This window comes from Neolewinella lacunae, from assembly GCF_014349155.1.
In the GTDB taxonomy this organism is placed as follows: Bacteria; Bacteroidota; Bacteroidia; order Chitinophagales; family Saprospiraceae; genus Neolewinella; species Neolewinella lacunae.
In genome coordinates, this window is the sequence record NZ_JACSIT010000154.1 from 173,014 (window position 1) to 214,299 (window position 41,286).

Sequence of the window (41,286 nt, forward strand, 5' to 3'; positions counted from 1 at the left end):
AAGATAGATTGTTTAGTTATGACCCAACGGTTCTTCAATTACCTCCTGGCCCTCCTCCTCGGCAGCGTAGCTTTTTCCTGCGGGGATGAGATGCAGCAAACCCTGCAGCCCACGCCCTCCGCTTTTGGCCGCATCAACAGCCTCACGGTGGTGGCCGATAGTTCCCTGTGGATGAACGGTGCGCGGGATTCGGTGGCCTACTTCTTCGAGTCCCCCTACATCATCCTGCCCCAGCCGGAGCCCATCTTCGACGTGCGCCACATCGAGCCCGGGGTGCTCAGCAGCCAGCCTACCTTCCGCGAACTCCGCAACTACCTGGTCTTGGCAGACCTGAGTGACGAAAACAGCCCGGCCACCCAAATGGTCATTGCCGACCTCAACGACGCCAAGATCCAGCAAGTGCGCGAAGAAGGCTTCGGCTCCGCCGTAGCCCGCAACAAGTGGGCCACCGGCCAGCAACTCGTCTACCTGATGGGCCGCAACCGCCAGGAACTCCTCGATGGCCTCAGCGTTACCTATCCCGCCGTCGTCAAACGCATCGCCGAACGCGAAAATGAGCGCGTCAAAGTTACCACCTACTTCCAGGGCATCGACCGCCGCCTGGGTGATACCGTTGCCGTCCGCAGCGGTGCCCGGATCGACATTCCCGGCGGTTACGAACTCGTCCCCATTGACGCCCGCGATTTTGCCTGGCTGCGCAAATCCACCAAGGGCGGGAGCCTCAACATTATGGTCACCCGCGTCCCCTACGAACGGCAATCGCAGCTCACCAAAGAAGGCCTCAAGGAGATCCGCGACCAGATCGGCCGCGAGTACATCAGTTCTACCCTGAGCAATACCTATATGAAGGTGAACGACTCCGACCTGCCTCTCTTCACCGAATCGACCCAACTCAACGGTGCTTTTGCCATCGAAGGCCGGGGCATCTGGGAGATGGAAAACGACTTCCAGGCGGGCCCCTTCCTCTCCTACCTGATCAATGATGAGGCCGATCGCCAACTGGTTCTGATCGATGGTTTCGTCCTGGCTCCCGGCGAGAAAAAACGCGAGCTGATGAGCGAACTCCAGCAGGTCCTGCTCACCGCCGAGGTGCAGTAAGACCTCCCTTAGCCACGGCCCACGGCATCTTTTCCAAAGCGCTTGCGGACTTTATCAAGGGCCTGCAACAGGGCACTGTCTTCGGCCGTATCAGCGAAGAGGTCGAGTTGGCTGTGCCCGGCCGCCAGGCGCTCGAAGCGGATGCCCAGCAGGCGGATACACTGGCGGCGGGTGAAGAGTTCGCTGAACAACTGCTCGGCCGCCGGCAATAACTGTTGGTCGTGGGCGGTGTAGGGCAGCCGGCGACTGCGGGTGTAGGTATTGCCGTCGGTGTAGCGGATTTTGACGGTGATGGCGGCGGTAAGTTTGCTGGCCTGCCGCAGGTCAAAAGCCAGGCGCATGGTCAGGTCGCGCAGGCAGCGGCGCAGGACTTCCACCTCAATGGTGTCGGTATCGAAACTGTGTTCCGAAGAGAAGAAGCTGCGTTCGTTGTAGGGCACTACCGGGCGGTGATCGATGCCGTTGGCGCGCAGGTGCAGCTCCCGGCCGGGCTTGCCGAACTCCCGCTCGAGGAGGGCCACGGGCACCTGGCTGAGGGTTCCCGTCTGCCGGATGCCGAGGAGGCTCAGCTTGCGGGCCGTTTCGCGGCCTACGGAAGGAATTTTACCTACGGGCAGCGGCGCTAAAAAAGCCCGCTCAGCACCCTCGGCTACCCAGCCGGAGCCATTGGGTTTGGCCTCGCTGGCCCGCACCTTGGCCACCAGCTTGTTTACCGCCAGGCCCGCAGAAAGTGGCAGGCCCGTCTCCCGGCTGATCCGCTGCCGCAACTCCTGCCCCCAGCGCACGCACCCCAGGTGCTTGTCCATCCCCGTAAGGTCAAGGTAGAAAGCATCCAGCGCCGCCTTTTCAAAAACGGGTCCCGCCTCGGCGATGATCTCCGTGACGATGCCCGAGTACTTTTCGTAGTCCTCAAAATCCCCGCGCAATACCTTGGCACCGGGGCAGCGCCGCAGCGCCAGGGACAGCGGCATCCCCGCGTGGATCCCGAAATGCCGGGCCTCGTAGTTGCAGGAATGTACAATGCTCCGCCCGCCAAGCCCGGCCACCACCACGGGCAAACCGGCCAGGCGACTGTTTTTCATGATTTCCACTGAGGCGAAAAAGGTATCCAGATCGAGGTGCAGAATGGCTTTGTGGTACATGTGTCTTCGTGAGGAGTAGCCGCAGCCCGTGCTGCAACTGGGCAAAATAAAAAGGGCGCGGCCGCAGGTGCCGGGGAAGTCAGCCAGCAACAACAAACCGTGGCAAACAACGGGCTTCGGAAGTTACAATGCAAACAAAATGTGTTAAATAATTTATTTTTCGGTAGCTTTTGACTGGGGAGTGGTTGGCGAACATGGCCCTTTGTCTTTTCTTTGCATCCTGCGGCCGCGCCCTGCTGCCCTGGCTGCGTTACCACCTATCCACTTTCTTGTTGCATGCACTACCGCTCCGCTACTTCCGCCGATGTACCCGCCATCGCTGCTCTCCACGCCGCCAGTTGGCAACGCACTTACCGGGGTGCTTTTTCGGACACTTACCTCGATGAGCAGGCCCCGGCCGAACGCCTGGCCACCTGGCGGGAGCGCTTTGCGGTTCCCAACCCCCGCATGATCGTCACCGTAGCCGAAGACGATACCGGATTACAGGGATTTTGCTGTGTCTTTATGGACCATGACCAAGACGGTCACCTCCTGGATAATCTCCACGTCTCACCCGCTTACCAGGGCCAGGGGATCGGCAAACGCCTGATGCAACGCAGCGCCGCCCGCGTGGCCGAGCACGCCCCCGGGGGGGATATTTACCTGTGGGTGCTCACGGTCAACACCCCGGCCCTGCGGGTTTACGAAAGCCTGGGTGGGCGGCCGGGCCGCACCGAAGTCCAGCACTTCGCCGCCGGCAACCAGACCCCCGCTCTGCAAATGATCTGGAGGCTTGCCGACATGGCAGCGTTTACCTGAGGGGTTGGCCAACGACGGTGTGGGCCGTTTTTTCGCTCTGGCCCCGCAGCGGAGACATCCCCTCGTACCCGAGCCCCCATTCGATTTCGACTGCGCCGGCGGGTAAGTCCTGCGGCAGTTCCAATGCTCCGCTGAGCAGGACCGTAGTAGCGCTACGGGGCAGGAGCGAAGTGGCGGGCGGGGTCAGCTTCCAGAAAATCATCGTGTCTGCGTAGTGGAAGGTAACGAACAGCTCCAGGGGAAGTCCTTTCCGCAGGTCAATCATCCCGGCGCTGGGTGGCATTTGAAAGGAGGCCTCGATGGTGAGGGGGTAGCGTGCGCCGGGCCGCAGGGTGGTGGGCAGCGGCTCGGTGGGAGCGAGGCGGAGGCCTTTGACGACCTGGAATTCCTCCACTGCCGCAATGCGCATATCGCGGTCCTGGGTACGGAAGGCCTCGGTATCGGCTTTGCTCCAGCTTTTTTGTCCCAAGACCAAAACGGGGCCTTGGTGGAAGGTAGAATCGGCCGTCCAGAGGTCGTACTGATTGCGGCGGTAGAAAACATCGGTAAAGGTCCAGGCGGGCTGTTGGGCGTAAAATTCGTAGAGCGAAGCCAGGCGGTAGCTGTTCTGGACAATCACGGGGCGGCCATCGGCAATTCCGGCCAGTCTTTCCACCCAGGGCTGGTGGTCGAAGGGCTTGGCGAAGGGCAGCCAATCCCGGGGCATCACGAGGAAAATCCGGGCCAGCAGCAAAACGCCAACGGTAATCCAGGCCAGCCGTTGCAGGCGGGGCTGCCAGGCGGAAAAACGGTCGCGGGCGGCGCGGAAAGTGAGGTAAACGAGGGGAATGCTCAGCAGGGCCGTCCACTGGGCCTCGGTACTGCCCTTGAGGGTGGTGTAGAGAAAAAAGAGCAGGAAGCCGAGGACGAGCCAGCGGTTGGCGGTGTCAAAACGGTCCTGGCTGCGGTCTTTCCAAAAAGTCTGGACGTAATACCACAGGAGAAGCGGACTGAAGATGACCAGCTGGTTGAGCAGATACTGCAAGGTAAAAGCCAATTCGTAGGGGTCGTTGCGGCCGCTGAGGTGGTAGCGGAAGGACGGAAAATCGTTCAGGTATTGCCAGTAGAGATGGGGGATGAACAAGGCGGCCCCCCCGAGGGCGGCGAGCCAGGCCCCCGGCTTGCGGAGCAGCCAAAGGAGGTGGGGCAACACACTGAAAAAGATCAGCATCACCCCGTGGTACTTGCTGTAGAGCGCTCCGGCCATGGTAATGCCCCAGAGGGCTCCGTTGGCCAAGGTCGGCGCGGTCAAAAAACGGCGGTAGGCCAGGAGGTAAAGGACGGTAAAGAGCAGCAGGGGCCCATCGGGGGTAGCAATAAAACTGTAGACGTTGAGCATCGGCTGGGCAAAAACCAGGGCGGCGGCCAGCCAAAGCGTTGCTCCCCGCGGCCGATCCAGTAAATACCACAGGGCGACAATTGTGGCGGTGGAGGCCAGAACGTGCCCGAAGCGCAGCCCCAGGGCCCCCGGCAACCAATCTTTACCCAAGCTGACCAACAGCGCCACGGCGGGCGGATGATCAAAGTAGCCCCAGTCCAGGCGCTGGGCGTACATCCAGTAATAGGTTTCGTCGGCATCCAGCGGGGAGAAGGCCGCCTGGAGCAAGGCCAGGGCCAGCCAGGCCAGGAGCAACCAGTAGGGGGACACTGCGGGGCGGGAAGTATGCATCGTGGGGCAAAGGTAGTGCCCCCAGCGGCACGTCGTACGCCTCACTTGGGGGAGAGACTGCTGCCGCACGCAGGTGCCCCAAGCAATTGGGAACGGAATCCGGCCCGCGTTCCCCCACTAGCACTTATCTTAGCGGCCGAGAGTTTTTCTACCTACCAACATTTAATGGCATGAACCTACGTCTATTCCTCTGTCTCCTGCTGGCGGGAGGCTTACTCACGTTGTGCAAAGAATCTGACTCTGCGGGCACGGAAGCCACCGCTACGGTCGATCCCTCAACACTTAGTTTCAAGCGCACGGACAACACCGTCCGCATCGGCATCCGGACCGAGCCACCGGGCCTCAACCCCATCCTCTCCACCCAGGCCTCCGCACGCTACGTGAGTGAGATGGTGTTCCAGACACTCACCAGTCAGCACCCCCAGACCTACGAGCAAGTACCCAACCTGGCCAGTGTGGCCGATATCAGCAAAGAGGCCAATGGAGGCGTGGCCTATGCCTACGTCTTAGACGAACAAGCCACCTGGCCGAACGGAATGCCCATTACGGCAACGGACGTCATTTTCAGCCTCAAGGTAGTCCTGCACCCCCTGGTTGCGTCCGGTGCCTACCGCCCCTACTACGCTGCGGTTACCAACATCGTCACCTCCCCCAATAACGAGAAGCGTTTCAAGGTGATGACCAGCGGCCCCTACCTGCTGGCCGAACAAGCCCTGGGCAGCCTGACCATCTACCCCGAGTACGCCTACGACCCCGAAGGCCTCCTGCGCAAGGTGCCGCTTACGGACTTCACCAACGCCGCTAAAATTGAAAAACTGGCCGAAAGTGACCCCGACCTGAAGGCCTTCGCCGAGTTCTTCAGCGCCCCCGAGCGGGGGCACGATCCCGAACTGGTGGTGGGCAGTGGCCCCTACCAGCTCGTCAGCTGGGAAGAAGGCCAACGCATCACCCTGGAGAGAAAGCCGAACTACTGGGGGATGAAAAAAAACGAGGAATGGCTCGCCGCCCGCCCCGAAAGCATCGTCTTCGAGATCATCCCCGATGACAACACGATGGCCAACGCCCTACGGGATGAACTCGTAGACGTGGTAGTGGATATGGGCGTTGACCAATTCAAGGAATTGCACAACGACGAATTTCTGCAACAACGCTACAGCTTCTCGGCCGTCCCCAGCTTCAAATACTTCAGCATTCTGCTCAATCAGCAAAACCCCCTTTTCCGCGAAGTGGAAACCCGGCGGGCAATGGCCTACCTGATGGACATTGACGCCATGATTGAGCAAATCTTTTCCAAAGACCTGGCCACACGGGTCGCCAGCCCCGTTCTGCCCGCCAAGAGTTATTACCACGACGGCCTCGAGCTCATCCCCTACAACCCCGAACGCGCCACAGAGCTGCTCTCCGCCGCGGGCTGGACCGACACCAACGGCGATGGAACGGTTGATAAGGAAATCGACGGCAAGCGCGAAGAACTCAGCTTTGAGTTCCTCATCTTCCCTTCCCCCGCCGGCGAATCAGTAGGTACCCTCGTGGCCGAATGGGCCAAGGCCGTGGGCGTAGACATTCGTGTCGTTCGTCAGGACGTTCGCGCACTCTACGGAGAATTGAACAAGGGCAATTTCGCCATGGCCCTGACTGGCTTCGGCTTCGACCCCAACCCCGACGACTTCACGCAGGTGTGGGCCTCGACTTCCGTCCCCCCGAACGGCACCAACCGCGGCGGCTTCAACAACCCCGAGGCCGATCAACTCATCAAGAAAATCCGCGTAACTCTCGACGACGCCAGCCGCGCTCCCCTCTACCGGCGTTTTCAGGAAATCGTTTACGAAAACCAACCGATGGTTTTCCTCTTCTCGCCCAAAGACCGCGTGGTGGTATCCAAACGCTTCAACTTTGAGGCGAAATCTATCGCCCCCAACGTCAGCTTCAATGCGTTGGCGCAGGAGGAATGGAATCAGGGGAAGTAATGATTTGAACCGCCTTTTTCCACCACGAGGACGAAAAATTACGAGGGGCAGTGAGGGTGCACTAAAAAATAGTGCACCCTCACTGCCCCTCGTATTTAAAAGCAGCAGCTAAGCCTTACTTCACATCCACGACGATGCGGCGATCCTGGTTGGCCAGTTGCCAGGCGTTGTGGAAGATGAGCTGCCCGACGAGGGCCATCTTCTTGAAGTTGATTTTCTCGATCGTGTCCGTAGACTGGTGGTAATCGGCGTGGGTACCATTGAAGAAAAAGACACTGGGAATGCCTTTTTCGGCGAAGTTGTAATGGTCGGAACGGTAGTAGTAGCGGTTGGGATCGTCTTCGGCGTTGTAGGTGTAGTCCAGTTCCAATTGTGTGAAGGTGCTGTTCATGCGCTCTCCGATGGCGTGGAGTTCGCTGCTCAGGCGGTCGCTGCCAATTACGTAGATGTAGTTGGGATTGTCTTCGTGAGCCTCATCGACGCGGCCGACCATATCGACGTTGATGTCGGCAATGGTGTTTTCCAGAGGGAAGATGGGGTGGTTGGCGTAGTACTCGGAGCCCAGCAGGCCTTTTTCCTCACCGCTTACGAGCAGGAACAAGACGCTGCGCCGGGCACCTTTGCCCATTTCCTTCGCTTTTACGAAAGCCTCGGCGATTTCCAGGACAGTGCTGGTGCCGGAGCCATTGTCGTCGGCCCCGTTGAAGATCACGTCTCCGCGGCGGCCGATGTGGTCGTAGTGTGCACTGACGACGAGGACTTCATCCTTCAGGCGGGGGTCCGTTCCTTCGACGAAGCCCAGGACGTTTTCCCCCACCAGTTCTTCTACACTTTTCTCCTGGGTGAGGCGGAGTGCAACGGGAAAGGTTACGGGCTTGAGTTTGCCGGACTTTTCGAGTTTCTTCCGGGCTTTTACCACTTTCTTGGCGGCGCGGCCCATGATTTTCTTACTGAGCTGGGGGGTGAGGTAAACGACGTTGGCCGCCTGCCGTTCCGCCTCGGTGGTTTCGGCCATTTTCATCCGCCCGTCGAGGGTTTCCTGGCGGATGGCCCGAACGTTGTCCTTGAAATTGGCATCGATGATGAAGACGGTGGCTACGCCTGCTTCGTGGGCAACGCTGAGCTTGCGTTGGTCGGTAGCCGACCATTCAGAGGGACTGGAATTACCGCTCAACCGGTAATTCCCGGCGGCGTCCTGGGGCTCGCCCGAGAGGATGATGATGTGCTTTCCCCGCAGGTCCTGCCCGGCGTAGTCATCGTAAGCGGCATCTTTAATGCCGTAGCCGAGGAAGGTCAGTTCACCAATGTCCACCGCGCTGCGCCCCGCGTTTTGCGAAGGAGCGCTGGCAAATTCCCAGAGGTGCCGCAGGCTTTCGCCGTCGAGTTGGAGGTCAATATGTTGCCACATCTGCCGCGTAAAGAGGATACGCTGGAAGTAACCATTGTTTTCGCCAATGGTGGGCAGGCCGAGCCGGGCAAATTCGCCGCGCAGGTATTCGGCTGCCCGTTTTTGCCCGGGTTCGCCGGTTTCGCGGCCTTCCATATCGTCGGCCGAAAGGATGGTCAGGTGGCGGGTGAGGTCTTCCACCGTAATGGTGGCCGCCAGGGCGCGGGCCTCATCATCCGTGGTAAAAAGCTGCTGGGGGGCATACTGGCCAAATACGCTGGCGGTGAAGGCCAGCACCACAAACAGAAAAGAGTAACGAAGCATACGGAGCATGATTTTTGAATGCTGATGCGCACCGGGATTTGTTTTGCCACCCTGCGCAGGGCCGCCAGACGAAATCCCCAACGCGCGTGGGTACGGTGTAGACAACGCCGCAGTGGCGGGCAGGTTGACTCCAGCGGTGGCCTCAATGCCAGGCGGCCAACAGGCGGCCAATGGTGTCTTCGGGCAAACCCACGAGGTCTGCCCCTTCGAGGGGCCCGGCAGCATCGCCCGTAAGGCGGAGATCGGGAGTCCCGGAAAGGAGATTGACCAAGACCAGAGACTGGCTGGCTTCCTCCTCCCCACACTTCAGCTGGTAGGACAGGAGAAAGTGTAGCGCGGAGGGCTCCAGCCACGGAGCGGGGGCGAGGCTGGCCGTGCGGTTAAAGACGTCCCCTGCACCTGCGGGCCGCGCCGCCTCCGTACCCGATTCGGTGGCCTGACAAGCCAGGGAATCCTGGTAAGTCCAGAGCAGCTCCGCCGCTGGAAAGGCCAGGCGGTAGCGCCGTAGGTAAATGCCCGAATAGTGGGTGGCAGGGTCATATTCCCGGGTCAAAACCATAAAGTAATCTTCTTCGCCGAGTGTGCCCACGTAGGTGTCCAGAATTTCGCCGGTTGATTGGGCCCGGAGCTGCTCGATTTGCTGGGCGCGATCGGCGTCCGAAAGGTAGCGGCGGTCGTACACCACCTCTGCGGGGGATCCGCCGCAGGCAGTGAGGGCAACGAGGAAAAACAGCAGTAAGCTGAGCAGGCGAAAATCAGTCATCAGATGAGTAAAGCTTCCGAATCTTTCGGTGGTTCGCTATTTATGTCCAAAGAGGTAACGGCTGCCGAGGCGGACGTTGGTCGTATGGATGCGGTCGTTGTACGGGCCGATGCCCCGCTCGGCATCGAGGTAAATCACGCGGCCGAAGGTGGGGGCGGCGTAAATGCTCCAGCGGGGAGAGAGGGTCCGCTCGATGGTGATGCCACCGCCGAGGTAGAAGCTGGCGTTGGTCAGCATAGATCCGCCTTCGAGCCAGCCGGGCTCGGGGTCGGTCAGTTTGCGCGAACTCTGGTAGCTCGGCGAGCGCTTGCCGTCGGCTTCCGGGGGGTCTACGTCAAAGCGCCCGGTAGTGCTGTTGAAGGCTTCCACCAGGTCTTGCCCCCCTTCCGGAATGTAAAAAGTGGAGTTAGCAATCACGCTCATGCTCATCCCCACCTGGGCCGTCAGGCGCCAATCCGTACTTTCCCGCAGGGTGCGCTGGTAGTTGAAGGGGAAGATGATGGAGTGGTGGATGAAGCGGCTGTAGCCTTTAACGGGCTCAATGAGGGGGTAATCTTCCTGCAAATACCACTTCAGGGCGGTGGGGATGTAAGCGCGGCGGCTGTAAATGACCCCGATCTGTAAACCGTTTTTGCCACTCGTCGCATCCAGGAGCAGGCCAGCCGTCGTGCCGCGGGCCAGGCGGGAGTCGCTGTCCACGTCAAAATCTCCAAACTGGGTTGCGGGAGTGACCACCTGGTTAAAGTCGACGGGCGAGAAAAAGACATTCAGGTAGTAGCGGATGGGCGTTGCACGCGGTTGGGCGGGCAGGCGTAGGGCCGGGCTGGGCAGCATCAGGCTGCGTTGGGCACCGTACTCGAGCGTAGCCAGGGGGCTGACGTCGGCCAGAAGCGGCTCAGCGGCTGGCGCAGGAACGTCCCTTGCCGTTGTTTGCTCGTTGGCATCCGGGAATAGAGGAGCACTGCTCGCTTCCGGTCGGACCGCAGTCGGCACTGTTGCGTCGGGTAGTCCAGGACCAGGCTTAAGCTTCGGCAATTCAGGAGAATTGCCGGTAAGGGCCTGGGGGCGTTCGGGGACGGGAGCAGCAGCAAGCGTTGGCAAAAGACCAACGGCGGGTGCAACCGAAGCAATATCCTGCGCTGCGGCCAGCGCCGGTACTGGCTGGCCAGCCCCATCGGGCAAGCCACCAAAACGAAGGAAAAGTAAAAGCAGGCTCAGGAGCAGAGAAAACTCGGTGATTTTCCAGGCGGCAACCAATTCCCGACGCTGCCCGATCAGCTCAAGGCGGGCGGCCAGGGCGGCCCAGCCCCTGCTACCGGTAGCCGTATTCCGGGCCAGCCGGTCGGCCAGCAGGGCATCAATTTTTACCTCGTCTGCCTCATCCAGGCGGGCCGCAAGTAAGTCCCAACTGCCGGGGGCAACGGCCGGGCGCAGGCCGTCGAGCCCGGCCGCCAGCTGCGAGTCGCTGGCGGCGAAGACGTCCAGCTTGCGCTCCAAAGACGCCCAGCCGGTAGCTTCGTTGCTGGCCAGCGCGGGCCCCGTGAGGGCTCGGCGGAGGTAATCGTCGGCATCCAACTCCCCGGCCAGGCGCTGCCAGCCCGGCCCACTGGGCGGAAGATCTGGCAACTGTTTGAGCTGCTGCCGGACCAAAGCATCGAAGTCCTGGTTGCGCGAAGTCATGGTTATCGGCCTAGGGAGGTGAGCATTTTTTGCAATTTTCCCCGGGCTTTCACCAGGTTAGAGCGGCTGGTACTTTCGGTGATCTGGAGCTGCTCCCCGATTTCCCGGTGGCTGTAGCCTTCCACTACGTAAAGGTTGAAAATCGTCCGGTAAGTAGGTGGAAGCTGCTGAACGGCGGCCAGGATCTCCCGGGCGCCGAACTGGGCAAAGATGTCGGGGGCGTCGGTGCTTACGTTGTACGCTTTATCAAGGTCTTCCGTCCGGCGGCGGCCATTACGACGGTATTGATCGATGGCCGTGTTTACCGTAATACGGCGCATCCAAGCCACCAGCGCCGTCCCACTTTCGTAGTGGCTGATCTTCTTAAAAATCTTGATGAAACTCTCGTGGAGCAAGTCCATGGCCTCGTCGTCACTACCGGCGTAACGCTGGCAGATCGACATCAGGGTACCGTAGTATTCTTCGTAGAGCAGGCGCTGGGCTTCGCGGTTGCCGCGGGCCAGGGCAGCGATAAACTGCTGTTCGTTCTGGTGAATAGTTAAGGTGTAATCCATGGTCGAAAGGATATGAGTGGTAGCAGCCAAAGCGCGCTTAAAGACCGTAAAGTAAACGTTTTTTGCCTTTCCTCCGCTGCTTTGCCCCCCTTTATTTACGGTATTCGCAGTTGGCGGACGATTTTTAATACCCGGGCGCGGCCGCGGGTGCAGGGTAAGGAAGAGCGGAGCAAAGCGGGGGCACGGGCGTAAAGTTGTTCCGCAAAAGGAGGGCAACGAAAAAAAAGACCGTGCGCGGCGCAAAGCCGGCACGGTCCATTTCTCTTAGCGAGGTACTACTTGTATTACTTCGCCTCAGCAGCAGCGGCCTTCAGCGCAGCAAGTTTCTCTGGCGTCGGGTTGCGGTAGCGGGGTCCACACTGGTTGAGGATTTCCGTCATCTTGACGTTAGACAGTTTGGACATGGCGCTGGGGGTCTTTACGCCAGCGGCTTCAAACTGCGCAGCCATAGTGGGGCCTACTCCAGCAATTGCCTGCAGGGGGCTGGGGGGAAGTTTCTCCTTCGCGGGGCGGCCAGCTTTTTTCGTACCTGCGGGCTTCTTCGCAGCAGCCGTTTTCTTACCACTACCGGGCTTGCGGCCGCGGGTAGCCTTTGCCGGAGCGGGTGCTTCGGTGGTCATGGTTTCCGTAGCGGTCGCGTCGGTAGCCATTACTTCCTCAGCGGCAGTGGGAGCGTTCTTGCGGGGGCGACCACGGCCGCGCGTGCCTTTCGGAGCGGGTGCACTGTCTTTCTTAGGACGTCCGGGGCCACGGCTACTTTTGGTGGCAGTGGTGCCGGAAGCATTTTTCTTCGGACGGCCGCGACCACGGGTAACCGGAACAACGGGAGCTTCCGTCTCGGCAGTTTCCGTTTCAGCCGGAGCCGGAGCGGCCGTCTTTTTAGGACGCCCACGCTTGCCCTTGGCCTTGGCTTTGGGAGCTTTCGGAGCTTTGGCCTTCGGAGCCTCACTGGTCTCCGCCGGAGCGGAGGTGTTGCCCTTCAGCGCATCAAGCTCCATCTGGAGGATGGCCAACTCTGCCTTGAGTGCTTCCACTTCGACCCGGTAAGACTTGGCAGCGGCATTGGCTGCTTTAAGTTCCTTCTTGTGCGCCTTAGTAAGCTGCTTTACGTCAGCAGAATTATGCATGAAGGCATCTTTTGCCGCATCGAAGCGGCTGATGAGGTCTTTTACCTCTTTCTCTAAATTTGACATTTAACTGTTTTGAGTGAGAAACTAATATGGTCGATTTCCTCGCCGATAGGAAGGGTGGCTTAGAAATGATTTCACTAGTGTTGAATCCGGCTAAGCCGCTTTCTCCAGCCTTAATAAAGGCTCTGCCTTCGAAAAGGCAGGGTGTATTTGGTATGCAGGTACCTTTACAGGCAGCTGGAGATCAGGTAAGTCGGAAGGTTCAATGTTATTGGTTTACATTAGATAAGCGCCCGAACCGGCTCTTTGTTCTTAGCTAAGTCAACAAAATCTTGGGGGTTTATTTTCTTTCCGCTACAAAGATAGTATGAACGTTGCACATAACACCAACATTTCTTTGCATATTTTTTTTGCTGGCTTAATGCGCTGCCTCCCCGACTGCTTTTTAAAGGCCAATTTTAGCTGAAGAAGGTCAGGGAAAAGCGCCCAGGCGAGTGATTATATGCGTTTAGCAACCAGGAAAGAGTGCGCTTGTGCGACACCGCCGGGACAGGTAAGGACTATTTGCCCGGGCGGGAGAGAGGTCTTATCCCATCGATAAAATAACCATCCGGGCGGATAAAGTGCCAGGCGATGATTGGCTAAGTGGTCGAGAACCGGAAAGAATAAAGACTGGGTGAAGTGTAAGCGGTCTTACTCCACGCCCGCTGGGTGCGGCGCCGGACTTTAAAATGCAGAAGAACAACCGCCCGGCCACCGGTACTTTTGTGGGATTGCTCATTTGTCGTAGTGCACGTCGATCAAGTCCGGAAGTTACCGCCTAATGGTTTCTGCGGTCTTCTCCCCACGCCAGTTTAGACCGCAGCGTATCCATAAAGGTAATCCCCGCCAATTTAACCAGGTTGAGCCCGAAGGCATTTTTGCGTACGGCCAGACTATGGGCCGAAGTAATGGTCTCGAAGCGGCTATCGAGGGTACAAAGAAAATTTTCTGCCCGCCCCTCTATTTCAAAACTGACGACCGAGTCGTCGCTAATCACAATCGGCCGTACGTTGAGGTTATGGGGAGCGACGGGGGTGATCACAAAATTCCCCGACCCCGGAAAAACGATCGGCCCCCCGCAACTCAAACTGTACCCGGTAGACCCCGTCGGGGTGGCTACGATAATACCGTCGGCCCAGTAGCTGTTCAAATAGGCACCGTTGATGTAAGTATGGATGGTGATCATCGAGGAGGTATCCCGCTTGAGCAGGGTAAAGTCATTGAGCGCATACGGGGTTTCGTTGAACAAGGGGATGTTGCTCTCCAGGTAAATCATATCCCGGGTTTCCGTCTCAAAGCGCCCCCGGGCCAGCAGGCGCAAGGTATCCTCCAGTTTGGTCTTTTCCACCCGGGCCAAAAACCCAAGTCGCCCCAGGTTAATCCCCAAAATAGGAATTCCGGAATCGCGGATGAGGGTAGCCGCCTTGAGAATGGTGCCATCGCCCCCCAGGGTGATGAGCATATCGAAGCGCTTGAGCCGGAAATCGATGTGGCTTTCAAAAATTCCCACATCGCGCTTAAAGACGATGTGCGGACGAATTTCCTCCAGATAAGGACCGTAGACGTAGGTAGAAAAACCCTCGGTAGCCAATAGATCAAAAAGTTGCTGGACGTGAGGAATGTCTTCACTCTTCAACAATTGGCTGTAAATGACTACCTGCATAGGACTAGAAATTCAGGTTCAAAGCTAAGAAAATGCCATCTTCGCCCAGGTGATTCCGGTTGTACTGGATGCTGCCCACCATGTCGTAAAACAACACCAGATCGAGTCCGACGGATCCGCCCGTCAGCAAACGGTTGTTCAGTTGATTACTGGCCTCAATGAAGGGAGCGTTGGCATAACCCTGGTTGAGCTGTAAGGCAAACAATATCCGGTAGGGGATGTAGCGGAAAGCATCGATGAAGACCAGTTTGCCAAGGTCTGTTTTCCCCTTTAGCAATTGCCGGCGAAGACCGACACGCCAGATGGCCATATCCAATCCATCGACAACGTAAAACTGGTACCCCACCAAACTGTTGTTTTCAAACCCGATGGCCCGGTTTTCCAGAAAAGGTTGCTGGCTGCGGATGAAACTGTACTTCGTGGCCAGTCCGGCGTTGAGGGCGAGTTTTTCGCTTAATGGCCAGAATTTGCTGAAGTTGACGCCACCCGTCAGGCCACTCCGTTCGCCCGTTATCCCCAGGCCTTCTTTTACCAGAGAGGTTTCGAGATAATAGCCTTTCCAGGGGTAATTGCGCACGTCGCGCCGGTCATTGATGTAACGGTATTCCAGGCGGAAGAACTCCAGGCTGCCGCTGCCGTTGCCGAAGAAGGCCGGATTCAGTACGCGGGCGATGGTATCCGCAATTCCTGAATCCCGGTAGCCCATTTGTAAACGGTGAGAAACGTAAAGCTTGCGCCGGTAGGTAAAAGATAAATCGAGATCAGTACGGCGATAAACAAAGTTATCGGGGTCGCGGTAAAAAAGTTGCTGGTTATCGGCGGTGGCGTAATTCTGTTCCCGCCGGCGGAGGAAATTAAAGCGGAACTCTACCCCCAGGTTGCCCTGCCTGTTCAGATAAGGCAGGCGATAGGCCGCTTCGTATTGCTCGGTGTAACCCGTGGTGTAGCCCAGTTTTAAGCGGTCGCGCCGGCCGCTAAAATTGTAGTACGTGAGTTTTGCCCCCACGTTCACCCGGTCGAGGGAACGGTTTTGGTCGCGCCACCAGAAATTAAAATTACGGTCGGCCAGGGAAAACACTGGTACGGGATAGAGGTACCAGGTCTCCCGGATATTGAGGGTAACGGTGAGGCGGCCTGGCCCCAAAAGCGTATCGGCGTAGGAAATCTCGAGGCTGGCAAAAAGGCCGGTATTCATCAAAGCGCTATAGGTAGCGGCCATTTCTTCTTCCAGCTGGCCGGTGGGAATACGGGCTCCCTTCCCAAAAGTCATCTCGCGGAAGATGACACTGCTGCGGGTGCGCTTGTGCCCGAGCAGGATAATGTCGGCCACCAAAACGGTGTCGGGTGGGGCAAACGCCAGTCCCACCGGGTGCTGGACGGCCGCGCCAACATCGGCGCTCCTCCCCAGGGCAGGGAGGCAAAAGAGCAAGACCAGCAGGAAAGCAATGCGCATCATCGCCCAATAACGGAATTTCCGGTGGATTGTAGGTGCCCAGGGCACCGTTTCATTGCGCCTTTCCGACCAAACATGATTTCAGGAAGCTAACTCAGCGCCTAGCCGGCACCAATTCATAGCCCCTCCCCAGGTCATCGGGCAAGCAGCAGGGCCTCCCGCACCAACCTCCCCAGCCTTCTTCCGGCGGCGCACCCGCACTTACCCACACCGGATGCAGCGCCCGGCAGTGCATCTTTCCCGATTATGAATGACTACCTACCACCAGCCACCACGCAAAAAAAAGCCAACGGCCCCACGGTGACCTTTAAACTGGAATTCCCAGGCGCTGATTGGGGCATTATCGGGGTTCAGGAAACGACCACTTTTTATTCCTGACACCCATATACATACCGCCGCTGATGCAAAAATCGGATTGTGCAGTCCCACAAAATTATTCATTTTTATACCTCAAAAATTACAAGACCTTGATTTTCAGCTCACAAAAAAGAGGGCATACGCTAAAATAAGCCCCGCCATTTCCACCAGGGCACGAGAATGTTTTAGCAATGTGAAAAAATCAGCCTGAAATGAACACCCAACTGCTCAACCTGATAAACGGTAACGAGCAAAAAAAAGCAACCCGGGAATCGCAGAAAAAGTGCTTGAAAATGATTTTTCCCTGGTGGTCGGAGCGCTGAGATAACGAATGAAACAATAGCGTAGCCGGCTTTTGGTGGCGCTTTGGCCCCAGGGATTAGCGTCACGAAGAATGGCCCAGGCTGGTTTTAATCTGGCCTGCACCCATTAGGGGAATTCCGCTACCCCAACTGAGGCTGCTCCGCCGGGCGGGTTGCGCAAACCAGGTAATCCATCCGGGTGAAACTTCACCTTCCCCCGAACGGTCAAATGAAAAATGCGGAGGGATGTCTAGTGGTCTGTCAAACTTAAATTTTTGGGCGCTCTGCCATTTTGTGTGGATTGGATAAGCAAGGTGTCCACATTGATAACTAATTGGGCTTCGCCCGCATTTTATCGCTTTTAATGCAGAAGATGACACCCGTACAGTCGCTGCTCCGGCCAGTGAAATCAGCCGAAACAGCCGCTCTCCTCCACCCCTTTCCTCTCAAATACCTTAACTTGCCCGGAAAAATTCATACCCGTGTCAACCAAAAGAGGAAACTGGAACAGCAAATTAGGCTTTATCCTGGCCGCCAGCGGCTCGGCCATTGGCCTGGGCAACATCGTCTTTTTTAGCTCTAATGCGTACCAATACGGGGGCGGAGCTTTTTACCTGCCCTACTTCGTGGCGCTCTTCGTCCTAGGCCTCCCCATCATGATGATGGAGTTTGGGATGGGGACGCTCACCGGAAAATCCTTTCCCCTCGCGCTGCGGCAACTGGCGGGCAAACGCGCCGAGTTTGTCGGCTGGTGGAGCATCGCCAGCGCCATGTTCATCACCGCCTACTACGTCGCCATCCTCGGCTGGGCCTTCGGAATGATGGTCGGGGCCTTCGGCAGCCTCTTCGAACCCGGCATCACCGCACCCTTCGCGCCCTTTGCTAACCCTACCGAAAGCGCCAGTGCCATGGTTTACTTCTTCAGCCTGCTGGCTACCTGGTGGCCGGTGGTTTTCATCTTCGTCATCTGGGGCCTCAACCTGCTGATCCTGCGCAACGGCACTGCCACCATCGAAAGGGCCGTCCGCATTTTTGTTCCCTTAATGTGGTTGTTCATGATCGGCCTGGTCGTTCGTGGACTCACCCTCGACGGGGGCTTTGACGGAGCGATGTACCTCTTCACGCCTGATTTGGAAGGCATCGCCGACGCCAACGTCTGGCGCGGGGCCTTCAGCCAGATGTTCTTTTCCCTTTCCCTCGGCCTGGGCACGATGACGGCCTACGCCTCCTACCTGCCCAAGGATGCCGACCAGGTCAACAACTCCCTGCTCGTATCCTTCCTGAATTGCGGTTTTGAGTTCATCGCCGGATTGGCCATCTTTTCTCTCCTCTTCGTCTACGCCCTCAACCCCGCGGGTTCTACCCTCTCCCTTTCCTTTTTCGTCATTCCCCAGGGCATCAACGAACTCTCCACCATCCCCTGGATCACCCGCCTGTTTGGCTTCCTCTTCTTTTTTCTCATCGTGATTGCCGGGCTTACCTCCTCCATTTCCCTGATCGAAGGGCCCGCCGCCGCCCTGATCGACAAGCTCAAAATAAGCCGCCGCAAGGCCCTCACCATCATCGCCGTCCCCTGCATGATCGGGTCGGTCCTCTGTACCCTTCCCATCATCGTGGACCAGGGACTGAATGGCAACGGCACCCTGGGGCTCAGCATTCTCGATATTACCGACCACTGGGTGTTCAGCTACAGCTTGCTCATCGTTGGGCTCGTCGAATGCCTGGCCATTGGTTGGATCCTGGGGGCGGATAAACTCCGCCTGGCCCTCAATCAGTACGCCCGCTACCCCCTCGGCCGGTGGTTCAACGTGCTCATCAAGTACGTCATCCCTACCCTGCTGGCTACCGTCATTCTCTCCAGCCTCTGGGAAGAGCGCTCGGCCCTGTATGGCTCCGGTGTCGATATGGTGGGCTTCAACTGGCTGCCCCTGTTCATTCCCGTCTTCTGGCTGGTCGTCAGCCTGGGCTTTGCCTACTACCTTACCAAAAAACCGTACGAAGCATGAGACTGCTCCCGAATATCCTTTGCGCACTAACCATTCTGCTCGGGGCCCCGGGCCTCGCAGCCAACATCTCGCTGGCCGACCCCAGCCCCGTAGCCGGGCAACCCGTGCGCGTCACTTTTTCCGTGCCCGTAGATACGCTGTTAGTTACTTACCGGCCCAATTCCGCGCTGGTCCGTACCGAAACGGTGGTCCTGCCTGCTCCCTCCACCTTCGCAGAATGGACCCCCAGCAGCGCCGGCCTCGCCCAACTGGCCTACCTGGACCGCACGGGGGAAATTCCCCTTAAAGTCAGCCACAACGTTTCCGTTCGCTTCGATGGGCTCTCCGGTTCGGGGCTGGCGGTAATGATCCTGGCAGGGCTCATTTTGTTCGGCGGAGCGGGCTTCGCTTTTAAGACTTTGTTCCGCGAAGATCCCCTTTCGGCCGGGCGATAAAGCCGTCGCCGGAGCAACTAATACCCGCTAAAAGCGTTGCCTGACCAAAGAGAAGGACATGGCAAAATTCAGCATTGACTTACAGGCTGGCAAGGTGGTAGAAGACGAAGTGGTAAGCTCCCGCGGTGAAGTCATCGTGGGCATCGACCTGGGAACCACCAACAGCCTCGTGGCTCACGTGCGCGACGGAAAAGCCATAGCCGTGGCCGATGCCGAAGGTAAAAGCGTCCTCGTTCCCAGCATCGTCCACTTCGCCGAAGACGGCAGCGTATTGGTCGGAGAGGCCGCCAAACCCTTCCTCACCACCCACCCCGAACGCACCATCTACTCCGTCAAACGGCTGCTGGGAAAAAGCTACGGCGACCTTAAAACGGTCCAAAACCGCTTCGGCTACCGCATCATCGACGAAGACGAAGACCGGCTGGTAAAAATTGCCGTCCCCTCGTCCAGCGGCCAGGACCGCTACTACAGCCCCATTGAACTCTCGGCCCAAATCCTCAAAAGCCTCAAAGCCCGCATCGAACGCGAACTCGGGCAGTCGGTCAGCCGCGCCGTCATCACGGTGCCGGCCTACTTCAACGACGCCCAGCGTCAGGCCACCCGCGACGCCGGAAAACTCGCCGGCCTCGACGTGCTGCGCATCGTCAACGAGCCCACCGCCAGCAGCCTCGCCTACGGCATTGGCCTTAAAGACGAAGACGAGGGCCGCACCATCGCGGTCTATGACCTCGGTGGCGGCACCTTCGACGTGTCCATCCTCCGCATCGAACAGGGCATTTTTGAAGTCCTGGCCACCAACGGCGACACCTTTTTGGGCGGCGACGATTTCGACCAGGCCATCATCGACCACTGGGCCGGCAAGTACAGTTTGCCGATGGATTCGGGCGCTGAACGCGGGATGCTGAGATTGTTGGCCGAGCAGGCGAAGAAGCGCCTGTCTTACCAGGACGCCTTCACCACCACCTTCCAAGGGCAAACCCTTCACCTCGAGCGCGACGAGGCCGACATCGTCTTCACCCCGCTCGTCCAACGCACCCTTGCATCCTGCGAACGCGCCCTGAACGACGCCGGGCTCAGCATCGACGCCATCGACCACGTTATAATGGTTGGCGGATCCACCCGCGTGCCCCTGGTAAAAAAGGCCGTGAGCGACTTTTTCGGCAAAACGGTGAACGACGATCTTGACCCCGACCAGGTGGTCGCCCTCGGTGCCGCCATCCAGGCCGACGTCTTGGCCGGCAACCAACAAGACGTGCTGCTGCTCGACATCACCCCCCTTTCGCTGGGCATCGAAACGGTGGGCGGCCTGATGGACCCCATCATCGCCCGCAACAGTAAGGTGCCGACCCGCGTCGGCCGCAAGTACACCACCAGCGTGGACGGCCAGAAAAACCTGAAAGTCGCCGTCTACCAAGGCGAACGCGATCTGGTGGCCCACAACCGCAAACTCGGCGAATTCGTCCTCGGCAACATCCCGCCCATGCCCGCCGGCATCCCCCAGATCGAAATTCAGTTTTACCTGGACGCCGATGGCATTTTGCGCGTCAAAGCCATGGAACACCGCAGCGGGCAGAGCCAGAGCGTAACCATCAAAAGCCAGTACGGCATCACCGAAGAGGAGATGGCCGAGATGCTGCTCGATAGCCTGAGCAATGCCGAAGGCGATGTCCGCACCCGCGCCCTGGTGGAGGCCCGCAACGAGGCCAACAACGTCTTACTCAGTGCCCGCAAATTCATCCGGCAAAATGCCAGCTGGCTCTCCGAAGAGCAAGTCGCGGCCATCAACGAGCACATCACGGCCCTCGATGGTGCCGTGGCGACGGACGATAAGGACCACATCAACGCCTGCCTCGAAGCCCTCAATACCTTCACCGCGCCACTGGCCCACGAAGCCCTGGACCGCAACGTCGCCGCCGCTCTGGCCAATGAGCACCTCTCCGACCGCAGCCAGGGGCAAGGTGCGGGCCACTAACCCGCCACGCGGAACCAGAAAGAGGTGCCGTGCTGCTCGACGCCCGCCAGCTGGGGGCTCTCCCACAACGGCTGCGTCAGGGCCGCCAATTCGGGGTCTTCGGAGATGAAGTAATTGGGCAGCAGGATGTCCAGTTTCTCCGGACCCGCCAGCAGGTAAATTGCCAGGGCGTACTGCTCGGAGTAAAAGCGCTGGCACAGTTCATGGTCGTAGTCGTAAGGGAGGAAAATATCGTGGATGTGCACGATCACTCCGGGCCGCAGGCGGGGCAAGACCTCCAGAAAAAAGACGGTGACATCGGAGTTGGGCAGCATCCGGTGAGAATTGTCCACAAAAAGGACGTCGCCGGGCTGCAAAAACGTCGCCAAATCCAGGTCGCAGCGCTCGAAGGGTACGCGCAAAACGCGGTCGGCCAGCTGGTCGATTTCCGCGCGCGGAGCAGGGTCGATGGAGATGATTTCGCAGTCGATTTGCTCTTGCTGCCGGGCCAGGTGGGCCACTTTGGTGGAATTCCCGGAGCCGATTTCGACGTAGCGGGCCGGGCGGTACCTGGCCAGGATGCCGTAGATGGCGGCCATATCGAGACCGGGCAGGAAACCGTTGTTGTAAATCGGCTCCGTCGCGTTGTGGAGGGCGTCCGACTTTTTGATGGCCGCCAGTTGGGGGGCGTACCGGGTCAGTTCCTGGATTTCGTTGCGGTAGCGTTCCCGCCCCCGTTCAATGATCGCCAAAACACCGGCCAGCGCCGGACCCGCCCCGTGGCCATAGCGGGGCTGGAAGGCTACGGGATACTCCAGGAACAAGGTCTGAAAGCGGGGATGAAGAAAGCGATAAATGCGCTTGAGCATGGAGCTGGTGGTATTTTATAGCTGAACCACCCCGGCACTGCGGTTTTTCGCATTCCCTGGGTGGTTCAACTATGGTACTGCGGTGCAGCGACCACCGCTGGTACGCTGGCCGGTCTTGCCCGAAGCGCAAAAGTAGCAACTAAGCACCAAGGAGGGGCTGGGGCACCAAAATCACCCAGGCCCTTCTTCTTTGCTGCCTACAACTCTTTGTACAGTCTGCTCAAGCGGTCCGCAGAGTCCTCGCTGTCGGTCAGGGCCCGGCTCAGGGCGTAGAAATCGAGGGGTTCGCGGATGTTGTTGCCGATGCGGGCGAGCATGAGGTTGAAGTAGCGGTTTTCAATATCTTCCAGGGTCTGTACCCCTTCGTGGAAGCCGATGGAGCCATCCTCGCTGGGGCGGAAGATGTAGCACTTGAAGAGGACCTGGCGGATTTTCTTCGCATCCGTGAGGGTAGCCGAGGGGATGTCCTTGACGAGTTGCTCCAGGCACTCGTCGTCCAACTCCGCAAAGCTGGCGAAGCTGTTGCCGTCTTCGAGAAAGGACGCGTAGATATCGATCCCGATCCACATCATATCCGGCCGGGGCATCCGCACGCCTTGCTGGGCGGCGATCCGGAGATAGTAGGGGCTCAGGTCGTTGTCGTTGGTAGCCCGTTGAAGATTTTTGGCCTGCTGGTCGGTGAGTTCCAGGTCGGGACGCAGGCGGTATTCGGGCTCTTGCTCGTCGCGGAAGTGCCTTCTTTCGAGTACCGTCGTCTGGTCGGAAAGGTAAGTCCCGAAAGTGGGGTAGCCGTAGTCTTTTTCCTGGAAGGTGGAGTCGATTTTGGCCATTGCGGGCTTGATCCGGACTTGCTGGATCCATTCTTCGCCGTACTGGCTGGTCAGGGTAAGCATAGTCTGGATGAGGACCGAGTGGCTTTCCTCGACGGACTTGAAGGTGGCAAAGCTTCCCTGGAGGGGGCGTCCGACGGCGTCGTAGTAGGCAAAGTCGTGATGAGCCTTTTCCTTTTCAGGATCTTCCTGTAAAGAGCGGGTACCGATGCCCAGGAGTTTTTTTCCCGCTGCGGCAGCGAGTTGCTCCAGGCTGGGGTAACGTGCGTCTCCCCCGATGACCAGGACAGCATCAATGTCGTCCCGGCTCGCCAGAGTTTTGATCTCCCCTTCCATTTCCATCACGGCCCGGTTCTGGTTCGTTCGCCCCTCGGGGAAAAGCTGTACCAGGCGGATGCCGTGTTGGCGGAAGGTAGGCGCGTAACTCCGCATCCATTGCCAGTTGGCAAACGCGAGGTTGCTCACGACCGTTCCTTTAGTGGTGGCGTGTTCCAGTAATCCCCGAACGTCCACGACTTCCGGCTGATCGCCTTCTCCCATGTTTCGGTACCAGTATTTCCCGTATTCCAGCGCCATAACGGCGTCGTGGAGGGGTTCAAAATCCCAAAGGATCGCAATTCGAAGGTCCATTTGCTAGTGTGAGTTCAATCCATAGGGCTCCAGGCGTAAAAAGTCTTGTAAGTTCCAACAAACTATTATCGGGCAAATATAGAAAAGGCCGCCGACCGGACAAAAAAATCTCCCGGTTTTATTGCCGGGAGATTTTTTATCCCGTAAAACGGGCACTTTGAAGGCTAAAATTAGGCCACTACCTTTTCGCGCATCGCCTCCTCGTACATTTTCTGGAGCTTCTTGCGCGCAAAGAAGATGCGGGACTTGATGGTGCCGAGCGGGCTGCCGAGCTGTTCAGCGATCTCGTCGTACTTGTAGCCCTGGTAGGCCATCAGGAAGGGAACGCGGAAGTCATCCTGAAGGCGATCGACCAGTTCCTGCAGCTCGCTGAAGGTGACATCGTTTTCCCCATCGTTGAGCACCGTCTTGTTGCCACTATTGATGTAGTAGTTGTTCGGCGTCTGGTCGATGATCAGGTTACGGCGCACCTTTTTGCGGTAGTTGTTGATGAAGATATTGCGCATGATCGTCACTGCCCAGGCCTTGAAGTTGGTGCCCGGGTTGTACTTCTCGGCGTTGGTCATGATGCGTAGGGCAGTATCCTGGTAGAGATCTTCCGCGTCATTGAGGTTGCCGGTAAGCTTGAGACTGAAAGCACGCAAACTGTTCGTAATGGTACTCAGCAGATCCTGGATCTCTTTTTGTTGTTTTTTCGTTGCTTTCATTTGGATAATTTTTTAGAGGGGCCTGTAAATTTATTTTACAAAAATAAGCCCAGTTTAGAATCAATGCAAGTAAAAGGGCCAGTGGTACACCATTGTTCGCAAAATTCGTACCACTTGTGTCCTTAAACGACGCCAAGCGGTAAAAAAACTTTACAAAGTCAACCATTTTTGTCAACGCATTGTAAATGTGTAGACTTTCTCCCTGATCGCCATGAAAACCAAGGAAGCCCCTGAACTCCCCAGGCCCACATTGCCTAACTTCATCTCCTCTAACCTGAAAATCCTCCGTAACCGTGCGGGATGGTCGCAGGCAGAGTTAGCGGAAAAGGTGTACCTCAACCGGGGCAACATCGCCAGCTACGAAAGTGGAACCGCCGAGCCAAGTATTTGTAAACTCCTCAGGTTCAGCAACTTATTCGGGGTAAACCCGCGGGATTTGACCCGGCGGGACCTTTCTATACCCGAAGAACTCGCCCTGGCGGAACTGGACCACGAAAGCAGCAGCTTTGCCGAACAGGCACGCGTTGAGCAGTTTCGGGTACGGGCCCGGGAACTGGAAGAACTGGTACTTTCCTCCCAAAAGCTGTTCACCTACAAGCGGGAAAAGCTGGTCAACCCCTGCAAAGAAGCCGAACTCCTGGCCGCCCAGTACCAGCAACTCTACGAAGTAACCCAGCAATTGCTTGCGGAGCACTGGCAGTTGCTCGGGGAAGTGGCTTGCCCATGCGAGTAACGGCCATTACGGCACGTTTACTGCCCTATTGGCAGGAGGAAGCCTTCGTTTTCCGATCTTTCAGGTAGCGCACCTTACCACCAGCACCCTTGCCTTTCTGCCCCATTCGGTTCCGCAGGGCTTATTTCTTCCCTCCGTCCCTGACCTCAAAGTTGAAGCCCTCTTTCTCCAGTTCGCGGTAGCGCTGCTCATCGAAACGGTAGAGTTTGGCTGGCCGGTGGGCGACGCCTTTCTGGACTTTACCTACGTCGCGCAGGAGGTCCATGCTCAGGATTTTCTTGCGGAAGTTGCGCTTTTCCAGTTCCGTGCCCCAGACGGATTCATAGAGGTGCTGGAGTTCCGTCAGGGTGAACGCCGGGGGGAGCAACTCGAAGCCGATGGGCCGGGTACGGATACTCTTCTTAAGGTGTTCCAGGGCTACCTGCACGATCTCCAGGTGGTCAAAAGCCAGCACGCCAAGTTCATCGATGAGGTGCCAGGTGATGTCCTGGGCCACCCCGGCGGCGCGGGGGCGGAAGTCGGCAATTTTGACCAGGCTGTAGTAAGCTACGGTAATGACCCGGCCAAAGGCGTGGCGGTAGGGCGTCCCGAAGGTATGCAGCTGTTCGAGGTAGACATTCTCCATGCCCGTCATTTCCCGCAGTACCCGCTCCGCCGCCGCATCGAGGTCTTCGTACTGCTGCACGAAGTAGCCGGGGAGTGCCCAGTAATCGGCGTAGGGCTCTTCGTTGCGACGAATGAGGAGGATTTTGAGTTTGCCTTCGTCGAAGCCAAAAATCACGTTGTCCACGGTAAAGGCAGACTTGAAAAAGGAATCGAAGTAACGCTTGTCTGGCAGCACGGAAGGGAAGGTAGGAGGTGGGCAAAGATAGTATGCAAGTTAAGAGCACGGTGGATTTTAGAAAGGAGGCTGTTACCAGCGCGTATTGCAGAACCTGCGCCAGTAAATTTCCTGAAGCAGCAATGGCCAGTGCCTGCTGCGCAGGATTTTTGAACCACTAAGAACACGAAGAGGGACTAAGACCCGACTTCGCTCCCCATTTGGGGTTGGGGGGCCAACGTTCCCTGCACCTGCGGCCGCGCCCTCGCCAGTCAGCCCACGGTACGAGCACAGTGCTTACCTTGCGCAGCAATAACCCCAGTGCCGGGATTTTCCCTTTTCACCCTCCACGTGCCAAGCTGCTACCTATGGACAACCGCCCCATCCTGACCGAACAACAACGCGAAGTGCCGCAACTGCGGTGGGTAGACAGCTACAGCCGACTGCTCGATAGCAAGTTCCGCATCCCGGGAACCGATATCCGCTTCGGTGTCGACTTTCTCCTGGGGCTGATTCCCGGGGCGGGCGACCTGACCTCGCTGGCCATGTCGGGCCTGCTCATCGTTACGATGGCAAAGCACGGTGCCAGCCCCCGCCTGGCCGCCCGGATGCTTTTCAACGTGGGCCTGGATGCCCTGGTTGGCACCGTACCCATTCTGGGCAATCTCTTCGACCTGGTCTTCAAAGCCAATTACCGCAACGCGGTGCTCATGCGCGAATACTACGACGAGGGCCGCCACACCGGAAGCGTCTGGCCCGTCATCCTGATGGTGCTCGGGGGCATTTTCCTGATCTTTTTCCTCACCATCTGGGCCGTCATCGCCCTGTTCAGCTGGCTGCTGGGTGGATGATAACTGCTCGGCGGCTAAAACCGGCAACTCACTCCGGCGGCCACCCCGTCCACACTAACGATCCGGTCCAGCCGCAACCAGGTGCCACTGCCCAATTGCACGTATTCTTCGGTGCGTACCGTTTTGGTATTGCTGAGGCGGGTTTCCGTGTGGTTTACCTCCCCGTCAATGCCACGGTAGCTGAGCGACACGGTGCGGCGGGTGACGATGGCCGCTTCGAAATGATCGTAGAAGTTGCAATCGATGGGCCGGTAGTTCGTCCGGGGTAAGGCTTCCAGGGCAGTCAGGTACCCGGCTACCCGTCCGGGTTCAAACGGGTGGTACTGAAGGTCCGTCAGCTGGGCGGCCTCGGGCCAGTCTGGGGCGAAGGAAAGGGCGGGCCTCCCGTGCCGGCGCAACGAACGAATACCTTCCCATTCCTCCTCCGTTGGTCGCGTAAAAATGAGCAGGCCATCAACGGCCCAGGGCGGGTCCTCGGCCAGCAAGGCGAGCGGTGCCGTCCAGGTACCCGCAGCCAGGTCCGCAGGCGGCACACCGCAGTAGCGCAAGGTCAGGGCCCCCATACTTAAAGGCGGTAATCTTCGCGGACGGGAGCGAAAACGTCAATGATGTGGCATTCGGTCAGCGCGACACCGCCGTGGGAAACGTTGCCGGGGATGACGGCGACGTCGCCGGGCCCGCAAATCCTTACTTCTCCGCCAATGTCGAAACGAAACTGGCCCGCCAGGACGGTAGAGGTCTGCTCGTGGGGGTGGTGATGCTGTGGAAGTTCCGTCCCCGCCGCGATGCGGAAGTCGCCGATGCTGACGTGGTCCGTGTGTACCAGATGGCCGACGATGCCGGGAAAAACTTCCTGCCGGGGAAGGTCTGCCACCTTGTTGAGGTAAAAGGACATAAGCTGAAATTTTGGTCGGGAAGATCGAGGGACAGCGCCCGAAGAAAAGACGGTCCGTAAGTGGTTTAGCCCGTGATGTGGCGCACGAGGCCGCCGTCAACGCTGATCGTCTGGCCAGTCAGGTAGCCCGCAACGGGAGAAAGCAACATGGCGGCGATGGCAGCAAAGTCGGCGGGTACTCCAAGCTGTTTGGTCGCCGTCTCAGCGGTAAACTGGGCTTCGACTTCCGCGAGGGGCAGGCCCTGAATGTCGGCCGATTTTTCCAAAACGGTAGTGATGCGGGGCGTGGCGTGGTAGCCGGGGGCAAGGATATTGGCGGTGATGCCGGCCTCCCCTACTTCGCGGCTGAGGGTTTTGACGTAGCCGGCCACACCCGCGCGGAGGGCATTGCTGAGCACCAGGTTATCGATGGGTTGCTTGATGGAAACGCTTTCGAGGTACAACAGGCGTCCACCCCCGCGCTTGCGTAAGCCCGGGAGCAGCGCGGCGGTCAGTTGTACTTTCCAGCGGAAGGTACTGGCGAAGGCGCGGTCCCAGTCTTCCATGCGGAGTTCTTCGACGCGGCCGGTGGGTGGCCCACCGGCGTTGAAAACACAGCCGTAGAGGGGAAAGCCATTGAGGTAATCGGCCAGGTTTCTTACGGCGGTGGCGTCGGTGAGGTCCGCAGCGTAGGGCGTAAAAGTTTTGCCGACCCGCTCGGCCACGGCATCCAGTTTGTCTTGTCCGCGTGCAATACCAATCACCTGGGCCCCTTCCGCCAGCAAGCGCTCCGCGACGGCCAGGCCCAGCCCGCTCGTAGCTCCGCCCACGGCGATGATTCGGTCTTTCAGTGCTAAGTCCATATCCCCTGCATTTATGGCGGCTAAGGTAGGCGCTACCCTGCGGATGGCCCACTTTTCATACCTCCTTTTGCCCCTGCGCTACACTTCTAACGACTCAGCGCGGCTTGCAGAGCGGCGGCGGGCTGGACGATGCGGCCGGTGTAAGCTGTTTCGGCACCGTCTTTGCCCGTTTGTTGCAAAATGCGGTAGGCCTGGGCGGCGGTCAGGTCGGGGTTAACGGAGCGCATGACGCCGAGCAGGCCCGCGACGAAGGGGCAAGCCATGCTCGTGCCGCTGTAGGCCGCGTACTTGCTGTTGGGAGTGGTGCTGAAGATGGCTACCCCGGGAGCGGCGATGCCCTGGGCAAGGTTATTGACCTTATTGCTGAAGGGAGCCCGGAGAAGGTGTTGGTCGATGGCCGCGACGGCAATAATCCCTTGGGCATTGGCGGGGGAGTAGTTGGCTGCATCGCGGTTGCTGTTGCCGGCGGCGGCAATGACGATGGCCCCGTGGCGGGTAGCGTACTTGATGGCCTGGGAGTAGGCTTGCTGCCGGCTCTGGTTGCTGGGGCCACCCAGGGAAAGCGAGATTACGTCTACCCCCTCGTCGGCCGCCTCAATGATGCCGGCGATGATGCTTTTTTGGGTCCCCATACCGCCCGAGCCCAGGACTTTGATACTGGTTACCTCCACAAAAGCACCGCGGCCGGTACCGGCCAGGCTACCGATGCCGATGCCGTTGTTGGTTACCCCGGCGGCGATGCCGGCGCAGTGGGTGCCGTGGCCCATGGGGTCGTTGTCGTACTTGCTCTCCACGGAGAAGTAGTTGGCGCGCAGGTCTTCGTGGGCCGCGTCAACGCCCGTATCGAGGATGGCGATGCGGGCCTTCTTGCGCGGCGTCTGGCTGGCCAGCAGGCGGTAGTAGGCATCCATATTGAGGGCTTCCATGGCCCACTGCTGGTCGGTATCCGGGTCATTAATGCCCAGGGCCGGGTTTTGCTTGTTGGCTTCGACGGGTTCGGCGACGAGTGGTTCGGCGACGATGATTTCGTTGGGCTCGAAGTAGGCTACCGAGGCCAGGCCCGCCAGCTGGCTTTCGGCCAGGGCGACGTCGGCGACGTCCACCACAAAGTAGTTATCGAGGTAGGTGGAGGCGGCGTCCTGGGGCTGGAAGGCGGGAGTGATCGTCCAGCCCAGGCGGGCGGCATCCTGGGCGAAGGCCTGGCCGGCCGGGCCTTCCTTAGCCTCTACCAAAAATTCTGCGTCGGCAGGCAGGGCCGGGGCATTGCTCGCCTCCAGCGCACCGGGTCCTGCCATGCCCTGCAGGAAGTGGGCGGCCACAAAAATCCCGAGGATGATGACGATGGCCAGCCAGATGGGCACCCGGCGCGCTACGGCCAGGCTCTGTACCAAACCGACCATGCCGATGAGCATAAAGTCGCGCACAATCCGGGGAATGGCCTCGTTCAGCGTGGAAGCCGAATCGTAATCCCGCCACAACAGCAGGCCAACGCCCGCGTAGGTTGCCAGCATCCACAGGGTGGAGTCTTTGAAATTACGACGCCAGAACCAGATACAAAGAAGGAGGGCGGCCAAATAGAGCATACCAGGGAAATTTTGGTTCTAAGATAGGTTGCTGGCCGCAAAGGCCCAGGCATTTTCGATGAGGGTCGCGGCATTTTCGACCGACATTCCGGGATACTAACGACCTTACGCCACGAAAAGATGCCCTTTGAGGGTCTTTTGGCGGTTCTGGCGGGCGCGGACGCAGGTGCTCGGTAAAGACGTAAAAGCCCAGTACGACTCCACCGGATAATTTCCAGCAATCGGGTCCTTCCGCTGAACGACTCAGGTACTTTCCACGCTTACGTAGTGACGCCGGGGAAAGGAGGCCCGACCTTCCCTGGTCCTCCCGCCCAGCCCCGCCTCAACCCTACAGTCTTTTCTTCATTTACTGCTCTATGCGTTACCTCTCCCTGCTTTTTCTGTTATTCCCTGGCACCTGCGTGCGCGCCCAAGTGGCCGATACCCTGTTGGAGTACATCGCTCCGCTGGCGACGGTGCGCGCTTACGGTATCCCGCTAACCAGTACGCTGGCCGCCCCGGTGAGCAGCCTGACGGAGGCGGAACTGGACCGCTACGACAATTCTTCCCTCCTCAGTGCCCTGAACCGCCTGCCGGGCGTGCGCTTTGAAGAGCGGGCGACGGCCAGCTACCGCATTGCCATCCGCGGGGCCAGCCTCCGCTCCCCCTTCGGCGTACGCAATACGCAGGTCTACTGGAACGGGATTCCCTACGGAGACCCCGGCGGCGACGTACCGCTCAACTTCCTTGATGCCGTCAACATTGACCGTGCGGAGGTCATTCGCGGCCCGGCGGGCGGTTTCTACGGGCCGGGCACCGCCGGCACGCTGCTGCTGCGGACGTCTGCCCTTGACGAGCACCGGCCCGAGGCCACCATCACGGCCGGCTCTTACGGCTTTTTCCGCGCCGAAGTAAAGGCCGGCCGGGCCAACGCTACCGGCGGCGCAAACCAACTGCGCCTCGGCTACCAGCGCACCGACGGCTACCGCGAGCACAGCGCGATGGAGCGCTTCACCGTTCAGGCCTCCTCTACCCTGCGCGCGCCCCGCCCGGGGCAGCGCACGGACCTCCACGCCCTGTACTCGAAGCTCGACTACGAACTTCCCGGTGCCCTCACCCCCGAGCAATTTGCCGATGACCCCCGGCAGGCCCGGCCCGGCAGCGTCGATAAAAACGCCTCCATCCACTACCACAACCTGCTGCTGGGCCTCACCGACGCCCGCCAGCTGGGCCGCTGGAGCAGCGAGCTGGCCCTCTACACCACCGGCTTTTACTTCGACCACCCCTTCAACGTCGACTACAAGCGCGAAGCCAACCTCGGCGGTGGCTTCCGGCTTGCCTTGCGCAGGGACCTGCACCAGGATCTCGCCCTCACCTTCGGTACCGAATACCGCCTGCAATACCGGATGGGGCAAAACTTCAGCAACCCCGCCGGTGCTCCCGGAGAGCTGAACTTTGCCGACGAAATTTTCTCCCGCCAGGGCCTCCGCTTCGGCCAGCTCGTCTACACCCCCGGCGCGTGGGACTTCCACCTGGGCCTGAGCAATACCGGCCTGAGCTACGCCGTTGATCGCACCTTCGCCGCCAGCGGTCCGACGGGCCAGACCGACTTCCGCGCCCGACGCCCGTTGGCGCTGCGCCTGGCGGCTGGCCGTACCATCGGCCAGCACTATGTCTACGCCAGCCGGGCCGACGGGTTCAGCCCCCCGACCTTAGATGAGTTCCGGACCAACGAAGGCAGCCTCAACCTCGCGCTGGACCCCGAACTGGGCACCAACTACGAGCTGGGCTACCGCTACGCCACGGGCCGCTTCAGCGCGGAGGCCAGCGCTTTTTACTTTGCCCTCCGCGAAGCCATCACGAGTTTTACCGACGACCGGGGCACGCAGCTGTTCCGCAACGCTGGCCGCACCCGGCAGCAGGGCCTGGAGCTGGCGCTCAGCTACCACTTGCTCCGCCAGGCCCAGGAGGGCATTGACCTCCGTGGGGCGGCCAATTACACCTTTTACGACTTTACCTACCGGGAGTTTCAGCGGGGCACGACCGACTTCAGCGGGCAGCGCATCCCTGGGGCGGCACCGCACACTGTCAACCTGGAAGTCATCACCGCCCTGAAAAACGGATGGTTCCTGGACCTCTTCTACAACTTCACCGACGCCATTCCGCTGGACGACGCCAATGAGGTGCGGGCTTCTGCCTACCACTTCCTCCGCGCCAGCCTGGGCTACCGGACGGGGCGCCTGACCTTCTTTGCGGCGGGCGCCAACCTGCTGGGCGAAAAGATGAGCTTTGGCGACGACCTCAATCCGCAGTTTGGCCGGCGCTACTTCCAGCCCGCGCCGGGCCGCAATTGGCAACTGGGCGTCCGGCTGGCGGGGCGCTGACGCAGGTGCAAGGGCGGAAATCAGGCAGTGGAAGTCTCCGCCCACTACATTGATATCCGGCTGTACCCCACTTCAACCCAACCCGCGTTTCTCGCAGGTGCCGGGATAAAATATCCGGGAATAATCCCTCACTACCGTCCGCTACTGCTTATTTTGCCCGGTACAACCGACTTACTTGCCATGACCCAACCCGCAAAAGTGGCCGTCCCGGTGTCCGAATATCGGCTACCGGTGGTGTCTCCCGAAGAAATCTCCAGCGGCTGGCAGCACCCTGAACCAGCGGATTACCTGGCGGCTTTGGCGCGCTCCTTCGGGGCGGGTGTCCGGCAATTCACGCAAATTGGCCAGGAAGCGGAGGCGGAAGTGACGACTGGCGGTCCGAATGCCCTGCTGGCGCGGTACGTCTTGTACGACTGGATGGACTCGGCCAAGCACTATCTGCTGTTACTGCGGGACGTGTATTTCGAAGGGCAAAAAGCGCTGGTGCTACTGGAGGAATCCGAATTGCCCGCTGAGGCTTTCGCCACGCTCAAAGCCCAGGGCCGGGAAATTGTGGAAGCGGCTTCCCAGCAGCTTTCGGAGGCCCTGGACGGGGCGCTGCGGCATCCCGAGGCACTGCGAAGCCCGGGTGCGGCGTGGAAATTCCAGGCTTCCCCCTGGCCGGTGTACCTGGCCCAGTTCGCCGTACTGGAAGAACAGGTAGCGGCGATTACGCGGCAGGGAAGTGACTTACGGCAGGTGGGGCAGCAATTTGGGGGCATCCGGGCATTGTTCAGCAGCACCTTCGGCAACTACGAACGCTATTTGGCGGAGATGGCCGAAGAACTGCACGCGGGGCTTACGGCTTTACCGGCGGATGAGGCCCAGGGCAGTGTAGCTCCCCTGGTAAAGCTGCTGGCCGCCTTCGTAGCGCGCGAACCCGAGCCCAATACGGCTACGGAATTTCTGGAGCAGCTTGAAGTGCTGACGGGGTCGTTGCCCGAACTGCGGCAGCTGATCGTCGGCACCGAAGCCGGGCTTTTGCTGCGGCGGGAGCTTTCGTTGCCCCGGGCCACGCTGGCCTGGCTGGAAGCGGAGTTGATCTCGGAAGTACAGGACTTTTTTGCCCACCGCAATCAATTACAAAATCGACTTCAGGTGGCCCTGCGGACCAGCGAGAACCGCCTGGAATTCGACCGGCAGGAGGGGCGTGACCTGGCCCGGCGGGAAATACCCCAGGCCCTGGGCCAGTTGCAACGCGGGATGGAAAAAACGCGGGAGGAACTGCTGGCCCTGAGTGCCTCCGTCTCCACGGCCATTGAGCGGGAATTGCGGGCCAGCAATGCTTACCGGGACAACTTCCTGCAACTGGACGTCCGGCAAACCCTCCAGCAATACGCACGCTACCAACGCTCGGGCTGGCAACAGATCCAGCACTGGTTGCTGGAGCGGGTGCAAAAAATCACCGAACTGGGCCAGGAGCGCATCCGGGAGGGGCAGCTGAGCATTTCCGAGCGGGTGGTACGGGTGGTACGCAACCGCAGCCTCCAGCCGGCGGCGGCCCACTATACCAATATGTTCGTCACCCAAGGCTACCTCGGCGAATCTTTTCTGGTGGGCCGCGACGCAGAGCTGCAGCGCATGCGCCGCATCATCGACAATTGGCAGCTGGGGTACCGGGGCGCGGTCCTGATCTCCGGCAAGCGGCTGAGCGGCAAATCCTTTTTCGGGGAACTCATCGGGCACAAATTTTTCAACAACCGCTACGTCACCCTGGCCCCCGCCACCCGGGTGGAGTTGGCCGGACGCTTTCTGGAGCCCACCCACAGTTTGAAAGAGGCCCTCGACTTTGTGGTCAAAAACAGCCACCAGCAGCCCCTGATGGTTTGGATTGACGATCTGGGGCGGTGGTGGAGCGAGGAGCACGCCCTGGCGGAAAACATCCTGAACCTACTCAAGACCGTGGATTATTATTCAGACCGTCTGTTCTTCGTAGTGGCGGCCAACAGTTGCCTGTACGCCATGCTGGAGCAACAGTACCAGGTGAACCGCTACTTTCAGGCGACGCTTTTTCTGGACCAGATGCCGGCCGAAGCCATTCAGCAGGCCATCACCATCCGCCACGGCGCTACGCAGATGCAGTTGACCTCGGACGAAGGCGAGCCCATTCTACCCGATGCTTTTCCCGGCCTCCTGCGCCCCATTTACCGGGCTTGCAAGGGCCGGATCGGGGATGCCCTGCGCCACTGGGCCTACGCCATTCGCTTCCACGAAACGTACGGCCTGACGTTTGAGCCCAACACCAGTTATGGCCTGCCGGACGAGCTGAGTGAGGACGCGGGCATCTTGCTGCGGATGATTCTTCTGGACCGGAGCACCAACGAATTTTACCTCCGCCGGCAGTTTGGGCCCGCTTTCCGCGACAGGTTCCAGCCGCAGGTGCAACGCTTTCTTCACCTGGGCATCCTGCTGCGCCTGCCCGACGGCACACTGGAGATCAACCCGGCCATCGTTTGTGATATCGAGCGGGCCCTGGAAACCAAACACTTCATTCCCCGCGCGGCCGACGCGAACAACAGTGCCGTTTGATATGGAACAGCTTTTACCTTCTCTGCTCTGGAGCGACTTATTCAAGGCCGTCTTGGTAACGGGCCTGGTGTACGCAGGCCTTTCCTTTGGCCGCCTGCTCCTGCAAGGCCTGCGCATTAATGACTCCCGCAAGCGGGTTTTGGGCAACGGACTGGCCAGAATCCGGGCCTTTTACGAACCGCTGGCGCTGATTGTCATCGGGGTGGTCTTTGTCTTGATCAACCCCCTCATGCACAGCCTGATCATGGGAAGTGTGGTGGCCATGAGTTGGAGCCCCCTGCGGGAATACCTCAGCGGGCGTTTTTTGCGCATCACGACGGAACTGCGGCCGGGGCAGGAACTCATTTTTGGGCAAGAGGAGGGCACCATCCGGTCATTGGATACTTTTGGTTTGCAGTTGCAGACGGCGGCTGGCAGCCGGCTGATTGGGTACCGGCGGTTGAAAAACGAGGGCTTTACCTTGCAACAGGGTAGCCGCACGAGCGGGTTTCATGAACTACAAATTGCGCGGGCGGACGCCGACGCGGCGGGCACCGAGCGGCTGGAGCACCGGTTGTTTACCTGTACTTACCTCGACTGGCGGCACCAGCCCGAGCTTTTCGCTCTGCCCGATCAACGGGGGTGGCAGCTGCGGGTCTTGCTCCGTTGCGGCGATCACCTGCCCGCTTTCCGGCAACTGCTGGAGGAGTGGGGCTACACCATTGCGCCGCAAGCCGCACCTCGCACGTCCAGCCTTTTTCAAGACCGCCCCAACTAAATCCAGCATGAATCCGTATACCCTCATCATCGACACCAGCCTGGTGGTCATCCTTTCCTTCTTCTTCGGGGAGATTGCCAAGCGGACCAACATCCCGGCCGTTCTGATGCTCATCTTTCTGGGCATTGCGATGCAATCTTTGCTGGACTTTCTGGAGCTGCGGGACTATGACTTCTTCCCGATACTGGAAGTGCTCGGCATCATCGGGCTGATCATGATCGTTCTGGAAGCCGCACTGGAACTGGAGCTCAAACCTGAGAAGTACCTGCCCATAGCCAAATCTTTCGTCATTGCCCTGGGGGGCCTGTTTCTTTCGGCGTGGGCTGCTGCCAGCATCCTGCGCTTCTTCATACCGGAGATGAGTGTGCTTTCCGCCTGGATTTACGCTACACCGCTATCGATATTATCCAGCGCCATCATTATTCCCAGCGTCAGTGACCTGCGCCTGGACAAGAAGGAATTCCACATTTACGAAAGCACTTTTTCGGACATCCTTGGCATCATGCTCTTCTACTTCCTCACGGGGCAAATTGAGCACGCGGCGGCGGGCGGAGAGCACGGCAATGGCCTGGCTGGCTTTGCGGGTACTACGTTGCTGACCATCGTCGTCTCGTTGGTAGCTTCCTACGCTATTCTCCTGGTCTTTCAGCAGATCAAGAGCCATACCAAGTTGTTCCTGCTCATTGCCGTGCTGTTGTTGCTCTACGCGATTGGCAAGCAATTGCACCTGTCGTCCCTCATCATTATCCTGGTTTTCGGCCTCGTCATTGCCAACATGAAACTGTTTTTCCAGGGGCCGATCAAGCGCTATCTGAACTTGCGCAAAGCTCACCAGATCTACGAAGGGCTGCACGTCATTACGATGGAGACGGCTTTCGTGGTCCGTACTTTCTTCTTCGTCGTTTTCGGACTAACCATCTCCCTGGCCTCCTTGCTGGACCCGGTGGTGGCGCTGATCAGTCTGCTCATCATCGCTTCCATTTACCTGGTGCGCTTCGTACTGCTGCGCCTGCTGGTGGGCAAAGACATCCTTCCCCAATTGTTTATTGCACCGCGCGGCCTCATCACCGTGCTGTTGTTCTACGCCATCCCCGAAACTGCGATGGTGGAAGGATTCAAGCCCGGCATTCTCCTTTTCCTCATCATCGGTACCAGCCTGGTAATGACCGTGGCCATGGTTTGGGAAAAACAACGCAGCGGCAAAGCCATCAAGAAAGCCGAAGCCAACGCGGTGGGTTACGCCAAGTGGCGGGCACCTAAGGTGGATGAACTGCTGGAATGACCGGGGTTGCCCGTCAGGCCCTGCTCCTCGTCCGCTCTGGAGCACCTGCGGCCGCGCCCCTACACCTTCCCTCCGCCCAAATATGCCTACATTTCTGCCATGAAAACACGACATCTTTACGCTGGCCTCTTCCTGCTGGGCCTGCTGCTCCAAACCTGCACGCCAAGCCTGCAACAGCGCCTGAAATGGTCTGAAAGGGAAGCCTACGTGGGCACCTATACCCGCAACGAAGGGTGGGTGAACGGCCAGGCCGAAGGCATTTACCAACTCAATCTGGACGGGCATGGACGGATTACGAACCAGCAGCTGGTGGTCAGACAGGCCAACCCCTCTTTCGTGCGCGTTTCCCCTACCGGGAGCTACCTCTACGCGGTAAGCGAGTTGGCGCAGGAAGACGAACCGACGGGCTTTTTGCACGCCTACGCGATTGGCGATGGCTACCGGGAGGTGGCCAAAGTGCCTACCGGCGGCAAGGCTCCTTGCCACATTGAACTGGCGGAAGGGCACCTGATTACGACCAACTACGTGGGCGGGGTGGCCAAGCTTTACCGCCAGGAAAGCGCTGGCCAGGTAGTGGAGGTGGACCGCTTCGTGGTCCCCGAAAACCTGGTACCGGGCCGGCAGCCACACCTCCATTCTGCCCGGGTGGCCCCGGATGGGAATTTGGTCGTCATCGCCGATCTGGGCCTCGACCGGCTCTGGTTTTTCACCCTCAGCGAAGAAAAGCTGAAGCCCTACGCCCAGCCCTACCTTACGCTCACCGAGGGAGCAGGCCCCCGCCACACGGAATGGTCGGCCGATGGCCGCTTTCTCTACGTCATCAACGAGCTGAATTCAACCGTTGCGGTGGTGCGCAACGACGCTGCCGCCCAGAGCCTCGCAGTAGTCCAAACACTGTCTACCTTACCGGCGGGCTGGACGGGCAAGAACTCCTGCGCCGACCTGCACTTACACCCCAACGGCCAACTGCTCTACGGCTCCAACCGGGGGCACAACAGCATCGCCATTTTTTCGGTGGCTTCCGGCACCGGATTGCTCACCGCCGTCGGCCACGAAAGTACCCGGGGCGAAGTTCCCCGCAATTTTGCCATTTCTCCCACCGGCCGCTTCCTCTACGCTGCCAACCAGAATTCGGGCAACATTGTCCCCTTCAGCATCAATGAGAAGAGTGGAAAGCTGACATTTAAGGGCCAGGATTTTGCCCTGCCCACGCCGGTCTGTATTGCGTTCCAATAAGCTCAGGGGCGGGCATTCTGGGCCCGTTGCCAGATGACGCGCGCGTCGTTCACCTCCGTCCAGTAACCGTCGAGGTCTTTGAAGTAGACCTGCCGGGCCCCGTCCGGGCGGTCGTTGGTCTGCATCGGTACACCCTGCCAACTCCAGAACTGGAGGTTGATGTCGCGCAAATGCTGCACAAAAGCATCGAAGGAAGTGACGGAAATGGAAAGATGAACGCCTTTATGGAGGCGGATTTCACTGCGGTCACTTTCGATGATGTGGAGACTCATGCCATTGCCCAGGCTGAGCCAGCGGATGTTTTCTTTTTCGGTGCCGTCGTAAATTTCTTCCAGCCCCAACACCTTCTGGTAAAAGGCGACGCTGGCGTCTACATCTTCTACGTTGATGGCGAAGTGATCAAAACTGGCCCCGTAAACCCCGGTGGTGGTGCCAAAGACGGCTGCTTTGGGCGAACAGGCGGTAAACAGGCCAGCAATCAACAGCCAGCAGAGGGCGGGAAAAAAGCGCATGATCATTCGGTATTTCGGGCCAAGGTAATATTTTCCTGGCCCGCCCGCACGCTACTGGGGGCTTCTACCAAAAGGCGGAGAAAGTTTTTTGCCCCGGGTGCGTAGCTTTGGCCAACCGCTGGGAGCCCCGCTGCTGCGTGGTGTGTTCCCCAAACCCAAGTCTTTCGCTCCGTAGATTTTCTGCCTTATCGCTCGCTCCGCCACCATCGCTCTGTTCGTCTGCTACCTGTTCATTGGGCTGGTGCACTTCTTCTATTACCCGAAGTGGAAGCACGCGGGTACGGAAGCTACCATCAGCTGGGACGTCAGCGGCTACTATATGTACTTGCCGGCGGCCTTCATTTACCACGACTTGCGGGAGGTCAAATTTTTGGACGAGGTGTTGACCAAGTACCGGCCTACTCCCTACCCTTACCAAACGTTTACCCACCCCAGCGGCCGGCAGGTGATGAAGTACAGCGTCGGGCAGGCGGTACTCTACAGCCCCTTCTTCTTCCTTGCCCACGCCTGGGCCAGTGCCAGTGGAGCTTATCCTGCCGACGGGTTTTCCTTTCCCTACCAATTCATGATTTCGCTGGGGAGCCTGGTGGTGAGTTTCCTGGGGCTGTTCTGGCTGCTTACCCTTCTGCGCCACTACTTCCCGGAGAGGGTGGTGGCACTGACCTTGCTTCTGCTTGTCTTTGGCACCAATTACCTCAATTATGCCGCCATTGATGGGGCCATGACGCACAACCACGTTTTCAGCCTCTACGCCCTGTTGTTGCTCACTACCCACCGCTTTTACGCAAAGCCTGCGCTGGGCCGGGCCCTGCTCATCGGCGCCTGCCTGGGCTTGATGGCCCTGACGCGGCCTACGGAAATCGTCGCCGCCATCCTTCCCCTGCTGTGGGGGCTGAACGTCTTACGGCGTAGTGCCTGGCGCGAGCGGTTCGCGTTTTTTGCCACCCACGCCCGCCTGCTCGTGGCAGCGGTAGGCGTCACGCTGGCCATTGGATCGGTGCAATTGATCTACTGGAAGTACGTCAGTGGCGATTGGCTGGTGTATAGCTACCAGGACCAGGGCTTTGATTGGCTGCGGACCCATTTCCACGCCGGCATGTTCAGCTACAAGGCGGGCTGGCTCGTTTATACCCCGCTGATGGCATTTGGCTTATTGGGGTTCATCCCGCTTTTCCGGCGGCGGCCCGACTTGTTCCCTGCCCTGTTCCTCCACGCCGCACTGTTCATTTACGTGGCTTTCAGCTGGTCCGTTTGGTGGTACGGTGGCAGCCTCGGGCAGCGCACCATGGTGCAGACCTACGTCGTTTTCGCCTTCCCACTGGCCGCCTTCGTGCAGTGGGCCTTTTTTGCGCGGTCGCAGGTGCTGGGGGAAGAACACCCCCCAGCCCCCAGAGGGGGAGAGCAGGGGAAGTCAACCACCCTCACCGCATTGCGCGTCCTGTTAACCGGCGTCATCCTGCTGTTCATCTACCACAACCTCTGGTTTACGCACCAGGCGCACCGCGGCGGACTATTCCTGACGGAGCAAATGACCAAAGCCTACTTCTGGCGCACGCTCTACACCTACGGCATCGACCACGACGACCGCTTAGCCCTCGACACACCCGAGTTTTTCCCGGGCACGCCGCAGGACAGCCTACTGCTTTTCGCGGAGGATTTCGAGAACCGGCCCGTAAGCTGCGGCATCGCCCCCGTCAGTGGACAGGGAGCCCTCTGCCTCAAGGAGAGCGACCAGAATAGCCCTGACTTTATCATCCCCATCCAGCTTCCGCCGGGCACCTGGCTACGGGCCAGCTTTGACGCCCGTATCGACGCTACCCGGTATAACATCGACAATTCCGCCCAATTCCTGCTCATCTTCCGTCGTAACGGCGAGGAGGTAAAACGCCGGCTGATCAGGATCCACCGCGTGCTCAACCACAACTGGCACCGCGCCGTCCACCTCGACGCTACCCTTCCCGCAGAAGGAGCCGATGAGCTCGTGGTAGCCATCTGGAACGGCGGAGCCGCCCAACCCGCCCTCCTCCTCGATAACCTGCGCATTCACCACCTCAAAAAATAAGAGCTTGTCTAAAATTTTTAAGAACTGATAATCAATGACTTATGGTTCTGGCTAGACAAAAAATTGCGCGCATAGTGGACTACGTAAGCCATTTTTTGTGACGCCAGGTTCATAAGTGCTTGGTTATCAGGAAGTAAAAATTTAGACAAGCTCTAAGATACCCGAGCACCACCCGGGTATTGTCGCGGCTTCAGCCCAACTCGCTCAAGACCGCAGGTCGCCCAAGGTATTGTCGCGGCTTCAGCCCGACCCACAAGGTATTGTCGCGGCTTTAGCCCGACCACCAGGACCGCAGGTCGCTAAAGGTATTGTCGCGGCTCCAGCCCGACCCACAAGACCGCAGGTCGCTAAAGGTATTGTCGCGGCTCCAGCCCGACCCACAAGACCGCAGGTCGCTAAAGGTATTGTCGCGGCTTCAGCCCGACCCCTAAGACCGAAGGTCCCACCACCAAAAGAGAAAAGCCCCACCACTCCAACCAAGGAGCAGCGGGGCTTTCCCCTGAGTCACCCCAAAGGGCAACTCTGATTCCAGTTCTACCGTACCACCACCATCTTGCGGGTAGCGGTGAAGTCGCCGGCCGTCAGCGTGTAGGTCAGTACACCCGCCGCGCCCAGCTCCGCTGCCGTCAGCGTCACCTGGTTGCGGCCAGCCGTAGCGTCCAGCTTGCGCGTCAGCAGCAGGCGGCCAGCGGCATCCTGTACCGTCAGCGTCGCTGCACCGGCAACGGCCAGCTCGTAGCGGATCACCGTCTCACCGCGTACCGGGTTCGGCGTGTTCTGCAGCAGGGCGTTCAGGCCCGTGGCTACTTCTGCCGTCGTGAACGACAGCGTCAAGGCACCACCCGTTCCGTTCAGGTTCACACCCTCACGTACGGTTACCTCATCCGTCAGACTCACCAACTCGCTCAGGCGACCCGCAGCCGTAGCCATCACTTCCAGCGTCAGCACCGCATCAGCACCCCGCAGGGCTACCGCCACCAGGCCGTC

33 protein-coding genes are annotated in these 41,286 nt (G+C 59.2%); 14 read left to right on the forward strand and 19 right to left on the reverse strand.

Features of this window, described 5'->3' with window-relative positions; translation table 11 throughout:
• The first annotated feature begins 18 nt into the window (after nt 1-18).
• The gene (locus tag H9S92_RS21775) at nt 19-1,098 is read left to right on the forward strand and encodes a DUF4837 family protein (protein WP_187468822.1); all 1,080 of its coding nucleotides are present in this window, start codon (nt 19-21) and stop codon (nt 1,096-1,098) included.
• Between the two features lie 8 nt (nt 1,099-1,106).
• Here the strand turns inward: H9S92_RS21775 and dinB are convergent, their stop codons facing one another.
• Nucleotides 1,107-2,240, reverse strand: coding sequence for a DNA polymerase IV (gene dinB, locus H9S92_RS21780; protein WP_187468823.1), 1,134 nt, complete (start codon nt 2,238-2,240; stop codon nt 1,107-1,109).
• Between the two features lie 276 nt (nt 2,241-2,516).
• Here dinB and H9S92_RS21785 point away from each other — a divergent pair, with 276 nt between their 5' ends.
• Nucleotides 2,517-3,038 carry a GNAT family N-acetyltransferase gene (locus tag H9S92_RS21785; RefSeq protein ID WP_187468824.1) on the forward strand — a complete coding sequence of 174 codons (522 nt, stop codon included), beginning with the start codon at nt 2,517-2,519 and terminating at the stop codon, nt 3,036-3,038.
• Here H9S92_RS21785 and H9S92_RS21790 read toward each other — a convergent pair.
• Nucleotides 3,031-4,746, reverse strand: a complete 1,716-nt coding sequence (locus tag H9S92_RS21790) for an ArnT family glycosyltransferase (protein WP_187468825.1) — start codon at nt 4,744-4,746, stop codon at nt 3,031-3,033. The two genes, H9S92_RS21785 and H9S92_RS21790, sit on opposite strands and share 8 nt — an antisense overlap.
• A gap of 170 nt (nt 4,747-4,916) precedes the next feature.
• On the opposite strand from H9S92_RS21790, the gene H9S92_RS21795 reads away from it, so the two are divergent.
• On the forward strand, nt 4,917-6,713 hold the full coding sequence (locus H9S92_RS21795) for an ABC transporter substrate-binding protein (RefSeq protein ID WP_187468826.1): 1,797 nt from the start codon (nt 4,917-4,919) through the stop codon (nt 6,711-6,713).
• A 115-nt stretch (nt 6,714-6,828) separates the two neighbouring features.
• Here the strand turns inward: H9S92_RS21795 and H9S92_RS21800 are convergent, their stop codons facing one another.
• The 7 genes from H9S92_RS21800 to H9S92_RS21830 form a co-directional block, all read right to left on the reverse strand.
• Nucleotides 6,829-8,424: a M28 family peptidase gene (locus tag H9S92_RS21800; RefSeq protein ID WP_187468827.1), complete on the reverse strand. Its 1,596-nt coding sequence runs from the start codon at nt 8,422-8,424 to the stop codon at nt 6,829-6,831.
• Between the two features lie 142 nt (nt 8,425-8,566).
• A complete protein-coding gene (locus H9S92_RS21805; RefSeq protein ID WP_187468828.1) occupies nt 8,567-9,187 on the reverse strand; it encodes a hypothetical protein in 621 nt (206 codons plus the stop codon).
• A gap of 36 nt (nt 9,188-9,223) precedes the next feature.
• A complete protein-coding gene (locus tag H9S92_RS21810) occupies nt 9,224-10,867 on the reverse strand; it encodes a hypothetical protein (protein WP_187468829.1) in 1,644 nt (547 codons plus the stop codon).
• A gap of 2 nt (nt 10,868-10,869) precedes the next feature.
• Nucleotides 10,870-11,421, reverse strand: a complete 552-nt coding sequence (locus H9S92_RS21815; protein ID WP_187468830.1) for an RNA polymerase sigma factor — start codon at nt 11,419-11,421, stop codon at nt 10,870-10,872.
• A gap of 284 nt (nt 11,422-11,705) precedes the next feature.
• Nucleotides 11,706-12,614, reverse strand: coding sequence for a hypothetical protein (locus H9S92_RS21820; protein WP_187468831.1), 909 nt, complete (start codon nt 12,612-12,614; stop codon nt 11,706-11,708).
• 757 nt (nt 12,615-13,371) lie between these two features.
• Nucleotides 13,372-14,256, reverse strand: a complete 885-nt coding sequence (locus tag H9S92_RS21825; RefSeq protein ID WP_187468832.1) for an NAD kinase — start codon at nt 14,254-14,256, stop codon at nt 13,372-13,374.
• A gap of 4 nt (nt 14,257-14,260) precedes the next feature.
• Nucleotides 14,261-15,712: a BamA/TamA family outer membrane protein gene (locus H9S92_RS21830; protein WP_187468833.1), complete on the reverse strand. Its 1,452-nt coding sequence runs from the start codon at nt 15,710-15,712 to the stop codon at nt 14,261-14,263.
• Between the two features lie 1,138 nt (nt 15,713-16,850).
• On the opposite strand from H9S92_RS21830, the gene H9S92_RS21835 reads away from it, so the two are divergent.
• From H9S92_RS21835 to hscA, 3 genes are read left to right on the forward strand one after another with little or no spacing between them, the layout of a single operon-like run.
• Nucleotides 16,851-18,374, forward strand: coding sequence for a sodium-dependent transporter (locus H9S92_RS21835; RefSeq protein ID WP_187468834.1), 1,524 nt, complete (start codon nt 16,851-16,853; stop codon nt 18,372-18,374).
• Nucleotides 18,371-18,808: a hypothetical protein gene (locus tag H9S92_RS21840; RefSeq protein ID WP_187468835.1), complete on the forward strand. Its 438-nt coding sequence runs from the start codon at nt 18,371-18,373 to the stop codon at nt 18,806-18,808. Before H9S92_RS21835 ends, H9S92_RS21840 begins: the two co-directional genes overlap by 4 nt.
• Before the next feature lie 58 nt (nt 18,809-18,866).
• A complete protein-coding gene (hscA, locus tag H9S92_RS21845; RefSeq protein ID WP_187468836.1) occupies nt 18,867-20,780 on the forward strand; it encodes a Fe-S protein assembly chaperone HscA in 1,914 nt (637 codons plus the stop codon).
• Here hscA and H9S92_RS21850 read toward each other — a convergent pair.
• The 3 genes from H9S92_RS21850 to H9S92_RS21860 form a co-directional block, all read right to left on the reverse strand.
• Nucleotides 20,777-21,628: a class I SAM-dependent methyltransferase gene (locus H9S92_RS21850; RefSeq protein WP_187468837.1), complete on the reverse strand. Its 852-nt coding sequence runs from the start codon at nt 21,626-21,628 to the stop codon at nt 20,777-20,779. The two genes, hscA and H9S92_RS21850, sit on opposite strands and share 4 nt — an antisense overlap.
• A 197-nt stretch (nt 21,629-21,825) precedes the next feature.
• Nucleotides 21,826-23,088 (reverse strand): NYN domain-containing protein, encoded by a 1,263-nt coding sequence (locus tag H9S92_RS21855; RefSeq protein ID WP_187468838.1) that lies wholly within the window; start codon nt 23,086-23,088, stop codon nt 21,826-21,828.
• Nucleotides 23,089-23,258: 170 nt separating this feature from the next.
• The gene (locus H9S92_RS21860) at nt 23,259-23,795 is read right to left on the reverse strand and encodes an RNA polymerase sigma factor (protein ID WP_187468839.1); all 537 of its coding nucleotides are present in this window, start codon (nt 23,793-23,795) and stop codon (nt 23,259-23,261) included.
• 211 nt (nt 23,796-24,006) lie between these two features.
• Here H9S92_RS21860 and H9S92_RS21865 point away from each other — a divergent pair, with 211 nt between their 5' ends.
• Nucleotides 24,007-24,528: a helix-turn-helix domain-containing protein gene (locus tag H9S92_RS21865; protein ID WP_187468840.1), complete on the forward strand. Its 522-nt coding sequence runs from the start codon at nt 24,007-24,009 to the stop codon at nt 24,526-24,528.
• Between the two features lie 121 nt (nt 24,529-24,649).
• On the opposite strand, the gene H9S92_RS21870 is transcribed toward H9S92_RS21865, so the two are convergent.
• Nucleotides 24,650-25,369, reverse strand: coding sequence for an NUDIX hydrolase (locus H9S92_RS21870; protein ID WP_187468841.1), 720 nt, complete (start codon nt 25,367-25,369; stop codon nt 24,650-24,652).
• Between the two features lie 347 nt (nt 25,370-25,716).
• On the opposite strand from H9S92_RS21870, the gene H9S92_RS21875 reads away from it, so the two are divergent.
• Nucleotides 25,717-26,199 carry a DUF4112 domain-containing protein gene (locus tag H9S92_RS21875; RefSeq protein ID WP_187468842.1) on the forward strand — a complete coding sequence of 161 codons (483 nt, stop codon included), beginning with the start codon at nt 25,717-25,719 and terminating at the stop codon, nt 26,197-26,199.
• Nucleotides 26,200-26,213: 14 nt separating this feature from the next.
• Here H9S92_RS21875 and H9S92_RS21880 read toward each other — a convergent pair whose 3' ends face one another.
• The 4 genes from H9S92_RS21880 to H9S92_RS21895 form a co-directional block, all read right to left on the reverse strand.
• Nucleotides 26,214-26,762, reverse strand: a complete 549-nt coding sequence (locus tag H9S92_RS21880) for a hypothetical protein (protein ID WP_187468843.1) — start codon at nt 26,760-26,762, stop codon at nt 26,214-26,216.
• 2 nt (nt 26,763-26,764) lie between these two features.
• Nucleotides 26,765-27,094: a cupin domain-containing protein gene (locus H9S92_RS21885; RefSeq protein WP_187468844.1), complete on the reverse strand. Its 330-nt coding sequence runs from the start codon at nt 27,092-27,094 to the stop codon at nt 26,765-26,767.
• Nucleotides 27,095-27,159: 65 nt separating this feature from the next.
• A complete protein-coding gene (locus tag H9S92_RS21890; protein ID WP_187468845.1) occupies nt 27,160-27,936 on the reverse strand; it encodes an SDR family oxidoreductase in 777 nt (258 codons plus the stop codon).
• An 86-nt stretch (nt 27,937-28,022) separates the two neighbouring features.
• A complete protein-coding gene (locus H9S92_RS21895) occupies nt 28,023-29,519 on the reverse strand; it encodes a S8 family peptidase (RefSeq protein ID WP_187468846.1) in 1,497 nt (498 codons plus the stop codon).
• Nucleotides 29,520-29,875: 356 nt separating this feature from the next.
• Between H9S92_RS21895 and H9S92_RS21900 the strand changes: the two genes are divergently transcribed.
• The 5 genes from H9S92_RS21900 (at nt 29,876) to H9S92_RS21920 (ending at nt 37,725) form a co-directional block, all read left to right on the forward strand.
• Entirely contained in the window at nt 29,876-31,882 is a 2,007-nt protein-coding gene (locus tag H9S92_RS21900) for a TonB-dependent receptor (protein ID WP_187468847.1), read from the forward strand.
• A 180-nt stretch (nt 31,883-32,062) separates the two neighbouring features.
• A complete protein-coding gene (locus H9S92_RS21905) occupies nt 32,063-34,450 on the forward strand; it encodes a coiled-coil domain-containing protein (protein WP_187468848.1) in 2,388 nt (795 codons plus the stop codon).
• 1 nt (nt 34,451) lies between these two features.
• A complete protein-coding gene (locus H9S92_RS21910) occupies nt 34,452-35,207 on the forward strand; it encodes a hypothetical protein (protein ID WP_187468849.1) in 756 nt (251 codons plus the stop codon).
• A gap of 7 nt (nt 35,208-35,214) precedes the next feature.
• Nucleotides 35,215-36,489 carry a cation:proton antiporter domain-containing protein gene (locus tag H9S92_RS21915; protein WP_187468850.1) on the forward strand — a complete coding sequence of 425 codons (1,275 nt, stop codon included), beginning with the start codon at nt 35,215-35,217 and terminating at the stop codon, nt 36,487-36,489.
• Nucleotides 36,490-36,588: 99 nt separating this feature from the next.
• The gene (locus H9S92_RS21920; RefSeq protein ID WP_187468851.1) at nt 36,589-37,725 is read left to right on the forward strand and encodes a lactonase family protein; all 1,137 of its coding nucleotides are present in this window, start codon (nt 36,589-36,591) and stop codon (nt 37,723-37,725) included.
• A 2-nt stretch (nt 37,726-37,727) separates the two neighbouring features.
• Here the strand turns inward: H9S92_RS21920 and H9S92_RS21925 are convergent, their stop codons facing one another.
• The gene (locus tag H9S92_RS21925) at nt 37,728-38,237 is read right to left on the reverse strand and encodes a VOC family protein (RefSeq protein WP_187468852.1); all 510 of its coding nucleotides are present in this window, start codon (nt 38,235-38,237) and stop codon (nt 37,728-37,730) included.
• A 241-nt stretch (nt 38,238-38,478) separates the two neighbouring features.
• Here H9S92_RS21925 and H9S92_RS21930 point away from each other — a divergent pair, with 241 nt between their 5' ends.
• Complete coding sequence (locus H9S92_RS21930) at nt 38,479-40,299, forward strand: hypothetical protein (protein WP_187468853.1); 1,821 nt, start codon at nt 38,479-38,481, stop codon at nt 40,297-40,299.
• Nucleotides 40,300-40,833: 534 nt separating this feature from the next.
• On the opposite strand, the gene H9S92_RS21935 is transcribed toward H9S92_RS21930, so the two are convergent.
• The coding region (locus tag H9S92_RS21935; protein WP_187468854.1) for a T9SS type A sorting domain-containing protein at nt 40,834-41,286 on the reverse strand (453 nt) is incomplete at its 5' end.

Excerpts from the sequence above, each read along its gene's own strand:
- H9S92_RS21775 (WP_187468822.1), top strand. The coding sequence starts at position 19 with ATGACCCAACGGTTCTTCAATTACCTCCTGGCCCTCCTCCTCGGCAGC.
- dinB (WP_187468823.1), bottom strand. The coding sequence starts at position 2,240 with ATGTACCACAAAGCCATTCTGCACCTCGATCTGGATACCTTTTTCGCC.
- H9S92_RS21785 (WP_187468824.1), top strand. The coding sequence starts at position 2,517 with ATGCACTACCGCTCCGCTACTTCCGCCGATGTACCCGCCATCGCTGCT.
- H9S92_RS21790 (WP_187468825.1), bottom strand. The coding sequence starts at position 4,746 with ATGCATACTTCCCGCCCCGCAGTGTCCCCCTACTGGTTGCTCCTGGCC.
- H9S92_RS21795 (WP_187468826.1), top strand. The coding sequence starts at position 4,917 with ATGAACCTACGTCTATTCCTCTGTCTCCTGCTGGCGGGAGGCTTACTC.
- H9S92_RS21800 (WP_187468827.1), bottom strand. The coding sequence starts at position 8,424 with ATGCTTCGTTACTCTTTTCTGTTTGTGGTGCTGGCCTTCACCGCCAGC.
- H9S92_RS21805 (WP_187468828.1), bottom strand. The coding sequence starts at position 9,187 with ATGACTGATTTTCGCCTGCTCAGCTTACTGCTGTTTTTCCTCGTTGCC.
- H9S92_RS21810 (WP_187468829.1), bottom strand. The coding sequence starts at position 10,867 with ATGACTTCGCGCAACCAGGACTTCGATGCTTTGGTCCGGCAGCAGCTC.
- H9S92_RS21815 (WP_187468830.1), bottom strand. The coding sequence starts at position 11,421 with ATGGATTACACCTTAACTATTCACCAGAACGAACAGCAGTTTATCGCT.
- H9S92_RS21820 (WP_187468831.1), bottom strand. The coding sequence starts at position 12,614 with ATGTCAAATTTAGAGAAAGAGGTAAAAGACCTCATCAGCCGCTTCGAT.
- H9S92_RS21825 (WP_187468832.1), bottom strand. The coding sequence starts at position 14,256 with ATGCAGGTAGTCATTTACAGCCAATTGTTGAAGAGTGAAGACATTCCT.
- H9S92_RS21830 (WP_187468833.1), bottom strand. The coding sequence starts at position 15,712 with ATGATGCGCATTGCTTTCCTGCTGGTCTTGCTCTTTTGCCTCCCTGCC.
- H9S92_RS21840 (WP_187468835.1), top strand. The coding sequence starts at position 18,371 with ATGAGACTGCTCCCGAATATCCTTTGCGCACTAACCATTCTGCTCGGG.
- hscA (WP_187468836.1), top strand. The coding sequence starts at position 18,867 with ATGGCAAAATTCAGCATTGACTTACAGGCTGGCAAGGTGGTAGAAGAC.
- H9S92_RS21850 (WP_187468837.1), bottom strand. The coding sequence starts at position 21,628 with ATGCTCAAGCGCATTTATCGCTTTCTTCATCCCCGCTTTCAGACCTTG.
- H9S92_RS21855 (WP_187468838.1), bottom strand. The coding sequence starts at position 23,088 with ATGGACCTTCGAATTGCGATCCTTTGGGATTTTGAACCCCTCCACGAC.
- H9S92_RS21860 (WP_187468839.1), bottom strand. The coding sequence starts at position 23,795 with ATGAAAGCAACGAAAAAACAACAAAAAGAGATCCAGGATCTGCTGAGT.
- H9S92_RS21865 (WP_187468840.1), top strand. The coding sequence starts at position 24,007 with ATGAAAACCAAGGAAGCCCCTGAACTCCCCAGGCCCACATTGCCTAAC.
- H9S92_RS21875 (WP_187468842.1), top strand. The coding sequence starts at position 25,717 with ATGGACAACCGCCCCATCCTGACCGAACAACAACGCGAAGTGCCGCAA.
- H9S92_RS21880 (WP_187468843.1), bottom strand. The coding sequence starts at position 26,762 with ATGGGGGCCCTGACCTTGCGCTACTGCGGTGTGCCGCCTGCGGACCTG.
- H9S92_RS21885 (WP_187468844.1), bottom strand. The coding sequence starts at position 27,094 with ATGTCCTTTTACCTCAACAAGGTGGCAGACCTTCCCCGGCAGGAAGTT.
- H9S92_RS21890 (WP_187468845.1), bottom strand. The coding sequence starts at position 27,936 with ATGGACTTAGCACTGAAAGACCGAATCATCGCCGTGGGCGGAGCTACG.
- H9S92_RS21895 (WP_187468846.1), bottom strand. The coding sequence starts at position 29,519 with ATGCTCTATTTGGCCGCCCTCCTTCTTTGTATCTGGTTCTGGCGTCGT.
- H9S92_RS21900 (WP_187468847.1), top strand. The coding sequence starts at position 29,876 with ATGCGTTACCTCTCCCTGCTTTTTCTGTTATTCCCTGGCACCTGCGTG.
- H9S92_RS21905 (WP_187468848.1), top strand. The coding sequence starts at position 32,063 with ATGACCCAACCCGCAAAAGTGGCCGTCCCGGTGTCCGAATATCGGCTA.
- H9S92_RS21910 (WP_187468849.1), top strand. The coding sequence starts at position 34,452 with ATGGAACAGCTTTTACCTTCTCTGCTCTGGAGCGACTTATTCAAGGCC.
- H9S92_RS21915 (WP_187468850.1), top strand. The coding sequence starts at position 35,215 with ATGAATCCGTATACCCTCATCATCGACACCAGCCTGGTGGTCATCCTT.
- H9S92_RS21920 (WP_187468851.1), top strand. The coding sequence starts at position 36,589 with ATGAAAACACGACATCTTTACGCTGGCCTCTTCCTGCTGGGCCTGCTG.
- H9S92_RS21925 (WP_187468852.1), bottom strand. The coding sequence starts at position 38,237 with ATGCGCTTTTTTCCCGCCCTCTGCTGGCTGTTGATTGCTGGCCTGTTT.